The sequence below is a fragment of the Enterobacter sp. Res13-Sevr-PEC09-46 genome (assembly GCF_015672585.1).
Taxonomy (GTDB): Bacteria; Pseudomonadota; Gammaproteobacteria; order Enterobacterales; family Enterobacteriaceae; genus Enterobacter; species Enterobacter hormaechei_C.
Map to the genome: position 1 here is coordinate 1 of NZ_JADABR010000033.1, position 57671 is coordinate 57671.

Below are 57671 nucleotides of genomic sequence, written 5' to 3' on the forward strand. Positions count from 1 at the left end.
TTAATAGCTAACTGATACACCACAATCAGCGACAGCCAGCCCATTGTCAGATAGGTAACCAGCGACAACACTTTAAACCGGTGCGCAATAGTCAGCTTAAACAGGATCCCCAGCAGCGCCAGGCTCCAGATCACAATCATCAGGCCACGCGACAGCGGTGAGTTGAGCCCCACCAGCAAAAACGGTGTATAGGTACCCGCAATAAGAAGATAGATAGCGCAGTGGTCAAATTTCTTGAGCCATATCTTCGCCCGTTGATGCGGAATAGCGTGATACAGCGTTGAGGCCAGGAAAAGCAGGATCATACTCCCGCCATACAGACTGTAGCTGGTAATGGCCATCGCGCTGGCGTTGGTATCCACTGCCTGTACCAGCAATAACACTAAGCCGACAATCCCAAAAACCAGGCCAATGCCGTGGCTTATACTGTTGGCTACTTCCTCAGCCAGCGAATATCCCTGTGCGATTAATGGTCTGCTCACCATACTTAACTCCGGGAAAACAAAAGATGATTATTCATCGCCAGCCTATGCTAACTGAGAATGATTCCAGTGAACACCTGTTAGCTAAAATAAATCCACATTCAAGATTTATCCTTATAAATCAGCATAATGTAAAAACAATCCACCGCACAGGTGTAAATGATTTCATTAACATCTAAGTAATCAAGGAGATAAATCCGTCTCCCGCCCTTCGTCATCATGGTATGCTTCAGGAATAGTGTCCGACAGCGAGTTTAGCCATTGTGAGTATGTTCAGCCATTCCGCCATTGCCAGCCTCAACAATCTGGAAATGATGGTCTACAACTATGTCATTAAGAACCGCGATAAAGTGATGTACATGACCATCCGCGAGCTGGCGGATGCGGCGGGCGTTTCCACTACCACTATCCTGCGCTTCTGCCGCAAGCTCAACTGCGATGGTTACTCGGAATTTCGGGTGCGCTTTAAACTCTATCTGGAGCAGAACGAGCCGCAGCAGGCGAATTTTGGTGCCAGTGAAATCATCAGCTTCTTTAAAAGCGTAAATAACGAAGAGTTTGATGCGCTATTAGATAACGCCGTCGATATTATTTTATCATCTGAACGAATTATTTTTGTCGGTGCGGGCACCTCCGGATCGCTGGCAAAATATGGCGCACGTTTCTTTTCAAATATCGGGAAATTCAGTAACCATATCGACGATCCTTATTTCCCGGTCACTAACGACATGGCTAAAAATGCGCTGGCCATTGTACTCTCCGTCTCCGGCGAGACCGAGGAGATCCTGCGCTTCGCCAGCCAGTTCAGCCTGCACCACTGCAAGGTGCTCTCAGTCACCAGCCACGAACATTCACGTCTCGCAAAGCTGGCGGACTTTAACCTCTCCTGGCACGTACCGCAAACGCGCATTGGCGGCGTTTACGATATCACCACGCAAATTCCCGTCATCTATATTCTGGAATCATTAGGCCGGAAACTGGCGAAGAAATTAACAGAATAAAACATCCTGTTTTTTTGATGTGACAAATTACAATTTCCGCAAAATGTTATATCGTGACATTTAATTCCGCTTTGCTAGACTCGAAATCAATAAGTCCTGAATTGAGAATAGCAAAGATGAAAAAACTCACCTTACCGAAAGATTTTTTATGGGGCGGCGCGGTAGCGGCGCACCAGGTTGAAGGCGGCTGGAACAAAGGCGGCAAAGGGCCAAGCATCTGCGACGTGCTCACCGGCGGCGCACACGGCGTTCCGCGAGAAATCACGCAGGAAGTGATTGAAGGCAAATATTACCCCAACCACGAAGCCGTCGACTTCTACGGCCATTACAAAGAAGACATCAGGCTGTTTGCCGAGATGGGCTTCAAATGTTTCCGTACCTCCATCGCCTGGACGCGCATCTTCCCGAAAGGCGACGAAACTCAGCCAAACGAAGAGGGGCTGAAGTTTTACGACGACATGTTCGATGAACTGCTGAAGTACAATATCGAGCCGGTGATCACCCTCTCCCACTTTGAAATGCCGCTGCACCTCGTTCAGGAATATGGCGGATGGACCAACCGTAAAGTGGTCGATTTCTTTGTGCGCTTCTCGGAAGTGGTATTTGAGCGCTACAAAAATAAGGTCAAATACTGGATGACCTTCAACGAAATCAACAACCAGCGCAACTGGCGTGCGCCGCTGTTCGGCTACTGCTGCTCTGGCGTGGTCTATACCGAGCACGACAACCCGGAAGAGACCATGTACCAGGTGCTGCACCACCAGTTCGTGGCCAGCGCGCTGGCGGTGAAAGCCGCACGCCGCATTAACCCGGAAATGAAAGTCGGCTGCATGCTGGCGATGGTGGCGCTCTATCCGTACTCCTGCAAGCCAGAAGATGTCATGTTCGCTCAGGAATCCATGCGCGAGCGCTACGTCTTTACCGACGTACAGCTGCGCGGCTACTACCCGTCTTACGTGCTGAACGAGTGGGAGCGCCGTGGCTTCTCCATCAAAATGGAAGCTGGCGACGAGCAGATCCTGCGTGAAGGCACCTGCGATTACTTAGGTTTCAGCTACTACATGACCAACGCGGTCAAAGCGGAAGGCGGTACCGGTGACGCCATTTCCGGCTTCGAGGGCAGCGTGCCGAACCCACACGTCAAGGCGTCCGACTGGGGCTGGCAGATTGATCCGGTAGGCCTGCGCTATTCGCTGTGTGAACTGTACGAGCGTTATCAGAAGCCGCTGTTTATCGTGGAAAATGGTTTCGGCGCCTACGACACCGTGGAAGAGGACGGCAGCATCAACGATGACTATCGCATCGACTACCTGCGCGCCCACGTGGAAGAGATGATGAAGGCGGTGACCTGGGATGGCGTGGATCTGATGGGCTACACGCCGTGGGGCTGCATCGACTGCGTCTCCTTCACCACCGGCCAGTACAGTAAGCGCTACGGCTTTATCTACGTCAACAAGCACGATGACGGTACCGGTGACATGTCCCGCTCCCGTAAGAAGAGTTTCGAGTGGTATAAAACCGTCATCGCCAGCAACGGCGAAACGCTGTAATGGCTCGCCCTCTCTGCAAGCGGAGAGGGCAAACCGCTTATCTTCCAGACACTTCTTTACAGCTTTTGCGTTGCCAAAATATGTTCGCCCGATAATATAGGCGTCCTGAATATTTGAGGCGAACATGATCAAGCGACAACGCAACGCTATCCTGCTTGTAGCCCTGGCCTGCCTGGTGGTGCTGATATGCACCGCCCAGCGGATGGCCGGGATGCACGCGCTTGTCATGAACGTCACCACCACGAGCCAGTCTGTCCAGCAGGGGCAGGAGAGTGCCGACGCACCGGTAACCCCATGTGAGCTTAGCGCCAAGTCGCTGATGTCGGTCCCGCCTGTTTTATTTGAAGGCGCCCTGAGTGCCGTCACCCTGCTGCTGGCGTTGCTGGCAGCCAGTCCACCGCGCCGCGAACGGCAGTGGCCTCCCCGCGTTATCTCCTCGCCCCGGTTAAGGGTGCATCTGCGATTATGCGTCTTCCGTGAATGAGCCTTCGCCTGTTACTTCAGGTTAATTCATCATTTACGGAGAAAATTTATGTTTACTGTATTCAGGCGACTGCTGGTCTGCCTGCTTTGGCTATGGCTGCCCCTCAGCCAGGCTGCCGACAGCGGCTGGCTGCGCGCCGCCGATAATCAGCACGCCAGCGTCAGGCTGCGTGCGCAACCCGAAAGCACTGGCGAAACCCGCCTGCTGCTGGACGTCGCCCTGCAAAAAGGCTGGAAAACCTACTGGCGCTCGCCGGGCGAAGGCGGCGTCGCACCCGCGATTAAATGGCATCAGCCCGTCGAGGCGATCTGGCGCTGGCCTGTGCCGCAGCGTTTCGACGTCGCGGGCATCACCACGCAGGGCTACCACGGCGATGTCAGCTTTCCCATCACTCTGCGGGGCGACGTCCCGAAGATCCTGAGCGGCGTACTGACGCTCTCCACCTGTAGCAACGTCTGTATTCTTACCGACTACCCGTTTTCGCTGAACATGACCGCATCCGCAGGCGCCGGTTTTGATTACGATTTCAGTCGGGCCATGGGCACCCTTCCGCTCAGCGGCGGGTTGACCTCAACGCTTAACGCCACCTATGCCCCCGGCAAGCTGACCGTAACGGCGCAGCGTGACGCAGGCTGGCAGGCGCCGTCCCTGTTTATCGACGGTATGGATGATGTTGATTTCGGCAAACCGGCCCTCACCGTGCGCGGTGACTCGCTGGTCGCCACCGTGCCCGTGACGGACAGCTGGGGCGAGGCCGCGCCCAACCTCAGCGGCAAAACCCTGTCGCTGGTTCTGGCCGATAGCGGGCAGGCGCAGGAGTCCAGCCTGAGCATTCAGCCGGGGAACGCCGCGCCGACGCTCTCGTTAGGCTGGGTGTTGCTGATGGCGCTGGCGGGCGGTCTGATCCTTAACGTCATGCCCTGCGTACTGCCCGTGCTGGCCATGAAGCTGGGCACGCTGATGCAAACCGAACGGCAGGCGCGGGGTCAGGTACGCCGACAGTTTCTTGCGTCGGTAGCCGGGATCGTGATCTCGTTCCTCGCGCTGGCGCTGATGATGACGGTTTTACGCTTAGGCAATCAGGCGCTCGGCTGGGGGATCCAGTTCCAGAATCCGTGGTTTATTGGCGCGATGGCGCTGGTGATGGTGCTTTTCAGCGCCAGCCTGCTGGGGTTGTTTGAAATCCGTCTCCCTTCCGGCGCCAGCACCTTCATCGCCACGCGCGGCGGCAACGGGCTTGCGGGTCATTTCTGGCAAGGCGCGTTTGCCACGCTGCTGGCGACACCCTGCACCGCGCCGTTCCTGGGTACGGCGGTCTCAGTCGCGCTGGCGGCACCGCTTCCCCTGCTGTGGGGGATCTTCCTGGCGATGGGTATCGGCATGAGCCTGCCGTGGCTGCTGGTGGCGGCCTGGCCGGGGCTGGCCCAGCGGTTGCCGCGTCCGGGACGCTGGATGAACGTCGTACGCGTAGTGCTGGGGATGATGATGCTCGGCTCATCGCTGTGGCTGCTGAGCCTGCTGACGGTGCACATTGGCAGCCTGCCCGTCATCACGCTGGGCGTGCTCCTGATCCTTACGCTGCTGCTGGTCACCGCCTGGCGCTACCGCTGGCAAACGGCACTGCGCGCCGGGGTATTAGCTGTAGTGGTGGCCGGGGCGGTCGCGTTTGTATCCGGTTCCGGCGGCGAGGGTTCCCGCCGCGATCGTATTCACTGGCAGCCGCTCAGCGAGCAGGCCATTGCCCGCGCGCTGGCGGAGAACAAACGGGTGTTCGTCGACGTGACCGCCGACTGGTGCGTGACCTGTAAAGCCAATAAATACAACGTGCTGCTACGCGACGACGTGCAGGATGCGCTCTCCGCCCCGGACGTTGTCGCCCTGCGCGGCGACTGGAGCCGCCCCTCAGATACCATCAGCCAGTTCTTAACCACGCGCGGCAGCGCCGCCGTGCCGTTTAACCAGATCTACGGACCGGGATTACCGCAGGGCCACGTGCTGCCTGCGTTGTTAAGCCGCGAAGCGGTGCTGAGCACCCTGTCCGATGCAAAAGGAAAATAACATGAGAGCCTTCGTTGCCTTACTTCTGCTGTCGTTATCAACGTTCGGTTTCGCCGCACCTTCTGATGACGCTTCCAGCGACCAGCTGGCAAAACTGCTGTTTAACGACCCCAACAGCCCGCAAACCGGCGCGACATCGCCGAAGCTGACCATCGTCTCCTTCACTGACTACAACTGCCCGTATTGCAAGCAGTTCGACCCAATGCTTGAGAAAATCGTGCAGGAAAATCCCGACGTGCAGCTCATCGTCAAACTGCTGCCGTTCAAGGGACAAAGCTCGGTAAATGCCGCGAAAGCGGCGCTCTCAACGTGGCAGCAGGCGCCGGATAAATTCTGGGCGCTGCACCAGCGGCTGATGATGAAAAAGGGCTATCACGATGACGCCAGCATCGCCGCCGCGAAGGTAAAGACCGGAACGGACAGCATTAAAACGGATGATAAAACCATGGACAGCCTAAAGATGAACCTCATCCTGGCGCAGGTGCTGAATATTCAGGGTACCCCGGCGACCATTATCGGCGACCAGATGGTGGCGGGCGCAATCCCGTATGACGACCTGGAGGGGCTGGTCAAAGAACAGCTGGCAAACGCCCGTGGCAAGTAAGCTTCCGCGCCTGCTGCGCGAGCTGGGCGTGTGGCTGCTGATTGGCGTAGCCGTGAGCCTGGCGGTGGACTATTTCCGCCAGCCCGCGCTGCCGCAGAATTTCCCCGCGACGGCACTGCACACCCTCGACGGTCAGCCCGTCGATCTTATCGCCATGAGTAAGGAGCGGCCGCTGCTGGTCTACGTCTGGGCGACATGGTGCGGCGTCTGCCGCTACACCACGCCGTCGGTGGCGACGCTTGCCGCGGACGGGGGTAACGTGATGTCGGTTGCGCTGCGCTCGGGCGATAACGCGACGCTCGAAACATGGATGAGGAAGAAGAAGGCGATGATGCCCACGGTCAACGACGCCAGCGGAGAACTGGCGCGTGAGTGGGATGTTAAGGTGACGCCAACGCTGGTGGTGATCTCTCACGGCGAGGTAAAGTCGATCACCACCGGCTGGACCAGCGGCTGGGGAATGCGCCTGCGGCTGTGGCTGGCGTCGTAGCGTTACTTCCCGCCAGCCAGCTCCAGGAAGCTACCGGTGACATAGGAGGCTTTGTCGCTCAGCAGCCAGACAATGGCCTGGGCAACCTCCTCCGGCTGACCGCCACGCTGCATCGGTAACATCGACTTCACCCGATCCACACGCCCCGGCTCGCCGCCGGAGGCGTGAATATCGGTATAAATCAGGCCTGGCCGCACGCCGTTAACGCGAATGCCCTGCGCCGCCACCTCCAGCGCGAGGCCGGTGGTCAGGGAATCCACCGCCCCTTTTGAGGCGGCATAATCCACATATTCCCCTGGCGCGCCCAGTCGGGAGGCCGCCGAGGAGACATTCACAATCGCGCCGCCCTTGCCGCCGTGTTTATGCGACATGCGCTTAACCGCTTCACGGCAACAGAGAAAATAGCCGGTGACGTTGGTAGCCAGCACGCGGTTAATACGTTCAGCGGAGAGGTTTTCGATGGTGGATTGTTCAAACAAAATTCCGGCGTTGTTCACCAGTGCGGCGAGCGGCTCACCTTCGCGATCGATGCTGTCGAACATCGCCATTACCTGCGCTTCATCGCTGATGTCCGCGCGCACGGCAAAGGCTTTACCACCCGCGTCCACGATCTGATTAATGACCTCCGTCGCGGCTTTGATGTTGTGATGAAAATTCACCGCAACGGTGTAGCCTTCGCTTGCCAGCTGTAGCGCGGTGGCTTTACCAATACCCCGGCTGGCGCCGGTGACCAGTGCAATTGCCATTCTTTTCTCCCAATAAAAAAGCCGGGTGGCGGCTTCGCCTTACCCGGCCTACGTTACTACAGGAACAACGTTACTGGTATTCGCTCATCGGTACGCAGGAGCAGAACAGGTTACGGTCGCCGTAAACATCATCAAGACGTTTCACGGTTGGCCAGTATTTGTTTGCCACACCTGCCGGGAAGACAGCCAGTTCGCGGGTATAACCATGGTTCCACTCTGCCACCAGTTCGTTCTGGGTATGCGGCGCGTTCACCAGCGGGTTATCTTCCAGCGTCCACTCCCCGCCTTTCACGCGGTCGATTTCGCTGCGGATCGCCAGCATCGCGTCGATAAAGCGATCCAGCTCCACCTTGCTTTCAGATTCAGTCGGCTCAACCATCAGCGTTCCCGCAACCGGGAAGGACATGGTTGGCGCGTGGAAGCCGTAGTCGATCAGGCGCTTGGCAATATCCAGCTCGCTGATGCCCGTCTCTTCTTTCAGAGGACGAATATCGAGGATGCATTCGTGCGCCACGCGACCGTCGCGGCCGGTGTAGAGCACCGGATAGGCGTCCTTCAGACGCGTTGCGATGTAGTTGGCGTTGAGGATCGCCACCTGGCTGGCCTGCTTCAGCCCTTCCGCGCCCATCATGCGGATGTACATCCAGCTGATTGGCAGGATAGAGGCGCTGCCGAACGGTGCCGCAGAGACCGCGCCCTGACGGGTCAGCATGCCTTCGATCTGCACCACGCTGTGGCCTGGGACAAACGGCGCCAGGTGCGCCTTCACGCCGATAGGACCCATCCCCGGGCCGCCACCGCCGTGCGGAATGCAGAACGTTTTATGCAGGTTCAGGTGCGACACGTCCGCGCCAATAAAGCCCGGAGAGGTGATGCCCACCTGGGCGTTCATGTTTGCGCCGTCGAGGTAAACCTGGCCGCCGAACTGATGCACCACTTCACACACTTCACGGATAGTTTCTTCGTACACGCCGTGGGTGGACGGGTAGGTCACCATAATGCAGGAGAGTTTGTCGCCCGCCTGCTCGGCTTTGGCGCGCAGGTCGGCCAGATCGATGTTGCCGTTTTTGTCGCACGCCACAACCACCACTTCCATTCCTGCCATCTGGGCAGAAGCCGGGTTGGTACCGTGGGCAGAGCTTGGGATCAGGCAGATATCACGGTGGCCTTCGTTGCGGCTTTCGTGATAGTGACGGATCGCCAGCAGACCGGCGTATTCACCCTGCGCACCGGAGTTCGGCTGCATGCAGAGCGCGTCGTACCCGGTCAGCTTCACCAGCCAGTCGGAGAGCTGGTTGATCATCATGTGATAACCTTCCGCCTGCTCAGCCGGGCAGAACGGGTGCAGCTCAGAGAATTCAGGCCAGGTAATTGGGATCATCTCAGCCGCGGCGTTCAGCTTCATGGTGCAGGAGCCCAGCGGGATCATCGCCTGGTTCAACGCCAGATCTTTACGTTCCAGAGAGTGCATGTAACGCATCATCTCGGTTTCGCTGTGATAGCGGTTGAACACCGGGTGAGTCAGGATCGCGTCGTCGCGCAGCATGCTTTCCTGAATGGAGCGGCTGTCGAGCGCAACCTCTTTGTCGAGCGTATCAACGTCCAGACCGTGTGCGTCACCCAGCAATACATTGAACAGGGTCAGGATATCGTCACGGGTGGTGCTTTCGTCCAGCGTAATGCCGACCGCATTGTGAATGTCGCTGCGCAGGTTGATTTGCGCTGCCTCGGCGCGCGCCAGCACGGCCGCTTTGTCTGCCACCTCGACGCACAGGGTGTCGAAGTAGTGTGCATGACGCAGTCTGAGACCTTTCTGTTGCAGACCGCAGGCCAGAATATCGGCCAGACGGTGGATGCGGCTGGCAATACGTTTCAGGCCTGCCGGACCGTGGAACACCGCGTACAGGCTGGCAATGTTAGCCAGCAGCACCTGCGAGGTACAGATGTTGGAGTTCGCTTTCTCGCGGCGGATATGCTGCTCGCGGGTCTGCATCGCCATGCGCAGCGCGGTGTTACCGGCGGCATCTTTCGATACGCCGATAATACGGCCTGGCATGGAACGTTTAAATTCATCTTTCGCGCCAAAGAACGCCGCGTGCGGGCCGCCGTAGCCCATCGGCACGCCGAAACGCTGGGCTGAGCCGAAGACAATATCCGCGCCCTGTTTGCCTGGCGCCGTCAGCAGCACCAGCGCCATAAAATCAGCGGCGACGCTAACAATAACCTTACGGGATTTCAGCTCGGCGATCAGTGCGCCGTAGTCGTGCACTTCCCCGGTGGTGCCCACCTGCTGCAACAGCACGCCGAAGACGTCCTGGTGATCCAGCACTTTTTCAGCGTCGTCGACAATCACCTCAAAGCCGAAGGTTTCCGCACGGGTGCGCACCACGTCCAGCGTCTGGGGATGCACGTCCGCCGCCACGAAGAAGCGGTTGGCGTTTTTCAGCTTGCTCACGCGCTTCGCCATCGCCATCGCTTCGGCGGCGGCGGTCGCTTCATCCAGCAGCGAGGCAGAGGCGATATCCATACCGGTCAGATCCAGCGTCACCTGCTGGAAGTTCAGTAGCGCTTCCAGACGGCCCTGGGAGACTTCTGGCTGATACGGGGTATAAGCGGTGTACCAGCCCGGGTTTTCCAGCATATTACGCAGGATCACCGGCGGTAACTGCACGTTGGTGTAGCCCATGCCGATGTAAGACTTATAGCGCTTGTTAAGGCCGGCGATGGCCTTCAGCTCCGCCAGCGCGGCGAACTCCGTCGTGGACTCGCCTACCTGCGGCGGCGTAGCAAGCTGGATGTCTTTTGGCACGATCTGGCCGATCAGTGCGTTTAATGAATCCGCGCCAACTGTCTTCAGCATCTCCTGCTGTTGCTGAGCATCCGGCCCAATGTGACGTTCAATGAAAGCGCCACGGTTTTCAAGCTGGCTTAAAGTCTGTGTCATGAGCGATGGTTCCTGAAACGTGCAGTGAATCGTAGTTATCTGTAACGCTGTTGCCCGGTGGCGCTAACGCTTACCGGGCCTACGTTGACCTGTAGGCCGGATAAGCGCAGCGCCATCCGGCACAACGCTATTCGTCTTCCAGTAGTGCTTCGTACGCGGTCGCATCCAGCAGCGCGGCAACCTGCGCTTCGTCGCTGGCTTTGATCTTGAAGATCCAGCCGCCTTCATACGGTTCGCTGTTGACCAGCTCCGGGGAGTCGCTCAGCGCGTCGTTCACGGCAACAATTTCACCGCTCACCGGGGCGTAGATGTCAGAGGCCGCTTTAACGGATTCCGCCACCGCACAGTCGTCGCCTGCGCTCACGGTTGCGCCCACTTCCGGCAGATCAACAAACACCATGTCGCCCAGCAGCTCCTGCGCGTGCTCGGTGATCCCAACGGTGTAAGTGCCGTCCGCCTCTTTGCGCAGCCACTCGTGTTCTTTGCTGTATTTCAGTTCTGCTGGCACATTGCTCATTGAAGTTCTCCTGATAAAAATAGTTAGGCGACCGGCTTACCGGCGCGAACAAAAATCGGTTTGGTCACGTTGACCGGCATTTCGCGGTTGCGGATCTGCACCACCGCCGTTTCGCCAATCCCCGCCGGCACGCGTGCCAGGGCAATACTGTAGCTGAGCGTCGGGGAGAACGTTCCGCTGGTGATCACGCCTTCGCGATGATTGCCATCGGCATCGGTGAAGCGCACCGGCAGCTCGCCGCGCAGCACGCCTTTTTCTTTCATCACCAGGCCAACCAGCTGTTCAGTGCCCTTCTCGCGCTGCATCTCCAGCGCTTCACGACCAATAAAATCACGGTCAGCCGGTTCCCACGCGATGGTCCAGCCCATGTTGGCCGCCAGCGGAGAGACGCCTTCGTCCATCTCCTGACCGTAGAGGTTCATCCCCGCTTCCAGACGCAGCGTATCGCGCGCGCCCAGGCCCGCAGGCTTCACGCCCGCCTCCACCAGCGCACGCCAGAAATCAGCGGCCTTATCGTTTGGCATGGCAATTTCGTAGCCCGCTTCACCGGTGTAGCCGGTGGTGGCGATAAACAGATCGCCCGCCTGCACGCCGAAGAACGGCTTCATGCCTTCGGTGGCTTTGCGCTGCTCGTCGCTGAACAGAGACGCGGCTTTCGCCTGCGCGTTCGGCCCCTGCACGGCGATCAGTGACAGATCGTCACGGACGGTGATGTCGATGGCATAAGGTTCGGCGTGTTGGGTGATCCAGGAGAGGTCTTTTTCGCGGGTGGCGGAGTTTACAACGAGGCGGAAGAAATCTTCAGTGAAGTAATAGACGATAAGGTCATCAATCACGCCGCCCGAGGCATTCAGCATGCCGGTATAGAGCGCTTTGCCCGGCGTCTTCAGTTTGGCGACGTCATTTGCCAGCAGATAACGCAAAAACTCCCGGGTGCGGCTACCGCGCAGGTCGACAATCGTCATATGAGACACGTCGAACATACCGGCATCGGTGCGCACCGCGTGGTGCTCATCAATCTGCGAGCCGTAGTGCAGCGGCATCATCCAGCCGTGGAAGTCCACCATGCGGGCGCCGCACAACACGTGCTGTTCGTACAAAGGAGTCTGTTGAGCCATCTTTTCCTCGTTGAAAAATTCACCGTGAAACCCGGTGTCGGCCTCGCGATCGGGGGCCGACGCAAACGTTCTCTTTTACCTGAACTTACCACCGAAACCGGCGGTTAACCATAAGGTAAAACGGGTCATCACATTAGCTTATGACCAAAAATCGCTGAAAAGCCTACAGAGTTATTCACTGGGAAAATGCGATTAAACCCGCATAAAATTAACAATGATCTAACAGAATTTAGCAGATGGTGATATTTCGTGCGGAAAAACGGGCCGAATTTCCGTAACATAAAAATAGTAAGATTAGATTTTCTAATGCGAAAAATGACGTGAAATTAGATTATTTCAAACGAGGAAATTTCCCCGGCGCGGAGGCCGGGAAAATAAAGTGTGACGGGGATCGAGATTAACGTAACCAGTCGGGAAGATCGTTGAGGCCCATTGCCTGACGAAGAAGCTGCGGTTTTACGCCGGGAAGGGTGTCGGCCAGCTTGAGGCCAATATCGCGCAGCAGTTTTTTCGCCGGATTCGCTCCGGCAAACAGCTCGCGGAAGCCCTGCATACCCGCCAGCATCATCGCCGCACTGTGTTTGCGGCTGCGCTCGTAGCGACGCAGATACAGATGCTGACCAATATCTTTGCCTTCCCGATGCAGGCGACGCAGCTCTTCAACCAGCTCAGCCGCGTCCATAAAGCCGAGGTTCACCCCCTGCCCGGCCAGCGGATGAATGGTATGCGCCGCATCCCCCACCAGCGCCAGACGGTGCGCGGCAAACTGACGCGCGTAGCGACCGGTTAACGGAAACGTCTGGCGTTCGCTTTCAAGCATGCACAGGCCCAGACGGTTATCAAACGCCACGCATAGCGCCTGACTGAAGGCATCCGGCGTCGCCTCCTGCATCTGCTGCGCTTTCTCCGGCTCTAAGGACCAGACGATGGAGCAGAGATGCGGATCGGCAAGCGGCAGGAAGGCCAGAATGCCGTCATTATGGAAAATCTGGCGCGCCACGCCGCCGTGCGGCTCTTCGGTGCGGATTGTGGCCACCAACGCGTGATGGCGGTAATCCCAGAAGGTCAGCGGAATATCCGCTTTGTTACGCAGCCAGGAATTGGCGCCGTCGGCACCCACCACCAGACGCGCGGTCAGCATGTCGCCACTTTCAAGAGTGATAAACGCGTCGTTTTCGCCCCACGCCACCTGCTGGAGTTTCGCCGGTGCGATCAGCGTGACGTCGCTGCACTGCTGTGCTTTCTGCCACAGCGCGTGGTGGATCACCGCGTTTTCAACGATGTGTCCAAGATGGCTGTAGCCCATGCTTTCATCGTCAAACGCGATATGGCCGAAGCTGTCTTTGTCCCACACTTCCATGCCATGGTAACAGCTGGCACGCAGCGCCACGATTTCAGACCAGACGCCAAGGTGCGTCAGTAGCTTTTCGCTGGCGGCATTGATCGCCGAGACGCGCAGCTCCGGCGGTGCATCCTGCGCCACAGGCTGCGGCGCTTTTTGCTCAAGCACGGCCACGCGCAGGCCGCTGCCCTGTAAACCACAGGCCAGCGCCAGTCCTACCATTCCGCCACCCACAATGGCGACATCAACATTTTGCACGGTCAATACTCCTTAACGCGCGACCCAACCCAGGGTCCGCTGCGCCAGCACGTCACGTGCCGGAATGAACAGTTCCATCGCCATCAGCCCAAGGTTGCGACCCGCAACCAGCGGTGCCCAGCGATTGGCAAACAGGTGGACTAAACCGTCGGTGACGCCAATGGTCGCCGCTTTGTCCGCCTGGCGTCGTTTCTGGTAATGGCTCAGCACTGAGTATGCGCCACAATCCTGTTGTTCGCTCCACGTCCGGGCCAGGAGCTCTGCCAGGCTTATCACGTCACGGAGGCCAAGGTTGAAGCCTTGCCCGGCGATGGGGTGCAGCGTCTGCGCGGCGTTGCCGACCAGGGCGACGCGATGGGAGACAGTCTGCGATGCGGTCGTCAGCGCGAGCGGATAGGCCACGCGTTTTCCGGCATGGGTGATGCGCCCAAGCCGCCAGCCGAAAGCTTTTTGCAGCTCGGAACAAAAACGTTCGTCGGACCAGGAGAGAACCTCATCGGCCCGATCCTGCGCATGGCACCATACCAGCGAGCAGCGCCCGTTCGACATCGGCAGCATGGCCAGCGGGCCGTGCTCCGTGAAGCGCTCAAATGCCCTGCCGTTATGCGCGCCAGCCGTGGAGACGTTAGCGATGACCGCCGCCTGCCCATAAGGTTCAGAGCGCCATTCGACGCCGCACTGCGTGGCGATCGCGGAGCGTGAACCATCTGCCGCCACCAGCAGTTGCCCCTCCAGCGTGGTGCCGTTGTCCAGCGTCACGCTGACGGCCTCGTCACGGCGGCTGAAGCTGGCGACGCGCGCCGGACAGTGCAGCGTGACGCCAGGCGCGTCCTGTAACAGACGGAACAGCCGCAGCCCTACATCATGCAGCTCGACAACCTGCCCCAGCGCCTCGATCCGGTAATCGCGGGCATCCAGCGTCACAAACCCGGCATGCCCGCGATCGCTGACGTGAACGGTGCCGATCGCCGTTGCGCAATCCGCTATCGCCTGCCAGATCCCAATACGCGCAAGCTGCTGACAGGTTCCCTGCGCCAGCGCGATAGCGCGGGCGTCGAAACCGGGATGATCGGCCGCCTGCGGCGCGACCGCCTCAACGAGATGCACCGGAAGCTGGCCCTGGGTTAACTGCGAAATAGCCAGCGCCAGAGTAGCGCCGGTCATGCCTCCGCCAACGATGATTACGCTCATTCGCGTGCCGCCGCCATCAGCGCCTCGATGTCGTCGGCTTTTTTCACCACGGTCGCGGTCAGGTTTTCGTTACCGGTTTCGGTGATGACGATGTCATCTTCAATACGAATGCCGATCCCGCGGTACTGTTCCGGCACGTCGGCATCCGGCGCGATGTACAGCCCCGGCTCAACGGTCAGCACCATGCCTGGCTCCAGCACGCGCGAACGTTCCGGACCGTATGCCCCGACGTCATGCACATCCAGCCCCAGCCAGTGGCTCAGGCCGTGCATAAAGTACGGACGATGGGCGTTTTCGGATATAAGGGTGTCCACATCGCCTTTCAGAATGCCGAGCTTCACCAGCCCGGTAATCATGATGCGTACCACCTCGCCCGTAACCTCCTGAATGGAGGTGCCAGGGCGGAACAGCGTCAGCGCGGTCTCCAGAGACTCAAGCACGATGTCATAGATTTCACGCTGCGCGGTGGTGAATTTACCGTTCACCGGGAAGGTACGGGTGATGTCGCCCGCGTAACCCTGATATTCACAGCCGGCGTCAATCAGCACCAGATCGCCGTCGCGCAGTTCACTTTCGTTTTCGGTGTAGTGCAGAATGCAGCCATTTTCCCCGCCGCCTACGATCGTGTTATAGGACGGGAAGCGCGCACCGTGACGGTTAAATTCATGGTGAATTTCGCCTTCAAGCTGGTACTCGAACATACCGGGACGGCACTTTTCCATGGCGCGGGTATGCGCCAGGGCGCTGATTTCGCCCGCGCGGCGCATCACGTTCAGCTCTTCTTCAGACTTGAACAGGCGCATCTCATGCACCATCGGTCGCCAGTCCGTCAGGGTGGCGGGTGCAGACAAATTCTGACGTGAGCCTTTACGCAGCTTATCCAGCGCGGTGAAAACAATGTCATCCGCATACGCGTATTCGCCCTGGGCGTGATAGAGCACGTCCAGACCGTTCAGCAGTTGGTAGAGCTGCTGGTTGATTTCGCTGTAGGCCAGCGCGCGGTCCACGCCCAGTTTTTCTGGCGCCGCCTCCTGCCCTAAGCGGCGACCAAACCAGATTTCCGCGGTCAGATCGCGCACGCGGTTAAAAATCACGCTGTGGTTGTGGGTGTCATTGCTTTTAATCAGCACCAGTACCGCTTCCGGCTCGTTAAACCCGGTGAAGTACCAGAAATCACTGCTCTGGCGATAGGGGTATTCGCTGTCGGCGCTGCGCGTCACTTCCGGCGCGGCGAAAATCAGGGCAGCGCTTCCCGGCTGCATTTTCGCCAGCAGCGCCTGACGACGGCGAGAATACTCTTGACTGGAGATAACCATGACACCCTCCTGTGCGTTATTTTTCTTAGTGTAATGTTGGCTTGCGAACTTCCGGCGCGGTCGGCTGCGAGCGCGTAAAGTTGTCGTGGCACAGCAGAGACGCCACGCGCACGTACTCGATAATCTCTTCGAGAGACATTTCCAGCTCTTCCTGGTCTTCGTCTTCATCGTAGCCGAGCTGGGCGATGTTACGCAGATCGTCGATCGCTTCACCCGCTTCGCCGGTCACTTTATCCAGTTTAGGCTGGGTTACGCCCAGGCCAAGAAGATAGTGGTTTACCCAACCCGCGAGCGCATCAGCGCGATCGAAGACGCTGACATCGTCGCCTTCAGGCAGATAAAGCTGAAAAAGAAAGCCATCGTCTTCCAGGGAATCGCTGGTTGCGGCGTGCATTTTACGCAGCGCTTCCGCCAGTTCGTGGCCAAACGCCAGCCCTTCGTTGGTGAGGTCGTGGATCAGCGGCTGCCATGAGCTGTCGCTGTTTCCGCCGCACAGTATGCCGCTGATCAGACCGTGCATTTCGGCAGGGGTCAGACCGACTCCCTGCTGGTTCAGTAACTGGTTTAAATCCTTGTAACCAGGCATTTCGTTCTGTATAGACATACGCATTCGTCATCAAAGGGAGGATATTCATGATATGCTACCACTTTGGACCCTGGTGATACCAGAAAAGGGCTTGTATCTTCACATCAGGGTAGCTATAGTGTCGCCCCTTCGCAGCCCCCGGGGCAGTAAGCGAAGGCAGCGCAGTCAATCAGCAGGAAGGTGGCATGTCTGCACAACCCGTCGATCTCCAGATTTTTGGCCGTTCACTGCGAGTGAATTGTCCGCCTGAACAAAGGGATGCCTTGAATCAGGCTGCGGACGATTTGAATCAGCGGTTGCAAGATCTAAAAGAACGCACTAGAGTCACAAATACTGAGCAGCTGGTTTTCATCGCCGCGTTGAACATCAGCTATGAACTGACTCAGGAAAAAGCGAAGACCCGCGATTACGCGGCAAGCATGGAGCAGCGCATTAAAATGCTCCAGCAGACCATAGAACAGGCATTGCTTGATCAAGGTCGCAGTCCCGAAAGACCGGGACCAAAGTTTGAATAACACTTCTCAGTTGACTATGGTAGAGTAACTGTGAAGACAAAATTTCTCTGAGATGTTCGCAAGCGGGCCAGTCCCCTGAGCCGATATTTCATACCACAAGAATGTGGCGCTCCATGGTTGGTGAGCATGCTCGGTCCGTCCGAGAAGCCTTAAAACTATGACGACACATTCACCTTGAACCAAGGGTTCAAGGGTTACAGCCTGCGGCGGCATCTCGGAGATTCCCTCTCTTTTCTTCTACCGACTACCATGACTCAACTCCCTGAAGTTTCTGCTTCACGCCAGGACATCCGTCAGCTTATTCGCCAGCGTCGTCGCGCCTTAAGCGCCGAGCAACAGGCACAGTTTGCCCAGCAGGCCGCCGCCCGCATGATGGCCTATCCGCCTGTAGTGATGGCCAACACCGTCGCCCTGTTTCTCTCGTTTGACGGTGAGCTGGATACCCAACCGCTTATCGACCAGCTCTGGCGCGCCGGGAAAAAAGTTTACCTGCCGGTGCTGCATCCTTTTAGCTCGGGCAATCTGCTGTTTCTGCACTACCATCCGCACAGCGAGCTGGTGGTGAATCGTCTGAAAATCACCGAACCCAAACTGGACGTGCGCGACGTACTGCCGCTTTCCGGGCTGGATGTGCTGATTACGCCGCTGGTGGCGTTTGACGAGCAGGGCCAGCGATTAGGCATGGGCGGGGGATTCTATGACAGGACGCTACAAAACTGGCAGCAGTACGGATTGCAGCCGGTGGGGTATGCGCATGATTGCCAGGGCGTGGAGGCATTACCCGTAGAGAAATGGGATGTGCCGTTGCCGGCGGTGGTGACGCCCAGTAAAACCTGGACCTGGTAGAACAAAGCCGGGTGGCGGCTACGCCTTACCCGGCCTACATAAATCCTCGAACATTGCAGGTCGGGTAAGCGTAAGCGCCACCCGACACACAAACCGCACAACCATTGTAGGTCGGGTAAGCGTTAGCGCCACCCGACACACAAACCGCACGACAACTGTAGGTCGGGTAAGGCGCAGCCGCCACCCGACACCACAGACCGCACCATCAGTACAACAGGCGCGCGCGAATCGTCCCCGGAATGGCCTTCATGCTCTGCAATGCTTTCTCGGCGATGTCTTCATCCGCTTCGATATCAATCACCACATAACCCATCTGCGAGTTAGTTTGCAGATACTGCGCGGCAATGTTAACGCCCTGCTCGGCAAAGATCTGGTTGATGGCGGTCAGCACGCCAGGACGGTTTTCGTGGATATGCAGGAGACGACGCCCACCGTGCAGCGGCAGAGACACCTCCGGGAAGTTCACCGCAGAGAGCGTTGAACCGTTGTCGGAATATTTGCTCAGTTTACCCGCCACTTCCAGGCCGATATTCTCCTGCGCTTCCTGAGTAGAACCGCCGATGTGCGGCGTCAGGATCACGTTGTCGAACTCGCACAGCGGAGAGGTGAACGGATCGCTGTTGGTGGCCGGTTCCGTCGGGAACACGTCAATCGCCGCACCCGCCAGATGCTTACGCTTCAGCGCGTCGCACAGTGCAGGAATATCGACCACCGTACCGCGCGCGGCGTTGATCAGCAGAGAGCCCGGCTTCATAAGCGCCAGCTCTTCCGCCCCCATCATGTTTTTGGTGGACGCATTTTCCGGCACGTGCAGGCTGACCACGTCGCTCATATTCAGCAGATCAGAGAGATGCTGCACCTGCGTCGCGTTACCCAGCGGCAGCTTGCTTTCGATATCGTAGAAAAACACGTGCATGCCGAGGGATTCCGCCAGAATACCGAGCTGCGTACCGATGTGGCCGTAACCGATAATCCCGAGCTTTTTACCACGCGCTTCGTAGGAGCCCGCAGCCAGCTTATTCCACACGCCGCGGTGCGCTTTGGCGTTAGCTTCCGGAATGCCGCGAAGGAGCAGCAGCAGCTCGCCAATCACCAGCTCCGCCACGGAACGGGTGTTGGAGAACGGCGCGTTAAAGACCGGGATACCGCGTTTGGCGGCGGCATTCAGATCAACCTGATTGGTACCGATGCAGAAACAGCCAATCGCCACCAGCTTTTCCGCCGCAGCAATAACGTCTTCAGTCAGTTGGGTACGGGATCGCAGGCCAATGAAATGGGCATCACGGATGGACGCTTTCAGCTCTTCAGTGTCCAGCGCGCCTTTGTGAAATTCGATGTTGGTGTAGCCTGCTGCGCGAAGGCTATCGAGCGCTTTCTGGTGCACGCCTTCAACCAGCAGGAATTTAATCTTGTCTTTCTCCAGTGATACCTTTGCCATTTACCCGACCCTGTTTTTATCTGAACTGATGTTGTGCTGGATATAAATCCCGTGTAGCCAACATATCAAAAAAAACTATTGCAGCAATATGAACGTTTGCGTCGGCAATCTGAAGAAAAGTCATACAGAGCAAAATGGCAGAGGAAAATGCTGCGGAAAATTACGAACGTGGCAGGATCGGCAAAAGAGGCGGAAAAACGTGACACAAGTCACCGAATTTAGCTTTTCAAAAATTTTTTAGCGGGGGGAGCGCTCCCCCCGTCAGATCATTTTACGATGGTTTTTACACCGTCAGCCGTGCCGATCAGCGCCACGTCCGCGCCACGGTTGGCAAATAACCCTACGGTAACGACGCCTGGAATGCCGTTGATCGCATTTTCCAGCGCAATGGCATCGAGGATCTCAAGGCCGTGAACGTCGAGGATCACGTTGCCGTTGTCGGTCACCACACCCTGACGGTATTCCGGACGACCACCCAGCTTCACCAGTTGACGTGCCACGGCGCTGCGCGCCATCGGGATCACTTCGACCGGCAGCGGGAAATTCCCCAGAATGTCGACCTGCTTGGAGGCGTCCGCGATGCAGATGAACTTATCCGCCACGGAAGCGATGATTTTTTCGCGGGTCAGCGCCGCGCCGCCGCCTTTGATCATCTGCATGTGGCCGTTGATTTCATCCGCGCCATCAACGTAAATGCCCAGACGGTCCACTTCGTTGAGGTCGAAAACGGTAATGCCGAGGCTTTTCAGCTTTTCCGTGGAAGCATCGGAGCTGGAAACCGCGCCCTCGATCTGCCCCTTCATCGTGCCCAGCGCATCGATAAAGTGCGCCGCCGTCGACCCCGTACCAACACCGACAATGGTACCCGGCTGTACGTACTGGAGAGCGGCCCATCCTACTGCTTTTTTCAGTTCATCCTGCGTCATGATCGTTTTGCCTGTGGTGTGAAAACTCAGGGCGCATTATAGAACACGTCGAATGGATTTCGTCTGCCACGAAGGGAAAATTGTGTCATAGTGCAGATTAAGCAAAATTAAGGAGTCAGCCAGAGCAATGAAACGTCCGGACTACAGAACACTACAGGCACTTGATGCAGTTATTCGTGAACGCGGTTTTGAGCGCGCGGCGCAAAAGCTGTGCATCACCCAGTCCGCCGTATCACAGCGTATCAAACAGCTTGAAAACATGTTCGGGCAGCCGCTGCTGGTGCGTACCGTGCCGCCGCGTCCGACGGAGCAAGGACAAAAGCTCCTCGCCCTGCTGCGTCAGGTTGAACTGCTGGAAGATGAGTGGCTGGGCGATGAACAGACCGGCTCCACGCCGCTGCTACTGTCGCTGGCGGTGAACGCCGACAGTCTGGCAACCTGGCTGCTGCCGGCCCTTGCGCCGGTGCTGGCCGACTCCCCTATCCGCCTGAATCTCCAGGTTGAAGACGAAACCCGCACCCAGGAACGCCTGCGTCGCGGTGAAGTGGTTGGCGCGGTCAGTATTCAGCCTCAGGCGTTGCCAAGCTGTCTGGTGGATCAGCTGGGCGCGCTGGATTATCTGTTTGTCGGTTCAAAAGCCTTTGCCGAGCGCTACTTCCCGAACGGCGTGACCCGCGCCGCGCTGCTGAAAGCGCCTGCCGTCGCGTTCGACCATCTGGACGATATGCATCAGGCTTTCCTGCAACAAAACTTCGATCTGCCGCCGGGCAGCGTGCCGTGTCATATCGTTAACTCGTCCGAGGCCTTCGTACAGCTCGCGCGTCAGGGAACCACCTGCTGCATGATCCCGCATTTGCAGATTGAGAAAGAGTTGAAAAGCGGTGAGCTGATTGATTTAACCCCGGGGCTGTATCAGCGCCGGATGCTGTACTGGCACCGTTTTGCCCCGGAAAGCCGCATGATGCGCAACGTCACCGACGCGCTGCTGGCGTTTGGGCACAAGGTGTTAAGACAGGATTGAAAAACTAGCCGGGTGGCGGCTTCGCCTTACCCGGCCTACGGGTTACTGAGCGGGCTTTTCAGTCGGCTCCAGCTGGAACACCACATCAACCTGATCGTCGAACTGAATGGTTGGCTGCTCGTAGGTTTCCTGAGCAGAAACCGGCGCGGCGTCCGCCTTCATCATCCGCACCATCGGGCTTGGCTGGTAGTTTGAAACGTGGTAACGCACGCTGTAAACCGGACCGAGCTTGGTCTTGAAGCCGGAAGCCAGCTGCTGCGCCTGATGAATGGCATCATCAATCGCCGCTTTACGCGCTTCGTCTTTATATTTCTCCGGTTGCGCAACGCCCAGCGAGACGGAACGAATTTCGTTCAGCCCTGCCTTCAGCGCACCATCCAGCAATCCGTTGAGCTTATCAAGCTGGCGTACAGTCACTTCCACAGTACGCACGGCGCGATAGCCTTTCAGGATGCTTTTGCCGTTCTGGTAGTCGTAATCCGGTTGGGTACGCAGGTTCGCAGAGCTGATGTCTTTTTTCGCGACACCGTTCTGTTCCAGGAAAGAGAGGTATTGCGCAACACGATCGTCTGCCTGTTTCTTGGCGGAAGCAGCATCTTTCGCCGCCACGTTCACTTCAATTGCCAGGGTTGCAACATCCGGTACCGCATCCACGCTTGCCGTGCCTGAAGTGACAATGTGCGGGCCGTTTGGCAGTTCATTCGCCTGCACCGACACCGCACCTAAACTTACTAATGCCGCCAGGGCCATCACCTTAAACTTCACTGTCATTCCTCCATGTTGCGAAGAGTGCCCCATCAACAGGGCTCATGCCAGCAAGCTTAGCGGGTCTTGTTCAGATGTCCATAAGACAACGCTTAGTTGAACAGTCCCTGTACGTGATGAATCCCCTCTTTCGCCAGCTGGAAGGCAATAAACCACATCACCAGCCCAACCAGGGTATTGATAATGCGCTGCGCTTTAGCGGTGCGCAGACGTGGCGCCAGCCATGCCGCCAGGATCGCAAGACCAAAGAACCAGAGGAAGGAGGCGCTGACCGTACCGAGCGCAAACCAGCGCTTGGGCTCAACGTCCAGCTGTCCACCCAGGCTGCCGAGCACCACGAACGTATCAAGATAAACGTGCGGGTTAAGCCACGTCACGGCGAGCATGGTGACGATAATCTTCCAGCGCCCCTGCTTCATCACTTCGGCGCTCGCCAGCTCAAGATTGCTGCTCATGGCCGTTTTCAGGGCGCCAAACCCGTACCACAGCAGAAACGCTACGCCGCCCCAGGTAACCAGCGCCAGCAGCCACGGCGACTGCATCAACAGGGCGCTGCCGCCAAAAATCCCGGCGCAAATCAGCAGCAGATCGCTCACCGCGCACAGCAGGGCAATCATCAGATGATACTGACGGCGAATGCCCTGGTTCATCACAAACGCATTTTGTGGACCAAGGGGAAGGATCATGGCCGCACCTAATGCAAGCCCTTGAAAATAATAAGATAACATGACGTAATTCTCGCAGAGTTGTCCTGGAGGCAGACTATACTGCGGGAACGGTATTAGAGGAAATTGATAATATTAATTGGGGATTAGCCGGGCTAATAAAAGAAAAGCCCGGTGTCGCTGACGCTTACCGGGCCTACGTTAAAGCAAATTATTCGGCTGCTTTCTCGCGTTTGAGATTTACGTCCATCTGCGGATAAGGGAAGCTGATACCGTTAGCATCGAAATCACGCTTGATGCGCTCCAGCACGTCCCAGTAAACGTTTTGCAGATCGCCGCTTTTACTCCAGATGCGCACCACAAAATTAATGGATGACGCGCCCAGCTCGTTCAGGCGAACGGTCATTTCGCGATCTTTAAGAATGCGGTCATCTGATTCGATGATATCGGTAATCAGCTTTTTCACCAGCTCAGTATCTGAATCATAGCCAACCCCGATAATGAGTTCATTACGGCGAACCGGCTCACGAGAGAAGTTAGTAATGTTGCCATCAATCACTTTCTTGTTTGGCACAATGACGATTTTGCCGTCTGCCGAACGCAGCGTGGTAGAAAAAATCTGCACGTTCAGCACGGTGCCCGCAGTGCCACCGAGATCAACATACTCTCCGGCACGGAAAGGACGGAACGTCACTAACAGTACGCCAGCTGCAAGGTTAGCCAGCGAGCCCTGAAGAGCGAGACCTACGGCCAGACCAGCGGCACCAAGTACAGCAATGACCGAAGCGGTTTGTACACCGACCCGCCCCATTGCCGCAATGAGGGTAAACGCAATAATCCCGTAACGCACCAGCGCAGAAAGGAAATCAGCAACGGTTGCATCGATATGACGGGATAGCATTACGCGATTAACGCCCCGGGAAACCGTGCGGGCAATAATCATCCCCACGACAATGATGGCAATTGCCGCCGCAATATTCACAGCGTAACTAATCAGGAGCGCCTGGTTGCGCACCAGCCAGGAGCCAGCGTTATTGATGCTATCTACAACACCGAGATCTTCCATTTATCTTTCCTTATGCTCATAAAAACCACAAAATCTATCCCACACGGAGACAGGCAGGTCAGTAAAGGGTAAACAAAAAGCCATGATATTGCCAAACAGATCACAAAAACAGAGGCATCAGGCTATTGAAAAGGCATAAAAAAAGGCCCGCATATGCGGACCTTCTTGACGCTATGAACAGCTCAAATTACAGAACGTCAACCGCGTTCAGTTCTTTGAATGCCTGTTCCAGACGAGTAATCATAGAAGTCTGGGCAGCGCGCAGCCATACGCGTGGATCGTAGTATTTCTTGTTCGGCTGGTCTTCGCCTTTCGGGTTGCCCAGCTGACCTTGCAGGTAAGCTTCGTTGGTTTTGTAGTATTGCAGGATACCGTCCCAGGTTGCCCATTGGGTGTCGGTATCGATGTTCATTTTCACTACGCCGTAGCTTACGGAATCTTTGATTTCCTGAGCAGAAGAACCGGAACCGCCGTGGAAGACGAAGTTCAGGCTGTTGTGCGGCAGGTTGTGTTTCTTAGACACGTATTCCTGAGAATCACGCAGGATGGTCGGGGTCAGAACCACGTTACCTGGTTTGTATACGCCGTGTACGTTACCGAAGGACGCTGCGATGGTGAAGCGTGGGCTGATTTTGCTCAGCTCGGTGTAAGCGTAATCAACATCTTCTGGCTGAGTGTACAGAGCAGAAGCGTCCATGTGGCTGTTGTCCACACCGTCTTCTTCACCGCCGGTGCAACCCAGTTCGATTTCCAGGGTCATGCCCATTTTGGACATACGCGCCAGGTACTTAGAGCAGATCTCGATGTTTTCTTCCAGAGACTCTTCGGACAGGTCGATCATGTGAGAAGAGAACAGTGGCTTACCGGTTGCTGCGAAGTGTTTTTCACCTGCGTCCAGCAGACCGTCGATCCACGGCAGCAGTTTTTTCGCGCAGTGGTCAGTGTGCAGGATAACCGGAACACCGTAGTGCTCAGCCATCTGGTGAACGTGATGTGCGCCAGAGATAGCACCCAAGATAGCAGCGCCCTGAGGAACGTCAGTTTTCACGCCTTTACCTGCGATGAACGCAGCGCCGCCGTTAGAGAACTGAACGATAACCGGTGCTTTAACTTTTGCAGCGGTTTCCAGCACGGCGTTGATGGAGTCGGTACCTACGCAGTTAACTGCTGGCAGAGCGAAGTTGTTTTCTTTAGCTACCTGGAACACTTTCTGTACGTCATCACCAGTGATAACGCCAGGTTTTACGAAATCAAAAATTTTAGACATGTTGCTTAGTCCTGTATCTTCGGCCGTTAGAAAAGGTGCGAGCTCTGATAAGCGCGCTGAAAATTGGGCAGGTTTCCCTGCCCCTGAATGGCTTACTTCTTAGCGCGCTCTTCGAGCATTGCTACTGCTGGCAGGACTTTACCTTCCACGAATTCGAGGAATGCGCCGCCACCAGTGGAGATGTAGGAGATCTTGTCAGCGATACCGAACAGATCGATAGCTGCCAGGGTGTCACCACCGCCTGCGATAGAGAACGCTTCGCTGTCTGCGATAGCGTTAGCCACGATCTCAGTCCCTTTGCGGAAGTTCGGGAATTCGAACACGCCGACAGGACCGTTCCACAGGATAGTTTTTGCGTTTTTCAGGATTTCAGCCAGTTTCTGTGCAGAAACGTCGCCCAGGTCCAGAATCTGCTCTTCATCTTTGATGTCGTTAACAGATTTCAGGGTTGCGGTAGCGGTTTCGGAGAACTCGGTAGCTACACGAACGTCAGTTGGAACCGGGATATCACAGGTGCTCAGCAGACGTTTGGCTTCGTCAACCAGATCCGCTTCGTACAGGGATTTACCCACGTTGTGGCCTTGCGCAGCAACGAAGGTGTTCGCGATACCACCGCCAACGATCAGCTGGTCAGCGATTTTGGACAGGGAATCCAGTACGGTCAGTTTGGTAGAAACTTTAGAACCACCAACGATAGCGACCATTGGACGAGCAGGTTCTTTCAGAGCTTTACCCAGCGCTTCCAGTTCGTCAGCCAGCAGCGGACCTGCACAGGCGACGTCTGCGAATTTACCGATACCGTGGGTAGATGCCTGCGCACGGTGAGCCGTACCGAATGCATCCATCACGAATACGTCGCACAGCGCAGCGTATTTTTTGGACAGGGTTTCGTCGTCTTTCTTTTCGCCTTTGTTGAAGCGAACGTTTTCCAGAACAACCAGCTCACCTTCGGCAACTTCCACGCCGTCCAGGTAATCTTTCACCAGGCGAACCGGGCTGGACAGTTTGTCTTTCAGGTAATTAACAACCGGCAGCAGAGAGAACTCTTCGTTGTACTCGCCTTCAGTTGGACGGCCCAGGTGGGAGGTGACCATCACTTTAGCGCCCTGCTTCAGAGCCAGTTCAATGGTTGGCAGAGATGCACGGATACGCGCGTCGCTGGTCACTTTGCCATCTTTAACCGGTACGTTCAGATCGGCACGGATGAAAACGCGTTTACCTGCCAGATCCAGATCGGTCATCTTAATTACAGACATGGTGAATCCTCTCGTTGATTCTTAAAGTTTTGCAAGCGCAAGGTGCGCTCTACCTGAAACCTTTTGCGGCCATGGCTAACGTGGTGTCGAGCATTCGGTTAGCAAAGCCCCATTCGTTATCACACCAGACCAGCGTCTTGATAAGGTGCGCACCACTGACTCGCGTCTGCGTGCCATCCACGATGGCGCTGTGCGGGTCGTGGTTAAAATCTACTGAGACCAACGGTAATTCCGTATAGTCAACTATACCATGAAATGCTCCCTGTGCCGCTTTTTGCAGCAACAGGTTGACTTCACAGGCTTTTACCGGTTTTTTCACCGTCACGCTAAGATCGATTGCGGTGACGTTTATCGTCGGCACGCGCACGGCAATCGCTTCGAAACGGTCGTTAAACTGCGGGAAAATACGGGTGATCCCGGCAGCCAGTTTCGTATCCACCGGAATGATGGACTGGCTCGCCGCGCGAGTGCGCCGTAAATCCGGATGGTAGGCGTCGATGACCTGCTGATCGTGCATGGCGGAGTGAATCGTGGTCACGGTGCCGGATTCAATGCCATACGCATCGTCTAACAGTTTAATGACCGGAATAATGCAGTTGGTGGTGCAGGAGGCGTTGGAGACAATGCGGTGTTCAGCTTGCAGCTCGTGCTGGTTGACGCCAAACACGACGGTGGCGTCGAGGTCGTTACTGCCGGGATGGGAGAACAGCACTTTTTTCGCGCCAGCATTCAGATGCGCTTCGCCATGTTCACGGTTACCGTACACGCCGGTACAGTCCAGCACCACATCCACACCCAGTTCGCGCCAGGGCAGCCCTTCAATACTGTTCTCATGCAGCACGCGGATGGCATCGTCACCGACGAACAGCTGTTCCCTTTCCTGGCGAACGTCCCAGGCAAAGCGACCGTGGCTGGTATCATATTTCAACAAATGCGCCATGCCCGCAGCATCCGCCAGTTCATTGATTGCCACCACGGTGATTTCCGCACGACGCCCGGATTCATATAAAGCACGAACCACGTTGCGTCCGATGCGACCGAAGCCATTAATCGCTACGCGTACGGTCATAGATCTCCTGCAAAGCTATCCCTGAGTTTGAGGTGGCTGAAAGAGTAATCCAGCGACGCCCGAAGGGGAATCCTTGCTGTCACAAACTGCGATTGATTGGTCAATTGTCGAACATTTAATCGACTGAAACGCTTCAGCAAGAATAAGCGAATCGGGGAATAAAAGGAATCTCTGTCCAGATTAAGAGCGATTTTATCTGATCTCCATCACATTTTTCCGGAATAATCCCTTTTCATCCCGCCACGTAAAAACGCGGCGGGTCGACCGGAGCCCCTACTGAAAGCCGCTGAGGATCAGACGAGTCGGTATTCGCCATTTGCCGACATCATCAGTTCAACATTGGCAGGACGGCTGTGACGCAAAACACGCTCCACGTTTGGCCCGTCGGTGCGCGCATAAAACGCGTCGGCGTCGGCCTGAGAGAGTCCGCCGGCCAGCTTACGTCCAACCAGGCGCGTACGTAAGGCTTCGGCGGGGGCGCGAATAAACAATGAAAAATCACAGTATTCCATCAGCGTTCGCCATCGTTCGTCATCAAGCAGCAGCCAGTTACCCTCAACAATCACGACCGGGGCCGTTACCACGATTGCATCTTCGACAGGGTCGTGCGTTTGCCGGTCATACTGCGGCCAGGTACCGTCGCCCTCTTTTATCTGCCGCAGATGTTGCGCCAGCCTGTCGACATCAAAGGTCTCCGGGGCGCCTTTGTACGCGCGCAGGTTATGCGCTTCCAGCCAGACGTTGTAGTGATGAAATCCATCCATTGGCAACGTCTGAATCGGAGCGAGCCCCTCCATCTGACGAGAGAGATATTCCCAGAAGGCGGTCAGCGTGGACTTGCCCGTACCGGGCGGGGCGCTGAGAAAAACAATCGTACGTCTGCTGGCGCTGGCGAAATGCCGTTTCGCCAGTTGCCGCAGCAAAGGCTTATGAACATTTTCAATTTCGTCGTCAGGATAATGTGCTTCTACATATAGCCCATTGACCGTTAGCCCAATTTTCACGGCGTAAGTTCCTTTAAAATTGTCGTTACCGCCAGGGTGAGCGCCGTCTTGATCATTGCGGTAAAGCGCACCTCAGACCATGCGGCAAAGTCAGCAAATTTCATCGACTCCAGCGCGCTGAATAACGTCACGTTACGGGTGATGCAATTAACGTTGCTGATAAAATCCCAGGTGATGTCATCGGCGAAGCCAGGGATCGTATCCTGCTCGTTCAGATACTGATAAAACTGCGAAAAATGCGTTATGTCGGCGTAGAGCCATTTTTCCATTTTCCCCAGCGCATAGATCAGGCGTAACGCCACATCGATGTCATCAAGCGGCCCACTCCGGGCGAGTAACGGCTTCACTGCATATTCCACGATCTCTTCATCGTTATCGACAAACAGCGACGGCAGAAAACATTTAATGCCCTGGAGTAAAAAAGACTGTGCCGTCGTCATAAATGCGAGGAGGTTATTCTGAGCATCCAGTTGCTCAAGCACATCGTCTTCTGTCAGTGTCGTCATTTGTATCTCGATAAATCACCGTGAATGCAGAGAGTCTATTATATTACACGTTCGATCTGCGCCGCCGATCAGTAAAGTTTGCGTGCGCACACCCTTCGCAACCTGTTGAATACCTTTAACCAGTTCGCCGCCCGTCACGCCCGTCGCGCTGAACAGAATGTCATTGCCCTTTACCAGTTCGCTAAGGGTATAGATACGATTGACTTCCACCTTCATCTCCGCACAGCGACGGTGCTCCTGCACGGCGACCCTACGGTTCTCAGGACTCTCCCCTTTCGCTTCACAAAAATCGATCAGCTCAGCCTGCATATCGCCACCCAGCGCTTTCACCGCGCAGGCGGAGATCACCCCTTCCGGCGCGCCGCCTGTGGTGTACATCAGATCATAGGGATTATCCTGTAAGCAGGTCAGAACGCTGGCGGCGACGTCGCCATCGGGCAGCGCAAACACTTTCACGCCCAGTTGCGTCGCCTCGGCAATTGCATTTTGCAGGCGCGGTTTGTCCAGCGTCACCATCCGCAGATGCTCCAGCGGCTTGCCCAGCGCCCGGGCAACGTTGCGAAGGTTTTCTGCCAGCGGGAGATCGAGGCTGATTGCCCCGGCTGCCTCTGCGTTAACCACCAGTTTTTTCATGTACATATCAGGGGCATGAAACAGGCTGCCCTCAGGCGCAAACGCCATCACTGCCAGCGCATTGCTTTGCCCCATCGCCACCATGCGGGTGCCCTCGATGGGATCGACGGCAATATCCACCGCCGGGCCGACACCGCTTCCGACCTCCTCGCCAATCCACAGCATTGGCGCATGGTCGATCTCACCTTCGCCGATGACAATACGCCCGCGCATCGCTATCGCGTTTAGCGCCTCGCGCATGGCGGTTACCGCCAGCCCGTCGATTCGGTTTTTATCGCCGCACCCGGTTTGCGGCCAGGCGGCCAACGCCGCCTGTTCCGTAACGCGAAAGAGCGGCCATGCCAGAGACATCATGCCGCCGCCTCCCCAATATCCACACCAAACTGCGCCAGCAGATAGCGCTCTGCTTTTTCATTCCAGATGCCGTGCGTCTCTTCCACAAGCCTTGCCAGCTCCCGGAAAAGCGGATCGGTTTTGCCCTTTTCGGCAAAATCGGCAATGGCCGTTAACGGCATGGTGACACCGTTATAGATAAGCTTCTTGCCTCCAGGAATGTCCGGAAGATTGAGTACCGTATGCGGCACCGCATCAAGGCCGCCGATGTGGGTCACCATAAACGACGGCTGGAGCTGGCCCGTCGCACTCAGCGCAATCGCCTCTTTCATGTCCTCCGTCGAGCCGCCGGAGGTGCCCACCACGTGGGTACTGTTGTAATGGACGTTGTAAAAATTAAACGGCACCTTGAAATTGCTGTCCGTTGGTCCGGCGAAGAAATTCAGGCACCCGTCCTCGGCGAGAAGATCGTCTGCTAGTTCAATGACCGCCGGAACCGCGGCATAGACAAACACGTCGTCAAAGCCTGCATTGTCAGTCAATGCGCGTAACGTAGCGGCAGGGTTCTCCAGTTCGGAGGTATTGACATAGATAAGCTCAATACCCTTTTGTGCCGCCAGCTCAACCGGCAGGAGTTTTTCCGCCTGCGCAAGGCGAGCCTCATCGATATCCACCACCACAACGCGCGACGGCTGAATCCCGCCGTTAATCGCATAATCAATAGCGCCAATTCCCATCGGCCCGGCGCAGGCCAGAAGCGCAATATTACCTCCCGGTTTCACGCCCATCCGGTGCTCATAGACATATTGCGTCGTATGATAATTGGCGTTATACGCGCCGATAATGCAGCACATGGGTTCCGCCAGCGAAGCCGCCGCAAAATAGGAGCCGTGATAAGGTAAAACGCAGCCCAGATTAATTGCGACTTCTGGAATAATCATATACGTCGCATTGCCGCCAAAATATTCATAGCTGTAGCCAGCAGAATAACCGGTCGGTAATCCCATTGCCGGTTGTAAAACAAAGCGCTGACCTTTTTTATATTTTTCGGTCAGATTTTTCCCGACCTCAACAATCACCCCGGCGCATTCATGTCCGGTGATGACCGGATGATTTTCCAGATCGTCAGGCACACGTTTATGTTCACTGCCTAATTTCGCTGCCTTCCAGGTTGATAAACAAACGCTGTCAGAAATTACGCTCACCAGCAGTTCATTGTCGCTTATTTCGGGCAGTTCAAATTCACGGATACGAACATCCTGCTTGCCATAAATGGCAGCCACTTTCGTTTTCATAATGACTCCAGGAACCAGATAGATTAATTCGCCGTTAAATGCTTAAAGAGATCGTCAAGCTGCGGATCGCCGAGATAGTTTTTTATCAGCACTAACGGTTTGTCACTGACCCGTTTAGCACGCCCCTCCAGGCTGGCATGGGTAACAATAATGTCCGCATCGTCAGGCACATTTTCGATGGCGTAATGTTTTACGTCGATATCTCGCCCGGCCTTTTCCAGACGCTTGCGGAATGTCGTCGCGCCCATAGCGCTGGAGCCCATTCCGGCATCGCAGACAAAAGCGATGCGCTTAATATCCCGATAAGAAAACTTGCCTTCCTGCTTCATGGCTTTTACGGCGTTGGCAGAATCATTGAAAGTATCTTCCGTTTCAGCTTCATGGCTTTTATCCATTTTTAAGATCAGGGAGGTGACTGCAAAAGAGACCAGAGTGCCTGCCGTTACGCCAGCAATCGTTGCGAGAAAAGCACCCTTAGGTGTTAACGCGAGATAGGCGAAAATCGAACCCGGACTTGGGCCAGCTACCAGACCACCGCCCAACATATTAAATATCCACGTTCCGCTCATGCCGCCAGCAATCATCGCAATCAGCGTCAGCGGTTTCATCAGTACGTAAGGGAAATAGAGCTCATGAATGCCGCCCAGGAAGTGAATAATCATCGCGCCAGGGGCTGATTTCTTTGCCATCCCTTTGCCAAAAAAAGTAAAAGCCAGCAGCAGACCTAATCCCGGCCCGGGGTTGGAGGCCACCATAAAGAAGATGGATTTACCCGTTTCGGAAGCCTGCTGCATTCCCAGCGGATAATAAACACCCTGATCGATAGCGTTATTTAAAAACAGGATTTTTGCCGGTTCGTTAATCAGCGACAGCAGCGGCAAATAGCCCGCATGCACCAGTGCTTCAATACATTCTTTGATAAAGTTATTGGCAATTAACACCGCAGGGCCGATCACTTCAAATCCCAGCAGGCAGAGGAGCATGCCCGCAATACCCAGCGAGAAGTTGTTGATGACCATCTCAAAACCAGCGGGAATGCGTTTATCCAGCAGCCGATCGATGTGCTTAATCACCAGACCGCCAAGTGGCCCCATGATCATTGAGCCGAGGAACATAGGAATATCCGCGCCGATAATCACGCCGATAGTGCCGATCCCCCCCATCACCGCCCCACGTTTGCCGCCAACCAGGTGTCCACCGGTAGAGCCAATCATCACCGGCAATAAATAGGTGATCATCGGACCTACAATTTTGGCAAAATGCTCATTTGGCATCCAGCCGGTTGGAATAAATAATGCGGTAATAAATCCCCAGGCAATAAAAGCGCCAATATTCGGGATGACCATTGCAGTCAAAAAGCCCCCAAAAGCCTGGACCTTTGCACGAGCAGACTTGTGTTCCATAATAATGTCCTGTAAAGGAGAGAATAATTATGCGCGAGCGATAATATCCGCCAACTGCTTTTCTGACTTAGCGGTTAACAACGCCGACAGTTTATCTTCTTCACATAATAATTCGCTTAATGCCTGGATAGCGCCGATATGTGAATCCGCATCCGCCGCCGATAAACCAATGAGTAATTTCACGGGCTCATCGTCGTCGGCAAACTGCACTTCCTGTTTAAGAAGCGTTAATGACATACCTGTTTTTAAGGCACCGCACTCCGGACGGGCATGAGGCATCGCTACACCCGGAGCGAGAATGTAATAAGGACCATTAGTGAGCGTCGAGGTTTTAATTGCTTCAATATAACCAGCGTTAATATAATGATTTTGCAGCAAAGACGACATGGACAAATCAATGGCTTCCTGCCAGTCCTTTGCTGCGGATTTTATTGATATTGAGGATTCAGGGAAATAATCAATTAACCGCATATATCATCCTTATTTTATTTTTAGGGTACAACGTATCGCTAAAAACAAAATACGCCTGCGGTAAAATGAAATCAAACGGGGAGAAAATGGCGAGCGTGTCAGAACGCATTTTAATAAAACGAATGAAAACATATCGTTAAAAACAAGAAATAAAAAAGCAAGTCTATATATGTGATATCCATTGCAAATTACACATATTATGACTTTACGTATTTGTGATGGGAATCACCAAATATATGTTGTTAACACAAAAAAATACCATCGAAATAAAAACGGGCCGCCTTAGCGACCCGTTTTGCCTCACTGGGAGAGTTACAGCAGTTCTTTCGCCTTAGCGACAACGTTCTCAACGGTGAAGCCGAACTCTTCAAACAGCTGTTCAGCCGGCGCAGACTCACCGAACGTGGTCATACCGACGATAGCACCGTTCAGGCCCACGTATTTGAACCAGTAGTCAGCGATACCCGCTTCCACTGCCACGCGAGCGGAGACCGCTTTAGGCAGTACGGATTCGCGGTACGCGGCATCCTGCTTGTCGAACGCATCGGTAGACGGCATGGAGACCACGCGCGCTTTCACGCCTTCGGCAGTCAGTTTTTCCCATGCGGCAACGGCCAGTTCAACTTCAGAACCGGTCGCGATGAAGATCAGCTCAGGCTGGCCTGCGCAATCTTTCAGCACGTAACCACCGCGCGCGATATTTGCCAGCTGCTCTGGGGTACGCTCCTGCTGCGCCAGGTTCTGACGGGAGAGGATCAGCGCGGTCGGGCCATCCTGACGCTCAACGCCGTATTTCCACGCCACCGCAGATTCAACCTGGTCACATGGACGCCATGTGCTCATGTTCGGGGTCACGCGCAGGGAAGCCACCTGCTCTACCGGCTGGTGGGTAGGACCGTCTTCGCCCAGACCGATGGAGTCGTGGGTGTAGACCATCACCTGACGCTGTTTCATCAGCGCAGCCATACGCACGGCGTTACGTGCATATTCCACAAACATCAGGAAGGTAGAGGTGTACGGCAGGAAACCACCGTGCAGAGCGATACCGTTGGCAATCGCGGTCATCCCGAACTCACGTACACCGTAATGGATGTAGTTACCGGCAGTATCTTCGTTGATTGGCTTAGATCCGGACCACAGGGTCAGGTTTGATGGCGCCAGGTCAGCGGAGCCGCCGAGGAATTCTGGAAGCAGAGGACCAAACGCTTCGATCGCATTCTGAGATGCTTTACGGCTGGCGATCTTGGCTGGGTTCGCCTGCAACTTCGCGATGAACTCGTTCGCTTTCGCGTCGAAGTCAGACGGCATGTCGCCTTTCATACGACGGGTGAATTCAGCCGCTTCCTGAGGGAAGGCTTTCGCGTATGCCGCGAACTTCTCGTTCCAGGCCGCTTCTTTCGCCTGGCCCACTTCTTTCGCATCCCACTGAGCGTAGATTTCAGACGGGATTTCGAAGGCAGGGTGTTTCCAGCCAAGCGCTTCACGGGTCAGTGCAATTTCCGCGTCGCCCAGCGGTGCGCCGTGGGAGTCGTGAGTGCCCGCTTTGTTCGGAGAACCGAAGCCGATGATGGTTTTGCACATCAGCAGGGACGGTTTGTCGGTCACGGCGCGCGCTTCTTCTACGGCACGTTTAATCGAGTCAGCATCGTGGCCATCAACGCCGCGCACAACGTGCCAGCCGTAGGCTTCGAAACGTGCGGCGGTGTCGTCAGTGAACCAGCCTTCAACATGACCGTCGATGGAGATGCCGTTGTCGTCGTAGAACGCAACCAGTTTACCCAGCTTCAGGGTGCCTGCCAGGGAGCACACTTCGTGAGAAATGCCTTCCATCATGCAGCCGTCGCCCAGGAAGGCGTAGGTGAAGTGGTCAACGATGTCGTGGCCAGGACGGTTAAACTGCGCCGCCAGGGTCTTCTCTGCAATCGCCATCCCTACGGCGTTAGCGATGCCCTGACCCAGCGGACCGGTAGTGGTTTCAACGCCAGCGGTGTAGCCCACTTCCGGGTGACCTGGAGTTTTGGAGTGCAGCTGACGGAAGTTTTTCAGCTCTTCGATTGGCAGATCGTAGCCAGTGAGGTGCAGCAGGCTGTAGATCAGCATAGAGCCGTGGCCGTTAGACAGCACGAAACGGTCGCGGTCTGCCCATGCCGGGTTCTGCGGGTTGTGGTTAAGGAAATCACGCCACAGGACTTCGGCGATGTCAGCCATGCCCATAGGGGCGCCCGGGTGGCCGGATTTGGCTTTCTGTACTGCGTCCATGCTCAGCGCACGAATAGCATTAGCAAGCTCTTTACGTGAGGACATTTTAACTCCAGATCGGACTGTTAAAGGCCATGCCCTTGACGACAGCGCGTTTTGGGCTACGCCGGAAAAAAGTGCCAACAATGTAACCCAAGCCGCAGGGCATGTACATGGACCATTCTTTTGCAGCTTAAGAAATCTCTGGATCATGCTCGCATGTTGCGCAATCTGCTCGCCCGCCTCTGTCGATATTCCTTATACTTAGCCCGACACCGGCTTCGTTGACGGTGCATTTTTCGGAATTAATTCAGATTAACGAGTACGGAAGCAACATCATGAAAATGCGTGCAATCGGGCTGGCTGTGGGAACAACGCTCCTGCTAAGCGGCTGTCAGAATATGGATTCTAACGGCCTGATGACCTCAGGCGCAGAAGCTTTTCAGGCCTACTCATTGAGCGATGCGCAGGTGAAAGCGTTGAGCGACGAGGCCTGTAAGGATATGGATGGAAAAGCTACGCTTGCCCCGGCAAACAGCACCTACACGCAGCGTCTGAACAAGATTGCTTCCGCGCTGGGCGACAACATTAACGGTCAGCCGGTGAACTACAAGGTGTATATGGCGAAAGACGTCAACGCCTTTGCGATGGCGAACGGCTGTATCCGCGTTTACAGCGGCCTGATGGACATGATGACCGACAACGAAGTGGAAGCGGTGATCGGCCATGAAATGGGTCACGTTGCACTGGGTCACGTGAAGAAAGGGATGCAGGTTGCGCTGGGCACCAATGCCGTGCGCGCAGCGGCGGCCTCTGCGGGCGGCATCGTCGGCAGCCTGTCCCAGTCGCAGCTGGGCGACGTGGGCGAAAAACTGGTGAACTCGCAGTTCTCCCAGCGTCAGGAGTCGGAAGCGGATGACTACTCTTACGATCTGTTGCGCAAACGCGGCATCAATCCATCGGGTTTAGCTACCAGCTTCGAAAAACTGGCGAAACTGGAGGAGGGCCGTCAAAGCTCCATGTTTGACGATCACCCGGCTTCGGAAGAGCGTGCACAGCATATTCGCGACCGTATGGCGGCAGACGGAATTAAATAATTTCGGAAGGAGGCAGTTTTGCCTCCTTTTTATTTCGCATGAATTGTTAACTTAAAAGCACGTATCGATAACACCCCTGAAAGCCCCGCCAAATCTACCCTGCCACTCTGAAATGTCTGGTCACATAATTATTGCAAAGGTTACTTTTTCCGGTAATTATCTCTTCCGCAGTTATTCAAATTAATATATCCAGACAGAGACGTTCCCTCCGTGAAAAAAGAATTATCATTAATTGCTTTAAGTTTATTTGCCGCATTACCTGCCGCCGCAAGCCAGCAATCCGACAGCAAGGGTTTTATTGACGACAGCCATCTGGATCTGTTTTTACGCAATGCGTATATCAGCCGCGACTACCATCAGGGCCAGCAGGACAAAGCCGAATGGGGTCAGGGGATCATCGCCACGTTTGCATCCGGCTATACCGAAGGGCTGGTGGGCTTCGGCGTGGACGGTATCGCGCAGTATGGCGTGCGTCTGGACGGTGGCCGCGGCAAGAGCGGCGCGGGCGGCATCGACTTCTTTAAGCAGGAAGACGACGGCCGGGCAAAATCCGATCTGGCAAAGTTTGGCGCAACCGCCAAAATGCGCATCTCCAATACCGTACTGAGCTACGGGAATCAGCGCCCTGAGCTGCCCATCGTGAATGCCGACAGCTCCCGCCTGCTGTTTGAAAGCTACACCGGCACCATGCTGACCTCGAAAGAGATCGACGGTCTGGAAGTCAACGCCGGTTACTTCACCGACGAGCAGCGTAAAAGCGATGACCGCCACGACAGCGGACTGAAGAGCCTCTCCTTCGGCGGTGCGAGCTATCAGTTTAACGACCAGTTCAGCGGCGCGCTGTACGCCTCTCATAACGAAGAGGTGATGAACAAGCAGTACCTGGGCATGAACTTCAAACAGCCGTTCAGTACCGGGCAGCAGCTGGTGCTCGACTTCAACGGCTATAACTCCCGTCTCAACCAGCATTACGCGGACAGCCTCGACACGGGCCGCAGCAACACCATCTGGAGCCTGGCAGCGAGCTATATCTGGGACATTCACACGTTCAAAGTGGCGTACCAGCAGAGCAGCGGCAGTACCGGCTACAACTACGGCGGCTATCGCGACAAAGGCGGCGTGGGTGACGGCGGTAACACCATCTGGCTGGCGAACTCCTACTGGTCTGATTTCAACGGCGAAGATGAACGTTCCTGGCAGGCATCCTACGGTCTGGACTTTGGCGGCCTTGGTTTACCGGGCCTGAGCTGGACCACCGCCTACGTGCGCGGCGATAACATCAAAACCTCTGAAACCAGCAATGGCAAAGAGCACGAGTGGTTTAACCAGATCCAGTACCAGGTGCAGGATGGCCCGGCGAAAGATCTGAAGCTGAAGCTGCGCTACTCCGTACTGCGCGTCTCCAGCAACGCCAGCGAGTACAACGTGGGCGGGGACGAGATCCGCGCTTACGTGGAATACCCGTTTAACGTGTTCTGATGAAAAAAGCCGGGTGGCGGCTTCGCCTTACCCGGCCTACCGTTTTCTCCCTGTGGGAGAGGGTTAGGATGAGGGGAAACAGCTAGTAAAGCGTCTTCTGCGGCGGCCCGGCAAACTTCAGGGCGCCAATCTGCCCCATCCGCACTTCCACTACCGACGGCCCCGGCATCGCCAGCGCCTCCGTCATCACCGCATCAAAATCCTCTGCCCGCTCAACGCTCCACGCCTGAAGGCCAATCGCCTGCGCCAGCAGGGTAAAGTCCGGCGTATGCAGCGCGTTATAATACTGACGCCCGCCGAAATACTTATCCTGAATACCGCGCATCACCCCGTAGCCGCCGTCGTTCATGACCAGCAGCGTCACGTTGGCTTTCTCCTGCGCCAGCGTCGCCAGCTCGCCTAAATTGAGGCTCAGGCCGCCGTCGCCCACCAGCCCCACCACCTTGCGCTGCGGGTTGGCAATCGCGGTGCCGATGGCCATCGGCAGCCCCATACCAATCGCCCCGGCGAGGGAGTGAATGTTCATCATCGGACCGTTAGCCCTGAACAGGCGGCTACCCCACAGGCTGCCGGACACGGTGATATCGCGCACAAGCAGGCCGTCTTTCGGCAGGGCTTTTGCTATGGCGTCGTTAAGCTTCGCATAGGCGCCGCACTGCTCGCGCAGCCCCTGCTCAGCTTGCCCGACCGCCTGCTGCACCTGCATATCCCACTGGGGACTGCCCCACTCGCGGCCCTGTACTTTTTCAGCCAGCGCGCCAAGCACCGCTGAACAATCGGCTATCAACGTGCTATCCATCAGGTAGTTACGGCTCGCCGCCGCCGGGTCGATATCGATCTGCACCCGCGGGGAAGGCAGCTCAAGCGTCCAGGATCGGGTTTCGTTGCTGCGCAGGCGAGAACCGGCCACCAGCGTAAAATCACACTGCGCAATCAGCGCCTCCACCGACGGCGAGTTGTGGAACGCGCGAAGGCTGGCGCGGTGGCTGTCCGGCAGCACGCCGCGCGCATGGGTGCTGGAAATCACGGTGATGCCCGCATCCGCCAGCGTTTTAACCGCGTCTGCGCTGCCCAGCGCCCCGCCCCCCAGCCACAGCAGCGGCTGTTTCGCCTGTTTGAGCTGCGCCCACAGCGCGTCAACCATTCCGGTATCCACGGCTGGAACCGATGCCGGTTTAACCGGTTTAGTCACCAGCGACAGCGGAATTTTGGCGCCCTGAATATCAATCGGGATTTCCACCGAGACCGGTCCGCACGGCGGGGTCTGCGCGTCCTGGATAGCTTTATGCAGAATCGCTATCGCCTGATTCGCATTGCTGATGCGGTACGCCCGTTTTGAGCTGGCCTTCAGGAAGGTCAGCTGGTCACGGGTTTCATGGATAAACCCGGTGTCGGCGTCCAGCCAGGCTTTCTCAACCTGCCCGGTTAAATGCAGCAGCGGCGTGCAGGCATTCATGGCTTCCACCAGCGCGCCTACCGCATTACCCGCCCCCGCGCCGGTGCTGGTCAGCGCCACGCCGAGGCCGGAAAAGCGCCCGTGGGCGTCGGCCATGGTGACGGAACCGGCTTCACCGCGGGAGGGCACAAAGCGGATATTGCCCCGCTGCCCAACCGCATCCGCGATCGGCAGGTTGTGAATGGAGATGACGCCGTAGATGGCCTCAACCTGATACTGCTCCAGCGTTCTGGCGATGGCGTCGCCGACGGTTATCATTTCGCTCATTGCTCACCCTTTCTCAGTCGCACCAGTGGTTGACGCTGTTACCCGTCGCCAGATAAATGCTCTTTTGTTGCATCCAGGCTTTCAGCCCCTGGATACCCTTCTCGCGGCCCAGACCGCTCTCTTTAAAGCCCCCGAACGGGGTCGAAATCGCAAAGACTTTGTAGGTGTTGATCCACACCGTGCCTGCCTCCAGCTGCTCGCTGAGACGCAGGGCGCGACCGGTATCGCGTGTCCAGATCCCCGCTGCCAGGCCGTAAACCGAGTCGTTCGCCTCGCGGATAAGCGTGGCTTCATCGGCAAACGGCATCGCCACCAGTACCGGGCCGAAGATCTCTTCCTGACAGGCGCGGGCGCTGTTGCTCAACCCTTCGATAATCGTGGGCAGGAAAAAGCTGCCGTTTGCCAGAGCGGGATCGGCGGGGATCTCGCCGCCGCACAGCACGCGGCCCCCTTCACGCTTCGCCAGTTCGACGTACTCGATCACGCTCTGGCGATGTTTTTCGCCGATCAGCGGTCCGACATGCACGCCGTCGGTAAACGGGTGTCCGACGCGCAGCCCGCGAGTTAATTCCAGCAGCCTCGCCATCAGCGGGGCGTAAATGCTCTCGTGGATAAACAGCCGCGATCCGGCGATACACGCCTGCCCCGCCGAGCTGAAAATGCCATAGCAGATCCCGCGCGCGGCCTGTTCGATATCAGCATCCTCCAGCACGATGGTCGGCGATTTGCCGCCCAGCTCCAGCGAGGCCGGGATCAGTTTTTCCGCCGCCACGTGCGCCAGATGGCGGCCCGTGGTGGTTCCACCGGTAAAGGAGATTTTGCGCACGCGAGGATGGCGCGCCAGCGCATCGCCAATCACCGAGCCTTTGCCCGGCAGCACGCTCAGCAGCCCGGCAGGCAGCCCGGCCTGTTCAAAAATCCGCGCCAGCTCCAGCGCCATCAGCGGCGTGGCTTCGGCCGGCTTGAGGATCACCGCGTTTCCGGCGGCAATCGCCGGTGCGACCTTCTGCATTTCGCTGGCAATCGGCGAGTTCCACGGCGTGATGGCCGCCACCACGCCAAGGGGCTCGTAGCGGCTCAGCGTCAGCAGATCCGGCTGGCGCGGCGTCGGAAGTTCCCCTTCCAGCAGCTCGCAGGCAGCTGCAAAGTAGCGCGCCGTTCCCGCCGCGCTCAACACCAGCCCGCGCGCTTCCGCCAGCGGCTTGCCGTTATCGCGGCTCTGCATCTGCGCCAGCGCGTCGACGCGGGATTCAATGAGATCGGCAACCTTATGCAGGATCTTCGCGCGCATATGCGGCAGGCTGTTACGCCAGGCGGGATCGCGCCAGGCGCGCTCTCCGGCGGCTACCGCCTCCTCCAGGTCATCCAGACTGGCGGCATTCAGCGTCGCGTTGATCGACCTGTCTGCCGGGAAGTGGCTCTGCATCGGGTTGCCGCCGCCGTGTCGCCACTGGCCGCCGATAAAAATCTTCAGATCGTCCATCGTCACTCCTCAGCTCAGGGCCAGCTCGCGGCAGGCGCGCACCGCGCTCAGTGCCGCCAGGGTGGAGGTTTTAGGATTAGAAGCCAGCGGCAGTCCGCTCAGCTCCAGATGAAACTCGCCGAACAATCCTTCCACGTGGAGCGTGTGGGTATTGCGTTTCGTTGCCGGGTCAACCATCAGCTGCACCCGGGTGTCGTCCATCCCGACGCCGCCGAGCGCCACGGTCGCCGCCACGTTGGCGTTCGCCGGGAACAGGCGCGCCGCCTCGCGGGCGCTGCCCTCGAAGAAAACCTTTGCCTCTGACACCGCATTCAGATCGATAAGCTGCTCGGCATAGCTGCCGCGCCAGCTGGCCGGGCTTTTGCGCGACTGATAGGTGACGCGCTCAAGGCCGCCCTCTTTCGCCGCCGCCAGCCCGTCGATACCGGCCACCGCACCGGAAAGCAGGGTCAGTTTTCCGCCCGCAGCGAGCAGACGCTGCTCCAGCGCGCTGTCCGCCAGCGCGCCGGTGGAAATGACGGCCAGATGCCAGCCGCGACGCAGGATCTCTTCCCCGTACTGGGCCACCGCCTGCTGGCTGGCGCATTCCAGCACAAGATCCGGCGTTTGTGCGCACGCCATCGGCGACGTCAGCGCCTCAACCGCATCGCCAAACTGGTCGTGAATAGCGGCATGGTGAGACGCGCGCGCCACGATCCAGCCGATAGCCACGCCGGCGGGCAGACGCTCAATCACCGCCTGCGCCATGGCGCCAAAACCAATCAACATTACCTTTTTCATGATGTGTCCTTACAGATGTCGGCAGAAGCCGCCGGAAACGTCCAGCGCCGCGCCGGTGGTAAACGAGGCCAGCGGCGAAGCGAGGAACAGCAGCGCCTGCGCGGGCTCCTGCGGCTTGCCGAGGCGCGCCATCGGAATGCCGCGCTTGCGCGCGATATCCGCCGTCCATTCCGGCCAGCTCTGGCTTTTGTCCGCCCGGTGTTCAAAGCGGCGCTGCCACTGGCCGGATTCCACCATGCCGAGCAGAATGGAATTGACGCGAATACCTTTGCCCACCAGCTCTTTCGAGAGCGTCAGCGTCATGTTCAGCAGCGCGGCACGAGCGGCAGAGGTGGCGATCATGTGCTCCTCCGGCTGTAGCGCCAGCAGGGAGTTCACGCAGGTAACAGAGGCAATGTCGGACTGCTCCAGCAGAGGCTGAAACGCCTGCACCGGGTTAATCACCCCGAACAGTTTGAGTTCGGCTTCGTGCAGCCACGCCTCGCGCGGGGTGTCATGGAAGTGCGCCACGTAGCCCTGCCCGGCGTTGTTGATCAGCATATCCGCCGCGCCAAAACGCGCCTGCACCGCATCCGCGAAGGCCTGAACTTCGTCGGCGTTCAGCACGTCGCAGCGGTAAGCGAAAATCTCCCCGTGGGGAAATTCGTTTTGCAGCGTCGCATGGGCGCTGGCGAGCCGATCCGGGTCACGGCCGCAGAAGGCGACTTTCGCCCCTTCACCCAGCAGCAGGCGCAGCGTTTCAAAGCCAATGCCGGAAGAACCGCCGGTAACGACCGCTACGCGCCCGTCAATTTGTGCATTCATCGCGCACCTCTTCGTTAATGCGTAAAAGCTGTTGGTTGAAAAACGCGTCGTTATCGAGATAGCTGGCGTGCCCGGCCTGCGGAATGGCGATAAACGGCATGCCGTAGCGCAGCGCCAGACCCTGAACCAGTTCCGGCTGGGTGATGGCATCCTGCTCGCCGCACCAGACTTCAAACGTGCCGGAGTAGCGTTTAAGCCAGCCGTGAATGTCGTCATGTGCCAGCATCCACGCGGCAGCGAGATAGCCTTCCGGGCGCAGCGCCCGCATGCCCGACGCGACGGTGGCGATATCTTCCGCGCGCGCGCCGGGGCGCAGCAGTTTCGCGGCGCGGGTCTGGGCGAGGATGTCGCCCCCCAGCGCCATCTGCTGCTCGCGGTTGCGCCAGACATGCTCCCGCTGCTCCGGCGCGGCATTGCCGTACCCCTGCGCGGCGTCGGCCAGCACCAGATGAATGACGCGATCCGGGAACTTTGCCGCAAAGGCGCTGGCCACCAGCGCCCCCAGGGAATGGCCGACCAGCACTGCCTGCCAGACACCGGCGCGATCCAGCATGGCCGCCAGCGCGTCGGCGTAATCCCCCGCGTTTGCCCGCGCTACGGCCAGCATCGGGCTTTCGCCGTAACCGGGCATGTCCCACGCCAGCACGCGAAAATCGTTCAGCGCCATCTGCTTGTGCCAGGAAGCGGCGCCGGAGCTGATCCCGTGCAGCAGCATCAGCGGAATGCCGCTTCCCTGTTCACGAAAACCCGTCATCATGCCCCCCTTAGTTCCGCTTCACTTTGGAAAGCGGATGGTCGGACGGATAGGTCGGGATTTCCGGCTTGTTGGTCCCCAGCATGACGCACATCAGCGCTTCTTCTTCGCCGTGGTTAAACAGGCCGCGATAGATGCCCGGCGGAACGGAGATCAGGTCACGCTCACGCAGCACGGTTTCTGTGTAGTTGTCGCCGTCCTGGATCATCAGCGTGATCTGCCCCTTGAGCATGAAGAACACCTCTTCCACGTCGTCGTGCAGGTGCAGCGGTCCTTCGCACTTCGACGGCAGCACCATGGTGGAGAAGGTAAAATGGTCCGCCTGCACGGTGTTGGTGTCGTTCGCCACGCCGGTTGCGCCAGTGCCGATGTAGCGCATCTGCGCCCGGCGGTATTTCGGGTCAAAATCGGCCTGGAACTTCAGCGCGTTCCAGTCGTATTTACGCCCTTCGAAGCGCGCGATGCGCGACTCGACCCACTCTTCCATCGTCAGATGGTCAGGTTTGATGCCCGTTTTGTTGGTTACGGTTGAATCAGTCATGACACTCTCCTCAGTAACGTCTCAGCAGCGGCAGTAACAGGACGCAGCCCACCGCCGCCATCACCGCCAGAAAAATCAGCCCGGAATCCATGCTGTGGGTGAAGGCGATAAGCGCGCCCATCACCGCCGGCGACAGCGCGCCCGCAAAGTTTCCCAGCCCGTTGAAGATACCGCCCGCCGTGGCGCTCACCCGGGGATGGGTGGCCTTCGCCAGCAGGGCGAAAATGTTGGGCGCGCCGGTGCCCCACATAAAGGTGCTGAAGCTCATCGCCGCGATGACGGCCAGCGGGGTATCAAGGTGCATCACCGCCGCCAGCCCGACGGCCGCCCCCGCCATGGAGATAAAGCATGCCGCCGCGCGCTTATCGACCCTGTCCGAGAGCCACGCGCCAATCACTTCCCCTGCCAGCATGGCGATGAACGGCATCGACGACAGCCAGCCCGCGTGCTCCAGATGAATGCCTTTGCCTTTGATCAGGTAGCCCGGCAGCCAGCCGTTGATGCCCCACAGATAGGTCAGGAAAGCGATGTTAAAGATGCAGATGATCCAGAAGTGCGGGCTGACGAACAGCTCACGCCGCGCCGCGCGCCGCTCGTCCCGGGACGCCTGCGAGATGCCGGGTTTTGCCTCCAGGCGGATCCCGCGCAGACCTATGCGCACAAAGATAAGCACCGGCACGGTAAGCATGGCCATCACAAAGAAAGTGCTCTGCCAGCCAAAGGTGTTCAGCAGCCAGAGGGAAAGCGGGAAACCAATCGCCGCGCCCACCGGGGTCCCCAGCAGCCACAGCATGGTGGCGCGCGCCTGCAAATGCTGGGGGAAGTTGTGACGTACGATGGCGAAGGCCAGCGGGAACAGCGGTCCTTCCGCCACGCCCAGCAGAATACGCAGGACGATCATCAGCGTGTAGTTATGGGTAAAGCCCATCGCCACCATCAGCACGCACCACACCGCCATCATCCCGGTGAGCAGGCGCAGCGGCGCGATTTTGTCGCCTAAACCGCTTAAAAACACCGATGAGAAGCCATAGCTCAGCAGGAAAGCGCTCATCAAAATGCCGAGACGCGTGGTGTCGAAATCAATGCCCATCGCCTGCTGGAAATGGGTATCCGAAAAGAGCGCCGCGATGCTGATTTTGTCGAAAAACGCCAGCAGCACGCAGGCCAGCAGCGACAGCGGGATGGCCCAGCGCACCGCTTTTTCGGGCGTGCGGGTCCCCTCACCGCTCGCCTCAACCGGCGCGGTGTTAGTCTCTAGTGTGGTCATCTCTCCCCCTACGGGTGCGGGTTAGCTATCGCAGTGACATCAGTGAAAAGGTCGGGTCGGCGAGCGGCACGTCGGACAGATCCCGCCCCGCCGCCATCCAGCGCTTCGCCAGCTTGACGGTACGCGCATCGTCGAACGCCACCAGCTGCGTCAGCCTCCCGTTGTCGTCCAGCGAGAAGTACAGCGCCTCTTCACGCACGACCGTTCTGCTGCCTGGCTGCGGAATACCGAGGATCTGAATATTGTGCTGGTATTGATCCGACCACAGCCACGGCGCGTCGTCGTAGCCTGGCGCATCCGGGTTGAGCATCGCTTTCGCCGTCGCCACCGCCTGATTCTGGGCGAAGGCCCAGGACTGGATGCACAAGCCGTAGTGATGGTGCTGGGCGACATCTCCTGCGGCAAAGATGAATGGATCCGAGGTGCGTCCCTGGGCATCCACCACGATCCCGCGCCCGGTTTTCAGCCCCGCATCGCGCGCCAGCTCCAGATTGAGATCGACGCCGATCCCAACCACGACCGCATCAAAGGTTTCACGCTGGCCGTCGCAGTGGATGACCGGCAGGCCGCCGTCGTCCTCCAGCTCCAGCGCACCGCAGCCGGTACGGATCTCCACCCCCTGCTCGCGGTGGATGGCCTCCAGGCGCTGCGACACCTCGCCGCTCACCGAGCGCATGCAGAGCGCGGGCTGCTGCTCGAACAGGGTGACCGCCACGCCGCTTTTCCGCGCCGAGGCAGCAATCTCCAGTCCGATCCAGCCGCCGCCGACGATCGCCAGTTTTTTACTTTCCGCCAGACGACTTTTCAGGCGCTGCGCGTCCTGCCAGTGGCGCAGGGTATAGACCTGCGGATGGCTGGCCCACGCCTGCGAAGGCAGGCGCGCCCGACCGCCGGTAGCGATTAAAAGGATGTTGTAACTAAGCCGCTCGCCGTTGCTAAGAACGACTTTTTTCTCATCGCGATCGACAGATTCAGCGCGCAGCGGCCGGTACCAGGCCAGGTTCAGCGCCTGCTGCACCTCGTCGGTAAACAGCCTTGGGAGCGCCGCGTTCGGCTCCAGCAAAGACGCTTTCGACAGCGGCGGGCGCTCGTAGAAATCCCATTCTTCTTCCGCTACCACGCAAATCTCGCCGTCGAAACCCTCATCGCGCAGGGTTTTCGCCGCCCAGCCGCCCGCCTGACCGCCGCCGATAATGACAATGCGCGATGTCATACCGCCTCCGGCTTTTTCTGCTGACGGCGCGTGTCGTGGTCAATCCCGCCTTCCACCGCCCACTCGGTAAAGGAGACCAGCGAATGCTCCAGCTCGCGCGGCTGCCAGTTTTCCGTCAGATAATCATCGTTGGTGTAATACTCAAACGCCCCGCCGGTCGGGCTGTTGACGTACCAGAAGTACGCCGACGACACCGGATGACGGCCCGGCCCGATAAAGGTGCTCCAGTCATGTTTATTCATCGCGATACCGCCGCCGATCACCTCGTGGATGTCGCGCACGGTGAAGGCCACGTGGTTGAGGCCGCGCTTGCGGTTCGGCAGTTGCAGCAGGAACAGGTTGTGATGGCCGCCGCGCACGCCGCAGCGCAGGAACACGGCGCGGTTGATATAGCGGTCCGAGACCTGGAAGCCGAGCACCTCGCGGTAGAATTTCTCCACTGCCGCCAGCTCTTCCACGAAGAACACCACATGCCCCACGTTGATCGGCTGGGCGCGATCGTAAACCGGGCTGGGGGTGTCGATACGGCGGGCATCGCCCCACTGGTTAATCGGCTCGACGTTCAGCTCCACGTCAGTTTGCTGGGTCACCTGCACGCGCAGCGTCATGCCGTTCGGGTCCAGGAACTCCAGCGCGTCGCCCACTTCACGAAAACCTGGCTGTTGCGCCAGCTTCGGGCGCAGCGCGTCCAGATCAGACTGGCTGGCAACCGCCCAGGTCATGCGGCGCAGGGTGTTGCCCGCTTCAAACGCGGGCGGCAGGTCGGGGCTGTCGATCGGGTTAAGCTCCACGCGCGCGCCGCTCAGGGTGGTGAAACGCTGGCCGCTGGCATCGCCCGTCAGGCCAAAATCACGCATAAATTTGGCGCAGTGCGTCAGGTCTTCCACACCAAATTCCAGCTTTTCAATTCCGGTTACACTCATCGTTCGTTGCCTCATCTGGCCCAGATTGGGCGTAAAACATGCCCGACGCAGTCAAGCGCCTGACGTTAACTCACTGATTTAACTGGCCTGTGACAAATACCCTAAGAAGCCAGAAATTTTATCCGCCGCGAGGCGAACCTCGTTTTGCAGGCGCTCGCGGTCGCTCTGCGGGATCTCCTCCGACGGCACCAGAATGCTGACCACCGCCGCCACGCGGCCGCTTCGGTCATACACCGGGTAGACGATGGAGGAGATGCCGTGGCGGAAGAAGGATTCGCCGATGACATACCCGCGGGCTTTGTCCTGCTGCACCATCTGCCACAGGGCTTCACGGTCGTGAAGCTGCCCCGGCGTGTTGCCCGGCAGACGCTCATGCGGGAACAGCTGTTCGAAATCAGCGCGGGAAATATCGGTCAATAGCATGCGGCCCAGCGAGGTGCAGTGCACCGGCAGACGGGTACCAATACTGACCTGGTTGATGCGCGACCCGGCGGCGCTGACGCGGGCGATGTAGATAATGTCGCGCCCGTCGCGGATCGCCAGATGGCTGCTGCACTGGCTCACGTCGCGCAATTGCTCGATCACCGGCTGGCCGACCTGCGCCACGTCCAGCGAGGCGATGTACTCAAAGCCAAGACGCAGCACGTTCATGCCCAGCGAAAAGGTATTGGTGCGCGTGTTGCGCTCCAGAAATCCCATGTACTCCAGCGTCTGGACCACGCGATAGGCGGTAGCCTTTGGCATATCCACCAGCCGGTGCAGTTCGGCAAAGGTCAGATCGCGATGCTGTTCGCCAAAGGCCAACAGCAGCTGTAAACCGCGCTCCAGCCCCGGCACCAGATACTTCACTTCCTGATCGTTTGCCATCATCGCCCTACCTTAGTTAAAGACAAAACCGCCGTTGACCGGGATCAGCTGTCCGGTGATAAACCGCGACAGATCGCTTAACAGCCAGACCACGCTGCCGGTGACGTCTTCCGGCTGCTGTGCCCCGGTTAACGCGCGTCCGTTTTCGTAGAGCTGATGCCGTTCGGCGGGGACATATTCCGTCGCCTCGACGCGGGTTAGCCCTGGTGCGATGGCGTTGATACGGATACGTTTTTCCCCCAGCTCGCGCGCCATTGAGCGGGTCATGGCAATCACGGCCCCTTTACTGGCGACGTAGGCCATCAGGCGCGGCGCGCCCCACAGCGCGGTGTCGGACGCCACGTTCACAATGCCTGCCCCTTCGCGCAGCAGCGGCACGGCGGCGCGCGTCACCAGCCAGGTGCCTTTGACATTGACGCTCATCACCCGATCCCAGAGATCCGGATCGTAATCAAGCATGTTTTTGCCGCCGACGCCCGTCGCCATCGCCGCGTTGTTCACCAGGCCGTCAATCTGCCCCTGCTCGCCAATGGCGCTGAACACCTGGTCGATGGAGTGCTGATCGGCCAGATCAATAACGTGCGATTCGATCGCATAGCCCTGCTCGCGCAGCCGGTGGGCGCTCTCGGCCAGCTCGCCTTTGAGGATGTCGCACATCACCACCGCCGCGCCCTGCTCCGCGCAGGCCTGGGCAAAGTGGTAGCCCAGCCCGCGCGCGGCACCGGTCACCACGATGCGCTTGCCGCTCAGCAGCCCCTTCATCAGGCGGCTCCCTGCTGTGCTTCACGCATCGCCAGCTGCTCTTTGGCGGCTTTTTGCATCATGCGGCGCAGGCGCGAGAGGCCAACGTCGTGTTGATACAGGTATTCATGATCGCGCGCGTTTGGCGCCAGGCTCTCCAGCACCACGCGGTCCTGCTCCAGCACTTCCCAGTGCAGTTTTTCCAGCCGGTTGCGGTACATGAAGCGCCACATATCGCGCTGCCAGCCCTGTACGCGGCGGATGCGCCAGAAGAAGACGCGGCAGTTGTCGTTATCTTCCGGCACCACCATGCCGACGATAAAGAAGTGGCCGCCCGGTCCGAAGCGCTTCTTGTACGGAATGGAGAGGCGCATCCAGCAGGTGCCGCTGTTGCCCAGCTCCACCCAGTCAAAATTGACGCCGCTCTGCCCTTTTTTCTCGAAAATAAAGCCGGTTTTGGTCGGCTGGAGCACCATGTCGGCCTTGCGATCCCCTTCCGCCATCGAGTGCGACGAGGAGTGCAGATAGGTGCCGTGCATCGGGTCCATCACGTTTTCCAGCGCGTACTGGTAATTACATTTCCACGCGGCGGTGCAGAGGAAGTTGCTGAAGTTTTCCGTGTCGGCGAGTTCATCCGGGAAGGTCAGTTCGTCCGGCTGCTGGTCCGCGGTGACGCCAAACCACAGGAAGATGGCGCCGTGCGCCTCCTGCACGTTATAGCTGCGCACGCACTGCTGGCCGACCAGCGGACATTTATCCACGGCGGGCACGTCTTTCACCTCGCCGTTGCCCGCCACCTCTACGCCGTGATACCAGCAGGCAATGCGGTCCCCGAGGTTCCAGCCCATCGACAGGCGCGCACCGCGATGCGGACAGCGGTCCTCCAGCGCCTGAACCTGTCCATCTTTATTGCGCCAGACCACAATCTGCTCGCCCAGGCGGGTGATGCCCACCGGCGCAGACTGCACTTCCCAGCTCGCCAGCACCGGATACCAGAGGCCGCGCAGGCCTTTATCAAGATAGTTTTGTACGGTCGTCGTCATCGCGTTGCCCTCAGTAGCCGTTAACCTGTAAGAATGCCTGGAAGCTGGCGTCGCTCCACGGCTCGCCCTGCTGGTCGTGCATACGCACCGCGTTCAGCCCGCTTACCAGCTCCGGCAAGGTTTCAACGCCCTGCTCGAAGAGATCTTCCAGCGTCGCAATCAGCTTCACTTCCCAGCTTTCCGGCTCGCGGCTGCGGGTTTGCCAGATCAGGTTGGTGTAATCGCCTGGCTTATGAATGGCACCGTTACCGCCCTCTGCCGGTGGGGTAAACTGGCGGCTTTCCGGCAACGCCGGGTTGTAGTTCAGGGTGTCGCTCATGCCACGGTCTCCTCGACGAAGGTAATCTGGATTTGATTTTCAAAGACCCGAACCGGGTAGCGGTTGAGGTTGCGACCACCGGGGCCGTGCAGGCACTGGCCAGTTTTGACGTCGAACACCGCCTCGTGCAGCGGGCATTCCACCTTGCCGTCTTCCACGAAGCCCTGACTCAGCAGGGCATAGGCGTGCGGGCATACGTCCTCCAGCGCGTAATATTCACCGTCGATCAGGTAAACGCCGATCTCTTTACCGTCGACGTTGCCGCTAAAAGGGAAATCTTCCTGTACTTGTTCTGCGTCACATACGCCTATCCAGCTCATCACGATCCTCCAGGCTTTTGTTTCATATATGAAACTCTGTTTCTTATTTAATACGGTCAATATAAAAGCGATGAATGTTTCGTCAAGCGACAATGTGACGAATTTGTTAATCAAACAGGTATTAATTAACTAAGTGTGCAAAGGATCACGAAAAAATGCAGCGATATGAAATTTTCATTATCGCGGCGTGATAAATACGATTTATTAATGCCCTCGACATTTCAATAAAAGATATTGACTTCTTTTCTTTTTGTTCCTTAAAAATAAAGTAACGTCACATCTTCGGCGTTTCACCTGTGAAACAAAAAATTTATTTACTCTTAATAAACAATGAGTTTCACCAGTGAACCATTTTAGATCCGTGACAATCACTTTGATAAAAATATAAATAGATGAAAACGTAAGGCGGGCATGATGACGGCAAGATGGCAAGGTACAATTGCACTGTTATTACTCATTATTATTTCCTACGTCGATCGGGTAAATATCTCGGTAATGATTTTAAACCCGGAATTTGCCGAACATTTTCAGTTAAATGAAAACAGAATGTTACAGGGCCTGCTCATGACCTGCTTTCTTCTGGGTTATGGATTTTCCGCTTTATTATTAACGCCGGTTATTGAAAGCAAACTTCATTATCGGCAGGGATTATTAAGCAGCATTGCGATTTGGGCCGCGGTCTGCGCGGCTTCACCTTTGCTCGGCTCGCTGACGGGAATGCTCATCGCTCGCGTGATTCTGGGGATCGCGGAGGGACCGCTTTTTTCACTGAAAACGCGCTTTATCAGCGATAACTTTAGCGCGCAAGAGATCGGCAAACCCAACGCCGTGACCGCGCTGGGCGTCTCGCTCGGGCTGGCCGTGGGCTTTCCGCTGGTGACCTGGCTGATGTCGCATCTGGGCTGGGCCGGATCGTTTTATGCACTGGCGGCAATCAACCTTCTCCTCGGCGGCGGCTTAATCTGGCGTTTTCTGCCCGCGCCGCGCAAGCTCCCGACCGCGAAAAAACCGGGATTTGTCCACACCTTCACGCTGGCCTGGCAGACGCCGCTGCTGGGCTGGATCATGGTGGTTGAAATCGCCACCCTGAGCTATCTCTGGGGGAGCAGCGCCTGGTTACCCGCGTGGCTGCGTGACGAGCATCACTTCTCGCTGCATGCCACGGGCTGGCTTGCGGCGATCCCCTTCCTGCTCAGCCTGGGGTCAAAGTTTCTGGGTGGCGTGCTGCTCGACAAAATGCGTCCGGAACAGGCACCGGTGCTGTTTGTGGTGGGCGGGGCGATGACGGCGCTGTCCGTGGTCGCGCTGATGCTCAGCCATCAGCCTGCCTGGCTGGCGCTGTTTATGCTTTCGGCTAACGTCTTCTGGGGGCTACAGGGAGCGGCTATTCCGGCGGTGATCCAGCATCACGCCGCGCGGGAAGCGGTGGGCAGCGCTTACGGCATAATCAATGGGATCGGCAATATCTGCGCGGCGTTTATTCCGCTGCTGATGGGGATGGTGATGAGATCGGTGGGGTCGGTCAGTTCAGGCTTTTCGGTGCTGGTCGTCTCGCAGGTTGTCACCCTGCTTGCCGGGGGAATGTTGCTGCTGCGCATGCGGCGCGCAGCAGCAATCAGCGCGTAAGGCTTATTCGCCTTTTTTCGCCGCCTGGATGTAGAGCATTTCCAGCGCCAGGGTCGCCGCGGCCAGCGCGGTGATCTCGGACTGGTCATAGGCCGGAGCTACTTCCACCACGTCCATCCCGACGATGTTCAGATCCTTCAGGCCGCGCACCAGCTTGATGGCGCGGTCTGATGTCAGGCCGCCGATCACCGGCGTACCGGTACCCGGTGCGAATGCCGGATCCAGGCAGTCGATATCGAAGGTCAGATAGACAGGCATGTCGCCGACGATCTGCTTAACCTGAGCCAGAATATCGTCCACGCCGCGATCGTTCACCTGGCCCGCGTCGAGTACGGTGAAGCCGTTGTCTTTGTCGAACTCGGTGCGGATGCCGATCTGCACGGAGTGGTTCGGATCGATCAGGCCTTCTTTCGGCGCGGTGTAGAACATGGTGCCGTGGTCGAACTCGCAGCCGTTCGCGTAGGTGTCGGTGTGCGCATCGAAGTGCACCAGCGCCATTTTACCGAAGTGCTTCGCGTGGGCGCGCAGCAGCGGCAGGGTCACGAAGTGGTCACCGCCGAAGGAGAGCATGCGTTTACCGGCCGCCAGCAGCTTCTCGGCGTGCGCCTGCAATTTTTCGCTCATCTCACGCGCGTCGCCGAAGGCGTACACCAGATCGCCGCAGTCCACCACGTTCAGGCGCTCGCGCATGTCGAAGTTCCACGGGAAGCGGTTGTGCTCCCAGGCCAGGTTGGTGGAAACCTGACGGATCGCCGCCGGGCCATGACGTCCACCCGCGCGACCGGACGTTGCCATGTCGAACGGTACGCCGGTGATCACCCAGTCCGCATCGCTGTCGTACGGCTGGAAGTTCATCGGAAGGCGTAAAAAACCAAACGCGTTAGATACCAGAGAGTTATCGTACTGATGACCTAAAGTGCTCATGTCCTGACCTCTTATAAAGTCGATACATTAAAAACAGATGAAAAAAAATCCCCTCCGCGTCGTTAAACCCGACGAGGAAGGGATTGATTCGTAAATCGCATATTGGGGCGAATTATCGCCGTTAATCCATATGGGTTCAAGTGAGTATAGCATTCTGCCGGATGGCGGCTTCGCCTTCTCCGGCCTACATTCGTAGGCCCGGTAAGCGCAGCGCCACCGGGCATCGGCGGCACAGCGGCCTGATGCCCTCACCCCGCCCCTCTCCCACAGGGAGAGGGAGGTTTTCTTACTCGTCTTCCAGATACGTATACCCGTACAGACCCGCTTCAAACTCTTCCAGGAACTGCTGCTGCAAGGCATCGTCCAGACCGGTGTTTTTCACCTGATCGCGGAACTGGGTGAGCAGTTTTTTCGGATCCAGCTGAACGTATTCGAGCATGTCCGCCACGGTGTCCCCTTCGTCGGACAGCTCAACCTCCACGCTGCCGTCAGGGAAGACAAACACGTCAACCGCTTCGGTATCACCGAACAGGTTGTGCATGTTACCGAGGATCTCCTGATACGCCCCCACCATAAAGAAGCCCAGCATTGGCGGGTTCTCCGGATCGTACTCCGGCATTGGCATCGTCGTTGCGATACCGTCGCCATCGACGTAGTGGTCAATTGCGCCGTCGGAGTCACAGGTGATGTCCAGCAGCACGGCGCGGCGTTCCGGGGCGTGGTTCAGCCCTTCCAGCGGCAGAACCGGGAACAGCTGGTCGATACCCCAGGCATCCGGCATCGACTGGAACAGGGAGAAGTTGACGTACATTTTGTCCGCCATACGCTCCTGCAACTCGTCGATAATTGGACGGTGCGCGCGGTTGCTCGGATCGAGCTGTTTCTGCACTTCGTGGCACATATTCAGATAGAGCTGCTCCGCCCACGCGCGCTCTTGCAGGCTGAAGGTGCCTGACGAGTAGCCGACGTGAATATCGTGCAGGTCCATCTGGCTGTCGTGCAGCCATTCGCGCAGGGAACGACGCGTGCCCGGCTCGTGCATCTCCTGCCAGGTTTCCCACATGCTTTGCAGGGAACGTGGAGCATCGTCTGCCGGAGGCGTGGCTTCGGTGATTTCGCTACGCTCAACGCCGATGATGTTAGAGACCAGCACCGTATGGTGTGCAGTGACCGCGCGGCCGGATTCGGTGATTACCGTCGGGTGCGGCAGGCCGTGCTCTTCGCAGGCATCGCCAATCGCCCAGATGATGTTGTTGGCATATTCGTTCAGGCCATAGTTTACCGAGCAGTCAGACTGCGAGCGGGTCCCTTCGTAGTCCACGCCCAGGCCGCCGCCCACGTCAAAGCACTGAATATTCACGCCGAGCTTATGCAGCTCAACGTAGAAACGCGCGGATTCACGCACACCAGTGGCGATGTCGCGAATATTGGCCATCTGCGAGCCGAGGTGGAAGTGCAGCAACTGAATGCTGTCCAGACGACCGCGCTCGCGCAGAATTTCCACCAGCTGAAGCACCTGGTTCGCCGCGAGGCCAAACTTGGATTTTTCACCGCCGGAAGACTGCCATTTACCGGAACCCTGCGACGCCAGTCGCGCACGCACGCCAAGGCGTGGGATCACGTTCAGACGCTCGGCCTCTTCCAGCACGATCGCGATTTCGGTCATCTTCTCGATCACCAGATAGACCTTGTGGCCCATCTTCTCGCCAATCAGCGCCAGACGAATGTATTCGCGGTCTTTATAGCCGTTACAGACGATCACCGACCGGGTCATGCCCGCGTGCGCCAGAACCGCCATCAGCTCCGCTTTAGAGCCTGCTTCCAGGCCCAGCGGCTCGCCGGAGTGGATCAGGGACTCAATCACGCGACGGTGCTGATTGACCTTGATCGGGTAAACGAGGAAATAGTCGCCGTTATAACCATACGATTCCCGCGCGCGTTTGAACGCGGCATTAATAGAACGCAGGCGATGTTGCAGGATCTGCGGGAAGCAGAACAGTGCAGGCAAGCGCTGACCCTGCGCTTCACGGGTTTTCACCAGTTTAGCGAGATCCACGCGCGCTTCCGGGACGTCCGGATCCGGGCAGACACTGATGTGGCCCAGCTCGTTAACGTCGTAGTAGTTATTGCCCCACCAGGCAATATTGTAAGTGCGCAGCATCTTGCTGGCTTCCTGGGAGCTCATCGCAACCTCCTGCATAGAACGTAGTACACCCTGTTCGCCTGCTGACGAAGGCGAAAGCGAAGACATGTCGTCAGACATAGCGAACCTCAACTCTTTGTATTAAGTGTAAAACAGTTGACTACTATCGCAGCGTTATACGGCGATAACAACCCATTAACGGCTCCATTTCCCAGCAGAGTATGCTGAAATCCAGACCGTGCGACCGGTTTCTTATTCATATCATTGTAAAACACGTATCCGAACTCTGTATGACAAGGTTCGGCGAAACCACGAGAAAACTCCTGTATTAACAAGAGCGCCCTTGTTCAGTTTTCACAAAGCGTGACCGGCTCTGGAATCCTGAGAAGCACCGAGATGGGTATAACATCGGCAGGTGTTTAGACCAGAAGTGCGGGTGGGAATCAAATGCGCGCCAGAACGGCTGCGCTGAATGAGCGGAAAACGATGGTTCATTATCTCGTATCACCTCCACGGCCGCCTCTGCTGAAACGGACCACAAGCCAAAGCTAAAAGTTCACTGCTTAACCCGGCTGGAAGTGGCGACACGATGTGTTCATCGAGCGCTTATTTTATATGAGCCGCGCGCCGCGTTTTATACCGATAAGGTTGCTAAAAAGCAAAACAAAAATGCGCAGGTTGCCAGCGTCGTCAGGAAAAATTTCCAGCCGTGTTTTCAACGCAGTGAGAGGTGAGTCAAAAAAAACTGGAAATCGGGTGAAGAAGTGACCTAAAATAGACGTCCAGATGTTAATCCATCCATACCGATTAACACTCAGACTGCCAGTGTCAAAATCCTGTAGGCCTTGGTAGAATTATCTCCTATGGCTATTCCACACAGCAGCTTGAGCTAACCAAATTCCTCTTAGGTGAAATAAAACATGGCAAAACACCTGTTTACGTCCGAGTCCGTATCAGAAGGACATCCTGATAAAATTGCTGACCAAATCTCCGATGCGGTGCTGGATGCGATCCTCGCGCAGGATCCAAAGGCGCGCGTAGCGTGTGAAACCTATGTCAAAACCGGCATGGTTCTGGTTGGCGGTGAGATCACCACCAGCGCATGGGTTGATATCGAAGAGATCACCCGTAACACGGTGCGTGAGATTGGCTATGTACATTCTGATATGGGCTTTGATGCCAACTCCTGCGCCGTACTGAGCGCGATTGGCAAACAGTCTCCGGACATCAACCAGGGCGTTGACCGTGCCGATCCGCTGGAACAGGGCGCGGGTGACCAGGGCCTGATGTTCGGCTATGCAACCAACGAAACCGACGTGCTGATGCCAGCGCCGGTAACCTACGCCCATCGTCTGGTGCAGCGTCAGGCTGAAGTGCGTAAAAACGGCACCCTGCCGTGGCTGCGTCCGGATGCGAAAAGCCAGGTGACCTTCCAGTATGACGACGGGAAAATCGTCGGTATCGATGCAGTGGTTCTTTCCACGCAGCATGCTGAAGAGATTGACCAGAAATCCCTGCAAGAAGCGGTGATGGAAGAGATCATCAAGCCGGTTCTGCCAACTGAATGGCTGAGCTCTGCGACCAAATTCTTCATCAACCCAACCGGACGCTTTGTTATCGGCGGCCCAATGGGTGACTGCGGTCTGACCGGTCGTAAAATCATCGTAGATACCTACGGCGGCATGGCACGTCACGGCGGCGGCGCATTCTCCGGTAAAGATCCGTCTAAAGTTGACCGTTCTGCGGCGTACGCTGCACGTTATGTGGCGAAAAATATCGTCGCTGCCGGTCTGGCTGACCGCTGTGAGATCCAGGTTTCCTACGCTATCGGCGTGGCTGAGCCAACCTCCATCATGGTGGAAACCTTCGGTACTGAAAAAGTGCCTTCTGAACAGCTGACCCTGCTGGTGCGTGAGTTCTTCGACCTGCGTCCATACGGTCTGATTCAGATGCTGGATCTGCTGCACCCAATCTACCAGGAAACCGCAGCGTACGGTCACTTTGGCCGCGAACATTTCCCATGGGAAAAAACCGATAAAGCCGCCCTGCTGCGTGATGCTGCCGGTCTGAAATAATCGACTGCCAGTAGCTTAAACAGGCCAGCCTTTGTGCTGGCCTTTTTTATGTCGGGTGGCGGCTATGCCTTACCCGACCTACGGGTAGTGAGTTTTTGTAGGCCGGGTAAGGCGCAGCCGCCACCCGGCAATGTTTGGAACCGTT

General features: G+C 57.3%; 54 protein-coding genes and 1 other RNA gene. 14 read left to right on the forward strand and 41 right to left on the reverse strand.

Annotated elements, in window-relative coordinates; all coding sequences use genetic code 11:
• A partial coding sequence (locus tag IMQ56_RS19985; RefSeq protein ID WP_196065244.1) for a hemolysin III family protein occupies nt 1-485 on the reverse strand: 485 nt, incomplete at its 3' end.
• Between the two features lie 266 nt (nt 486-751).
• On the opposite strand from IMQ56_RS19985, the gene IMQ56_RS19990 reads away from it, so the two are divergent.
• The 6 genes from IMQ56_RS19990 (at nt 752) to IMQ56_RS20015 (ending at nt 6669) form a co-directional block, all read left to right on the forward strand.
• On the forward strand, nt 752-1483 hold the full coding sequence (locus IMQ56_RS19990) for a MurR/RpiR family transcriptional regulator (RefSeq protein WP_015571796.1): 732 nt from the start codon (nt 752-754) through the stop codon (nt 1481-1483).
• Nucleotides 1484-1599: 116 nt separating this feature from the next.
• Nucleotides 1600-3033: a 6-phospho-beta-glucosidase BglA gene (gene bglA, locus IMQ56_RS19995; RefSeq protein ID WP_017382891.1), complete on the forward strand. Its 1434-nt coding sequence runs from the start codon at nt 1600-1602 to the stop codon at nt 3031-3033.
• 124 nt (nt 3034-3157) lie between these two features.
• A complete protein-coding gene (locus IMQ56_RS20000) occupies nt 3158-3517 on the forward strand; it encodes a hypothetical protein (protein ID WP_017382892.1) in 360 nt (119 codons plus the stop codon).
• Between the two features lie 48 nt (nt 3518-3565).
• Nucleotides 3566-5575 (forward strand): protein-disulfide reductase DsbD domain-containing protein, encoded by a 2010-nt coding sequence (locus IMQ56_RS20005; protein WP_196063882.1) that lies wholly within the window; start codon nt 3566-3568, stop codon nt 5573-5575.
• A 1-nt stretch (nt 5576) separates the two neighbouring features.
• Complete coding sequence (locus IMQ56_RS20010; RefSeq protein ID WP_047733990.1) at nt 5577-6179, forward strand: DsbA family protein; 603 nt, start codon at nt 5577-5579, stop codon at nt 6177-6179.
• Nucleotides 6169-6669 carry a protein disulfide oxidoreductase gene (locus IMQ56_RS20015; protein ID WP_134691207.1) on the forward strand — a complete coding sequence of 167 codons (501 nt, stop codon included), beginning with the start codon at nt 6169-6171 and terminating at the stop codon, nt 6667-6669. The genes IMQ56_RS20010 and IMQ56_RS20015 overlap by 11 nt, the downstream gene beginning before the upstream one ends.
• A gap of 2 nt (nt 6670-6671) precedes the next feature.
• Here IMQ56_RS20015 and IMQ56_RS20020 read toward each other — a convergent pair whose 3' ends face one another.
• The 8 genes from IMQ56_RS20020 to IMQ56_RS20055 all read right to left on the reverse strand — a co-directional run bounded on the left by IMQ56_RS20020 (nt 6672) and on the right by IMQ56_RS20055 (nt 16705).
• Nucleotides 6672-7415 carry an SDR family oxidoreductase gene (locus IMQ56_RS20020; RefSeq protein WP_134691199.1) on the reverse strand — a complete coding sequence of 248 codons (744 nt, stop codon included), beginning with the start codon at nt 7413-7415 and terminating at the stop codon, nt 6672-6674.
• 70 nt (nt 7416-7485) lie between these two features.
• Nucleotides 7486-10359, reverse strand: a complete 2874-nt coding sequence (gene gcvP / locus IMQ56_RS20025; protein ID WP_134691197.1) for an aminomethyl-transferring glycine dehydrogenase — start codon at nt 10357-10359, stop codon at nt 7486-7488.
• A 127-nt stretch (nt 10360-10486) separates the two neighbouring features.
• Nucleotides 10487-10876 carry a glycine cleavage system protein GcvH gene (gene gcvH / locus IMQ56_RS20030; protein WP_006811885.1) on the reverse strand — a complete coding sequence of 130 codons (390 nt, stop codon included), beginning with the start codon at nt 10874-10876 and terminating at the stop codon, nt 10487-10489.
• A gap of 23 nt (nt 10877-10899) precedes the next feature.
• Nucleotides 10900-11994, reverse strand: coding sequence for a glycine cleavage system aminomethyltransferase GcvT (gcvT, locus tag IMQ56_RS20035; RefSeq protein WP_196063883.1), 1095 nt, complete (start codon nt 11992-11994; stop codon nt 10900-10902).
• Nucleotides 11995-12391: 397 nt separating this feature from the next.
• Complete coding sequence (ubiI, locus tag IMQ56_RS20040; RefSeq protein WP_023295388.1) at nt 12392-13594, reverse strand: FAD-dependent 2-octaprenylphenol hydroxylase; 1203 nt, start codon at nt 13592-13594, stop codon at nt 12392-12394.
• 12 nt (nt 13595-13606) lie between these two features.
• The gene (ubiH, locus tag IMQ56_RS20045) at nt 13607-14785 is read right to left on the reverse strand and encodes a 2-octaprenyl-6-methoxyphenyl hydroxylase (RefSeq protein WP_134691195.1); all 1179 of its coding nucleotides are present in this window, start codon (nt 14783-14785) and stop codon (nt 13607-13609) included.
• Entirely contained in the window at nt 14782-16095 is a 1314-nt protein-coding gene (pepP, locus tag IMQ56_RS20050) for a Xaa-Pro aminopeptidase (RefSeq protein ID WP_134691205.1), read from the reverse strand. The genes ubiH and pepP overlap by 4 nt, the downstream gene beginning before the upstream one ends.
• A 31-nt stretch (nt 16096-16126) precedes the next feature.
• Nucleotides 16127-16705, reverse strand: a complete 579-nt coding sequence (locus tag IMQ56_RS20055; protein ID WP_003860099.1) for a YecA family protein — start codon at nt 16703-16705, stop codon at nt 16127-16129.
• Between the two features lie 167 nt (nt 16706-16872).
• On the opposite strand from IMQ56_RS20055, the gene zapA reads away from it, so the two are divergent.
• The 3 genes from zapA (at nt 16873) to IMQ56_RS20070 (ending at nt 18048) form a co-directional block, all read left to right on the forward strand.
• The gene (gene zapA / locus IMQ56_RS20060; protein WP_003860096.1) at nt 16873-17202 is read left to right on the forward strand and encodes a cell division protein ZapA; all 330 of its coding nucleotides are present in this window, start codon (nt 16873-16875) and stop codon (nt 17200-17202) included.
• A gap of 41 nt (nt 17203-17243) precedes the next feature.
• Nucleotides 17244-17427: non-coding RNA, 6S RNA (gene ssrS, locus IMQ56_RS20065), on the forward strand.
• 24 nt (nt 17428-17451) lie between these two features.
• Nucleotides 17452-18048 carry a 5-formyltetrahydrofolate cyclo-ligase gene (locus IMQ56_RS20070; protein ID WP_063136539.1) on the forward strand — a complete coding sequence of 199 codons (597 nt, stop codon included), beginning with the start codon at nt 17452-17454 and terminating at the stop codon, nt 18046-18048.
• 205 nt (nt 18049-18253) lie between these two features.
• On the opposite strand, the gene serA is transcribed toward IMQ56_RS20070, so the two are convergent.
• Both serA and rpiA read right to left on the reverse strand, forming a co-directional pair.
• Nucleotides 18254-19486, reverse strand: a complete 1233-nt coding sequence (gene serA / locus IMQ56_RS20075) for a phosphoglycerate dehydrogenase (RefSeq protein WP_017692705.1) — start codon at nt 19484-19486, stop codon at nt 18254-18256.
• A gap of 266 nt (nt 19487-19752) precedes the next feature.
• On the reverse strand, nt 19753-20412 hold the full coding sequence (gene rpiA, locus IMQ56_RS20080; RefSeq protein ID WP_003860091.1) for a ribose-5-phosphate isomerase RpiA: 660 nt from the start codon (nt 20410-20412) through the stop codon (nt 19753-19755).
• 127 nt (nt 20413-20539) lie between these two features.
• Here rpiA and argP point away from each other — a divergent pair, with 127 nt between their 5' ends.
• Nucleotides 20540-21433 (forward strand): DNA-binding transcriptional regulator ArgP, encoded by an 894-nt coding sequence (gene argP, locus IMQ56_RS20085; protein ID WP_003860089.1) that lies wholly within the window; start codon nt 20540-20542, stop codon nt 21431-21433.
• 42 nt (nt 21434-21475) lie between these two features.
• Here argP and IMQ56_RS20090 read toward each other — a convergent pair whose 3' ends face one another.
• The 13 genes from IMQ56_RS20090 to tkt all read right to left on the reverse strand — a co-directional run bounded on the left by IMQ56_RS20090 (nt 21476) and on the right by tkt (nt 35470).
• Nucleotides 21476-22198 carry an oxidative stress defense protein gene (locus tag IMQ56_RS20090; RefSeq protein WP_017382904.1) on the reverse strand — a complete coding sequence of 241 codons (723 nt, stop codon included), beginning with the start codon at nt 22196-22198 and terminating at the stop codon, nt 21476-21478.
• 92 nt (nt 22199-22290) lie between these two features.
• The gene (gene argO, locus IMQ56_RS20095; protein WP_003860085.1) at nt 22291-22926 is read right to left on the reverse strand and encodes an arginine exporter ArgO; all 636 of its coding nucleotides are present in this window, start codon (nt 22924-22926) and stop codon (nt 22291-22293) included.
• Between the two features lie 148 nt (nt 22927-23074).
• The gene (gene mscS, locus IMQ56_RS20100; protein ID WP_032669260.1) at nt 23075-23929 is read right to left on the reverse strand and encodes a small-conductance mechanosensitive channel MscS; all 855 of its coding nucleotides are present in this window, start codon (nt 23927-23929) and stop codon (nt 23075-23077) included.
• A 187-nt stretch (nt 23930-24116) separates the two neighbouring features.
• Nucleotides 24117-25196: a class II fructose-bisphosphate aldolase gene (gene fbaA, locus IMQ56_RS20105; RefSeq protein ID WP_017692704.1), complete on the reverse strand. Its 1080-nt coding sequence runs from the start codon at nt 25194-25196 to the stop codon at nt 24117-24119.
• 92 nt (nt 25197-25288) lie between these two features.
• Complete coding sequence (gene pgk / locus IMQ56_RS20110; protein ID WP_015571809.1) at nt 25289-26452, reverse strand: phosphoglycerate kinase; 1164 nt, start codon at nt 26450-26452, stop codon at nt 25289-25291.
• A gap of 49 nt (nt 26453-26501) precedes the next feature.
• Nucleotides 26502-27521: an erythrose-4-phosphate dehydrogenase gene (gene epd, locus IMQ56_RS20115; protein ID WP_015571810.1), complete on the reverse strand. Its 1020-nt coding sequence runs from the start codon at nt 27519-27521 to the stop codon at nt 26502-26504.
• Between the two features lie 293 nt (nt 27522-27814).
• Entirely contained in the window at nt 27815-28525 is a 711-nt protein-coding gene (locus IMQ56_RS20120; protein ID WP_045343955.1) for a nucleoside/nucleotide kinase family protein, read from the reverse strand.
• A complete protein-coding gene (locus IMQ56_RS20125) occupies nt 28522-29031 on the reverse strand; it encodes an MltR family transcriptional regulator (protein WP_047365751.1) in 510 nt (169 codons plus the stop codon). Before IMQ56_RS20125 ends, IMQ56_RS20120 begins: the two co-directional genes overlap by 4 nt.
• Before the next feature lie 15 nt (nt 29032-29046).
• The gene (glpX, locus tag IMQ56_RS20130; protein ID WP_058686046.1) at nt 29047-30018 is read right to left on the reverse strand and encodes a class II fructose-bisphosphatase; all 972 of its coding nucleotides are present in this window, start codon (nt 30016-30018) and stop codon (nt 29047-29049) included.
• Nucleotides 30015-31292 (reverse strand): zinc-binding dehydrogenase, encoded by a 1278-nt coding sequence (locus IMQ56_RS20135; RefSeq protein ID WP_023295397.1) that lies wholly within the window; start codon nt 31290-31292, stop codon nt 30015-30017. The genes glpX and IMQ56_RS20135 overlap by 4 nt, the downstream gene beginning before the upstream one ends.
• A 23-nt stretch (nt 31293-31315) precedes the next feature.
• A complete protein-coding gene (locus IMQ56_RS20140; protein WP_023295398.1) occupies nt 31316-32695 on the reverse strand; it encodes a PTS mannitol transporter subunit IICB in 1380 nt (459 codons plus the stop codon).
• Nucleotides 32696-32722: 27 nt separating this feature from the next.
• Nucleotides 32723-33166 (reverse strand): PTS mannitol transporter subunit IIA, encoded by a 444-nt coding sequence (cmtB, locus tag IMQ56_RS20145; RefSeq protein WP_023295399.1) that lies wholly within the window; start codon nt 33164-33166, stop codon nt 32723-32725.
• 312 nt (nt 33167-33478) lie between these two features.
• On the reverse strand, nt 33479-35470 hold the full coding sequence (gene tkt, locus IMQ56_RS20150) for a transketolase (protein WP_003860074.1): 1992 nt from the start codon (nt 35468-35470) through the stop codon (nt 33479-33481).
• Nucleotides 35471-35742: 272 nt separating this feature from the next.
• Here tkt and IMQ56_RS20155 point away from each other — a divergent pair, with 272 nt between their 5' ends.
• The gene (locus IMQ56_RS20155; protein WP_017382909.1) at nt 35743-36501 is read left to right on the forward strand and encodes a M48 family metallopeptidase; all 759 of its coding nucleotides are present in this window, start codon (nt 35743-35745) and stop codon (nt 36499-36501) included.
• A 210-nt stretch (nt 36502-36711) separates the two neighbouring features.
• Entirely contained in the window at nt 36712-37980 is a 1269-nt protein-coding gene (locus tag IMQ56_RS20160; RefSeq protein ID WP_047734786.1) for an OprD family outer membrane porin, read from the forward strand.
• A gap of 82 nt (nt 37981-38062) precedes the next feature.
• On the opposite strand, the gene IMQ56_RS20165 is transcribed toward IMQ56_RS20160, so the two are convergent.
• From IMQ56_RS20165 to IMQ56_RS20230, 14 genes are all read right to left on the reverse strand, one after another.
• Complete coding sequence (locus tag IMQ56_RS20165) at nt 38063-39703, reverse strand: thiamine pyrophosphate-binding protein (protein ID WP_196063884.1); 1641 nt, start codon at nt 39701-39703, stop codon at nt 38063-38065.
• A 13-nt stretch (nt 39704-39716) separates the two neighbouring features.
• The gene (locus IMQ56_RS20170; protein ID WP_048219514.1) at nt 39717-41186 is read right to left on the reverse strand and encodes an aldehyde dehydrogenase; all 1470 of its coding nucleotides are present in this window, start codon (nt 41184-41186) and stop codon (nt 39717-39719) included.
• A gap of 9 nt (nt 41187-41195) precedes the next feature.
• Entirely contained in the window at nt 41196-41966 is a 771-nt protein-coding gene (locus IMQ56_RS20175) for an aspartate dehydrogenase (protein WP_023295404.1), read from the reverse strand.
• Nucleotides 41967-41975: 9 nt separating this feature from the next.
• A complete protein-coding gene (locus tag IMQ56_RS20180; protein ID WP_032649463.1) occupies nt 41976-42770 on the reverse strand; it encodes an SDR family oxidoreductase in 795 nt (264 codons plus the stop codon).
• Nucleotides 42754-43524 carry an alpha/beta hydrolase gene (locus tag IMQ56_RS20185; RefSeq protein ID WP_196063885.1) on the reverse strand — a complete coding sequence of 257 codons (771 nt, stop codon included), beginning with the start codon at nt 43522-43524 and terminating at the stop codon, nt 42754-42756. The genes IMQ56_RS20180 and IMQ56_RS20185 overlap by 17 nt, the downstream gene beginning before the upstream one ends.
• A 10-nt stretch (nt 43525-43534) precedes the next feature.
• Nucleotides 43535-44065 (reverse strand): cupin domain-containing protein, encoded by a 531-nt coding sequence (locus IMQ56_RS20190; RefSeq protein ID WP_017382915.1) that lies wholly within the window; start codon nt 44063-44065, stop codon nt 43535-43537.
• Nucleotides 44066-44075: 10 nt separating this feature from the next.
• On the reverse strand, nt 44076-45332 hold the full coding sequence (locus tag IMQ56_RS20195) for an MFS transporter (protein ID WP_196063886.1): 1257 nt from the start codon (nt 45330-45332) through the stop codon (nt 44076-44078).
• A 25-nt stretch (nt 45333-45357) separates the two neighbouring features.
• Nucleotides 45358-46545, reverse strand: coding sequence for an FAD-dependent oxidoreductase (locus tag IMQ56_RS20200; protein WP_196063887.1), 1188 nt, complete (start codon nt 46543-46545; stop codon nt 45358-45360).
• Nucleotides 46542-47468 (reverse strand): VOC family protein, encoded by a 927-nt coding sequence (locus IMQ56_RS20205; protein WP_032649471.1) that lies wholly within the window; start codon nt 47466-47468, stop codon nt 46542-46544. The genes IMQ56_RS20200 and IMQ56_RS20205 overlap by 4 nt, the downstream gene beginning before the upstream one ends.
• Before the next feature lie 78 nt (nt 47469-47546).
• Complete coding sequence (locus IMQ56_RS20210) at nt 47547-48335, reverse strand: IclR family transcriptional regulator (protein WP_003860053.1); 789 nt, start codon at nt 48333-48335, stop codon at nt 47547-47549.
• Nucleotides 48336-48347: 12 nt separating this feature from the next.
• Nucleotides 48348-49097 carry an SDR family oxidoreductase gene (locus IMQ56_RS20215; RefSeq protein ID WP_015571829.1) on the reverse strand — a complete coding sequence of 250 codons (750 nt, stop codon included), beginning with the start codon at nt 49095-49097 and terminating at the stop codon, nt 48348-48350.
• The gene (locus IMQ56_RS20220; RefSeq protein ID WP_006811913.1) at nt 49097-50119 is read right to left on the reverse strand and encodes an aromatic ring-hydroxylating dioxygenase subunit alpha; all 1023 of its coding nucleotides are present in this window, start codon (nt 50117-50119) and stop codon (nt 49097-49099) included. The genes IMQ56_RS20215 and IMQ56_RS20220 overlap by 1 nt, the downstream gene beginning before the upstream one ends.
• A gap of 10 nt (nt 50120-50129) precedes the next feature.
• A complete protein-coding gene (locus IMQ56_RS20225; RefSeq protein WP_017382919.1) occupies nt 50130-50438 on the reverse strand; it encodes a recombinase-like helix-turn-helix domain-containing protein in 309 nt (102 codons plus the stop codon).
• Complete coding sequence (locus IMQ56_RS20230) at nt 50435-50758, reverse strand: non-heme iron oxygenase ferredoxin subunit (protein WP_003860044.1); 324 nt, start codon at nt 50756-50758, stop codon at nt 50435-50437. The genes IMQ56_RS20225 and IMQ56_RS20230 overlap by 4 nt, the downstream gene beginning before the upstream one ends.
• 414 nt (nt 50759-51172) lie before the next feature.
• Here IMQ56_RS20230 and IMQ56_RS20235 point away from each other — a divergent pair, with 414 nt between their 5' ends.
• Nucleotides 51173-52384: an MFS transporter gene (locus tag IMQ56_RS20235; protein ID WP_047726820.1), complete on the forward strand. Its 1212-nt coding sequence runs from the start codon at nt 51173-51175 to the stop codon at nt 52382-52384.
• A gap of 3 nt (nt 52385-52387) precedes the next feature.
• Here IMQ56_RS20235 and speB read toward each other — a convergent pair whose 3' ends face one another.
• From speB to yqgB, 3 genes are all read right to left on the reverse strand, one after another.
• Nucleotides 52388-53308: an agmatinase gene (gene speB / locus IMQ56_RS20240; RefSeq protein WP_017382921.1), complete on the reverse strand. Its 921-nt coding sequence runs from the start codon at nt 53306-53308 to the stop codon at nt 52388-52390.
• A gap of 286 nt (nt 53309-53594) precedes the next feature.
• Nucleotides 53595-55571 (reverse strand): biosynthetic arginine decarboxylase, encoded by a 1977-nt coding sequence (gene speA, locus IMQ56_RS20245; RefSeq protein WP_017382922.1) that lies wholly within the window; start codon nt 55569-55571, stop codon nt 53595-53597.
• Nucleotides 55572-55579: 8 nt separating this feature from the next.
• Entirely contained in the window at nt 55580-55711 is a 132-nt protein-coding gene (gene yqgB, locus IMQ56_RS20250; RefSeq protein ID WP_057979949.1) for an acid stress response protein YqgB, read from the reverse strand.
• 660 nt (nt 55712-56371) lie between these two features.
• Here yqgB and metK point away from each other — a divergent pair.
• Complete coding sequence (gene metK, locus IMQ56_RS20260; protein ID WP_003860037.1) at nt 56372-57526, forward strand: methionine adenosyltransferase; 1155 nt, start codon at nt 56372-56374, stop codon at nt 57524-57526.
• Nucleotides 57527-57671 lie beyond the last annotated feature (145 nt).

Bases quoted from the DNA above. Each gene is read 5' to 3' on its own strand.
- IMQ56_RS20010 (WP_047733990.1), top strand. From the start codon at position 5,577: ATGAGAGCCTTCGTTGCCTTACTTCTGCTGTCGTTATCAACGTTCGGT.
- epd (WP_015571810.1), bottom strand. From the start codon at position 27,521: ATGACCGTACGCGTAGCGATTAATGGCTTCGGTCGCATCGGACGCAAC.
- IMQ56_RS20070 (WP_063136539.1), top strand. From the start codon at position 17,452: ATGACTCAACTCCCTGAAGTTTCTGCTTCACGCCAGGACATCCGTCAG.
- IMQ56_RS20185 (WP_196063885.1), bottom strand. From the start codon at position 43,524: ATGACGGGTTTTCGTGAACAGGGAAGCGGCATTCCGCTGATGCTGCTG.
- IMQ56_RS20195 (WP_196063886.1), bottom strand. From the start codon at position 45,332: ATGACCACACTAGAGACTAACACCGCGCCGGTTGAGGCGAGCGGTGAG.
- IMQ56_RS20175 (WP_023295404.1), bottom strand. From the start codon at position 41,966: ATGAAAAAGGTAATGTTGATTGGTTTTGGCGCCATGGCGCAGGCGGTG.
- IMQ56_RS20000 (WP_017382892.1), top strand. From the start codon at position 3,158: ATGATCAAGCGACAACGCAACGCTATCCTGCTTGTAGCCCTGGCCTGC.
- IMQ56_RS20220 (WP_006811913.1), bottom strand. From the start codon at position 50,119: ATGACGACGACCGTACAAAACTATCTTGATAAAGGCCTGCGCGGCCTC.
- cmtB (WP_023295399.1), bottom strand. From the start codon at position 33,166: ATGCGGTTAATTGATTATTTCCCTGAATCCTCAATATCAATAAAATCC.
- pgk (WP_015571809.1), bottom strand. From the start codon at position 26,452: ATGTCTGTAATTAAGATGACCGATCTGGATCTGGCAGGTAAACGCGTT.
- ubiH (WP_134691195.1), bottom strand. From the start codon at position 14,785: ATGAGCGTAATCATCGTTGGCGGAGGCATGACCGGCGCTACTCTGGCG.
- speA (WP_017382922.1), bottom strand. From the start codon at position 55,571: ATGTCTGACGACATGTCTTCGCTTTCGCCTTCGTCAGCAGGCGAACAG.
- fbaA (WP_017692704.1), bottom strand. From the start codon at position 25,196: ATGTCTAAAATTTTTGATTTCGTAAAACCTGGCGTTATCACTGGTGAT.
- IMQ56_RS20005 (WP_196063882.1), top strand. From the start codon at position 3,566: ATGTTTACTGTATTCAGGCGACTGCTGGTCTGCCTGCTTTGGCTATGG.
- yqgB (WP_057979949.1), bottom strand. From the start codon at position 55,711: ATGAATAAGAAACCGGTCGCACGGTCTGGATTTCAGCATACTCTGCTG.
- IMQ56_RS20190 (WP_017382915.1), bottom strand. From the start codon at position 44,065: ATGACTGATTCAACCGTAACCAACAAAACGGGCATCAAACCTGACCAT.
- glpX (WP_058686046.1), bottom strand. From the start codon at position 30,018: ATGATGTCTCTGGCATGGCCGCTCTTTCGCGTTACGGAACAGGCGGCG.
- gcvT (WP_196063883.1), bottom strand. From the start codon at position 11,994: ATGGCTCAACAGACTCCTTTGTACGAACAGCACGTGTTGTGCGGCGCC.
- speB (WP_017382921.1), bottom strand. From the start codon at position 53,308: ATGAGCACTTTAGGTCATCAGTACGATAACTCTCTGGTATCTAACGCG.
- IMQ56_RS20155 (WP_017382909.1), top strand. From the start codon at position 35,743: ATGAAAATGCGTGCAATCGGGCTGGCTGTGGGAACAACGCTCCTGCTA.
- IMQ56_RS20135 (WP_023295397.1), bottom strand. From the start codon at position 31,292: ATGAAAACGAAAGTGGCTGCCATTTATGGCAAGCAGGATGTTCGTATC.
- zapA (WP_003860096.1), top strand. From the start codon at position 16,873: ATGTCTGCACAACCCGTCGATCTCCAGATTTTTGGCCGTTCACTGCGA.
- mscS (WP_032669260.1), bottom strand. From the start codon at position 23,929: ATGGAAGATCTCGGTGTTGTAGATAGCATCAATAACGCTGGCTCCTGG.
- IMQ56_RS20140 (WP_023295398.1), bottom strand. From the start codon at position 32,695: ATGGAACACAAGTCTGCTCGTGCAAAGGTCCAGGCTTTTGGGGGCTTT.
- IMQ56_RS20200 (WP_196063887.1), bottom strand. From the start codon at position 46,545: ATGACATCGCGCATTGTCATTATCGGCGGCGGTCAGGCGGGCGGCTGG.
- gcvP (WP_134691197.1), bottom strand. From the start codon at position 10,359: ATGACACAGACTTTAAGCCAGCTTGAAAACCGTGGCGCTTTCATTGAA.
- bglA (WP_017382891.1), top strand. From the start codon at position 1,600: ATGAAAAAACTCACCTTACCGAAAGATTTTTTATGGGGCGGCGCGGTA.
- IMQ56_RS19990 (WP_015571796.1), top strand. From the start codon at position 752: ATGTTCAGCCATTCCGCCATTGCCAGCCTCAACAATCTGGAAATGATG.
- IMQ56_RS20125 (WP_047365751.1), bottom strand. From the start codon at position 29,031: ATGACGACACTGACAGAAGACGATGTGCTTGAGCAACTGGATGCTCAG.
- rpiA (WP_003860091.1), bottom strand. From the start codon at position 20,412: ATGACGCAGGATGAACTGAAAAAAGCAGTAGGATGGGCCGCTCTCCAG.
- argO (WP_003860085.1), bottom strand. From the start codon at position 22,926: ATGTTATCTTATTATTTTCAAGGGCTTGCATTAGGTGCGGCCATGATC.
- IMQ56_RS20225 (WP_017382919.1), bottom strand. From the start codon at position 50,438: ATGAGCGACACCCTGAACTACAACCCGGCGTTGCCGGAAAGCCGCCAG.
- IMQ56_RS20215 (WP_015571829.1), bottom strand. From the start codon at position 49,097: ATGAAGGGGCTGCTGAGCGGCAAGCGCATCGTGGTGACCGGTGCCGCG.
- serA (WP_017692705.1), bottom strand. From the start codon at position 19,486: ATGGCAAAGGTATCACTGGAGAAAGACAAGATTAAATTCCTGCTGGTT.
- IMQ56_RS20055 (WP_003860099.1), bottom strand. From the start codon at position 16,705: ATGTCTATACAGAACGAAATGCCTGGTTACAAGGATTTAAACCAGTTA.
- tkt (WP_003860074.1), bottom strand. From the start codon at position 35,470: ATGTCCTCACGTAAAGAGCTTGCTAATGCTATTCGTGCGCTGAGCATG.
- metK (WP_003860037.1), top strand. From the start codon at position 56,372: ATGGCAAAACACCTGTTTACGTCCGAGTCCGTATCAGAAGGACATCCT.
- IMQ56_RS20230 (WP_003860044.1), bottom strand. From the start codon at position 50,758: ATGAGCTGGATAGGCGTATGTGACGCAGAACAAGTACAGGAAGATTTC.
- IMQ56_RS20235 (WP_047726820.1), top strand. From the start codon at position 51,173: ATGACGGCAAGATGGCAAGGTACAATTGCACTGTTATTACTCATTATT.
- IMQ56_RS20180 (WP_032649463.1), bottom strand. From the start codon at position 42,770: ATGAATGCACAAATTGACGGGCGCGTAGCGGTCGTTACCGGCGGTTCT.
- IMQ56_RS20020 (WP_134691199.1), bottom strand. From the start codon at position 7,415: ATGGCAATTGCACTGGTCACCGGCGCCAGCCGGGGTATTGGTAAAGCC.
- argP (WP_003860089.1), top strand. From the start codon at position 20,540: ATGAAACGTCCGGACTACAGAACACTACAGGCACTTGATGCAGTTATT.
- IMQ56_RS20165 (WP_196063884.1), bottom strand. From the start codon at position 39,703: ATGAGCGAAATGATAACCGTCGGCGACGCCATCGCCAGAACGCTGGAG.
- gcvH (WP_006811885.1), bottom strand. From the start codon at position 10,876: ATGAGCAATGTGCCAGCAGAACTGAAATACAGCAAAGAACACGAGTGG.
- IMQ56_RS20210 (WP_003860053.1), bottom strand. From the start codon at position 48,335: ATGGCAAACGATCAGGAAGTGAAGTATCTGGTGCCGGGGCTGGAGCGC.
- IMQ56_RS20205 (WP_032649471.1), bottom strand. From the start codon at position 47,468: ATGAGTGTAACCGGAATTGAAAAGCTGGAATTTGGTGTGGAAGACCTG.
- IMQ56_RS20170 (WP_048219514.1), bottom strand. From the start codon at position 41,186: ATGGACGATCTGAAGATTTTTATCGGCGGCCAGTGGCGACACGGCGGC.